This window comes from Falsihalocynthiibacter sp. CO-5D18, from assembly GCF_041205445.1.
GTDB classification, from domain to species: domain Bacteria; phylum Pseudomonadota; class Alphaproteobacteria; order Rhodobacterales; family Rhodobacteraceae; genus Falsihalocynthiibacter; species Falsihalocynthiibacter arcticus.
The window spans coordinates 53019-110689 of sequence record NZ_JBGFCF010000011.1 but is presented as its reverse complement, the minus strand read 5'-3'; the positions used below and the strand labels follow the sequence as shown (position 1 = coordinate 110689).

The following is a 57671-nucleotide window of genomic DNA, read 5'->3' as shown; positions in this document are numbered from 1 at the left end:
AAGTCAAACAACGGCCCCTTATCGCGGTTGATTGCAACCCCGATGACCAGCCGATCAACTAATGCACTCGCACGTCGAATAATATCAATATGCCCATAGGTAATCGGGTCAAAAGTTCCGGGGTAAAGACCAATCCGCATGTGCGGCCCTCCATTGCCAATGTTTTGGGCACGCAACATTATTGCGCCACGGAATGCAAGCCCTCAACCGACTTGCACCCCTTTTTCTTTGCAAGGCTAATGCCCCATAATCATCCCTTGAAGCGCGTCTTTTTCCATCGAAAGCTCCGCGAGCTTGGCCTTTACAACGTCACCGATCGAAATAAGCCCTACAAGTTCGCCATTCTCCAACACTGGCATGTGGCGAAAACGCCCGTCTGTCATACTTTGCAAAATATCGTCAACGCGATCCGTCAACGTACAGGTCACCAGCTTTTTGGTCATCACGTCTTCGAGCTTGTCCGTCATACATCCGGCACCGCGCCGCCCCAATTCGCGCACGATATCGCGCTCCGAAAGAATCCCATCGGCGGATTTACCATCGTTAGAAACCACAATCGTCCCGATTTTCTTGGACGACAAAAGCGCTGCGGCCTCACTCAATGTAGCGTCCACAGTGAGGGTAATCACGCCATCCGTCGCCTTGGATTTCAAAATCTGTTGTACGAGCATGGGCAGCACCTCCTAAAGTTAAATTATATAATCTTACGTTCGCTTCCAATTCACGCGCTGTCAAGATTGCGCTTCAAGATGCGCAATTTCTCGACGCACCCCTTGGGACAGTAAATCAGCAAACGTATTGAGCCGCGTGACGCGCCGATCATCAATATGGCGGACCAAATAAAAACTTCTCGTTAACGAAATATGATCGGTGAGAATTTTTCGCACATGCGGCGCCGAGGGGATGGCAAAATCATGCACAATCCCAAGGCCGCCCCCCGTGCGCACCCAATTAAACTGCACCGACACCGAATTTGATCCCAGCGTCACGCGCTCGGCGCCTGCTTCGGCCAGATAGTCGAGTTCCTTGTCAAAAATCATATCGGGAATATAGCCGATCATCCGATGCCCTTTGATATCCTTCAATTTTTCAACCTTGGGATGGGCCGCAAGATAGGTCTCACTGCCCGCCAAATGCAGGTGATAATCCGAAAGTTTCTGAACCGTTAGCCGCCCCGCCGTTGGGGGACTTACCGTAATCGCCATATCCGCTTCGCGTTTAGAAAGGTTAAACACCCGCGGCAAAGCAACGATTTGAACATCCAAACCCGGATGATCCGCACATATCTGCGCACAAATCTGGGGTAACAAATAATTCGCACAGCCATCAGGCGCGCCAATGCGGATCACCCCCGACAAGCCCTGCGCCGCGCCGCGCAAGTCCGCGACCGCCGCCCCCACGGATTGCTCTGCTTGCGCCGCGTGGTCCACCAAACGTTGCCCCGCATCCGTCAGCGCATACCCTTGCGGGGATTTCGCAAACAGCGGCGTTTCGAGGTCGCGCTCAAGTCGCGCAATCCTGCGTCCGACCGTCGCCGCATCAATCCGCAGGCTTTTCCCCGCCCCCGAAATGCTCTCGCTGCGCGCCACTGAGAGGAAAATCCGCAAGTCGTCCCACTTAATTTCCATGCCGCCCCGATACCTACAAAAATGCAAAACCTCTTTGGATAAATACCTATATATTTCGCATTAATGCAAGACTAAGTTACAGGTAACGTAAAACAAGGAGCCCCCATGAACGAACTCACCCATTTCATCGACGGCAAACACGTCAAAGGTACATCAGGACGTTTTGCCGATGTCTTCAACCCTGCGACTGGCGAAGTTCAAGCCAAAGTTCCTTTGGCCTCCAAAGCCGAACTTGATGCCGCTGTTGCTTCCGCCGCTGCCGCGCAGCCAAAATGGGCCGCGACCAACCCACAACGCCGCGCACGTGTGATGATGGCGGCCGTTGGCCTGATCAACCGCGACATGGATAAACTCGCCGAAGCCCTTTCGCGCGAGCACGGCAAAACCTTCGTTGACGCCAAAGGCGACGTGCAACGCGGCCTCGAAGTTATCGAGTTCTGCATCGGCGCACCGCACCTCCTCAAAGGTGATTTCACCGACGCCGCTGGCCCTGGTATCGACATGTACTCCATGCGCCAAGCTCTTGGTGTTGTTGCAGGCATCACCCCTTTCAACTTCCCCGCCATGATCCCGCTCTGGAAAATGGGCCCCGCCCTTGCGTGTGGGAATGCGTTCATCCTCAAGCCTTCCGAGCGCGCCCCATCCGTGCCTTTGATGCTTGCTGAAATATTCCAAGAAGCAGGCCTTCCTGACGGCATCCTTCAGGTCGTCAACGGCGACAAAGAATCCGTCGATGCTATCCTCGACAATGAAACCGTCCAAGCCATTGGCTTCGTTGGTTCCACCCCAATCGCCTCCTACATCTACTCGCGCGGCTGTGCCAACGGCAAACGCGTTCAGTGTTTTGGCGGCGCGAAAAACCACATGATCATCATGCCTGATGCTGACCTTGACCAAGCTGCCGACGCCCTGATCGGCGCTGGTTTTGGCGCGGCTGGCGAACGCTGCATGGCGATTTCCGTGGCTGTTCCCGTGGGCGAAGAAACCGCAGATAAACTCATCGAAAAACTGATCCCCCGCATCGAGGCCCTCAAAGTTGGACCCTACACATCAGGCGATGGCGTTGATTACGGCCCTGTTGTTACTGCCGCCGCCAAAGCCAATATCGAAGCCCTCGTGGAATCGGGTATTGCCCAAGGCGCGACCCTCGCGGTTGATGGCCGTGGCTTCTCGCTGCAAGGCTACGAAAACGGATTTTTCGTCGGCCCCCACCTCTTTGACCACGTCACACCCGACATGGACATCTACAAAAAAGAGATCTTCGGCCCCGTGCTTTGCACCGTTCGTGCGGCGTCCTATGAAGAGGCTCTCGGCCTTGCCATGGACCACGAATACGGCAACGGCACCGCGATCTTTACCCGCGATGGCGACACGGCGCGTGACTTTGCGCACCGCATCAACATCGGCATGGTCGGCATCAACGTGCCAATCCCTGTGCCGCTCGCCTACCACACCTTTGGCGGCTGGAAAAAATCCGGCTTTGGCGATTTGAACCAACACGGGACTGACTCGTTCAAGTTCTACACGCGCACCAAAACGGTGACTTCGCGCTGGCCCTCAGGCCTCAAAGAAGGCGGCGAATTCAACTTCAAAGCGTTCGATTAAATCACAGAGGCCGGCGCGCAATCGCCGGCCTTTTTCTTGCGACGATTGACCTTGCAATACTCTTGCAACATTGAAAAACTAAACAAGCGTTCAATTCAAGCGGTACGGAGGAAACCCCATGGATTTTGCTTTGACGGACGAGCAATCGACAATATTTGAGATGGCCTATGCCTTCGGCCAAGAGCGCATCGCGCCTTTTGCGCGCGAATGGGAGGCCGCAGGAGACATCCCGAAATCCCTTTGGCCTGAACTCGCTGAACTCGGCTTTGGCGGCTTGTATGTGCGCGAAGAAAACGACGGCACCGGCCTGTCCCGCCTTGACGCAACCTTGGTGTTTGAGGCCCTTTCGGCGGCCTGCCCCTCAGTTGCTGCGATGCTCTCGATTCACAATATGTGCGCCGCGATGATCGACAAATTCGGCTCCGACGCGTTGCGCGCAAAATACCTCCCCTCCGCAATTTCCATGGAACGCGTGTTCGCATATTGCCTCACCGAACCTGCCTCAGGGTCCGACGCCGCCGCGCTCAAAACCCGCGCGGTCGAAACCGCCGATGGATTTTCTCTCACCGGCACCAAGGCCTTCATTTCGGGCGGCGGATATGCCGACGCCTATATCGTGATGGCCCGCAGCGACGGTGACGGCCCCAAAGGTATCTCGGCGATGATTGTTGAGGATGGCACCGAGGGGTTAAGTTTCGGTGCGCTTGAGGAAAAAATGGGCTGGAGAAGCCAACCCACCCGCCAAGTGCAATTAGACAATTGCAACATTCCCGCCGAAAATCTGCTTGGCGCGCGCGGCAAAGGTTTCACATATGCGATGGTGGGGCTGGATGGTGGTCGCTTGAACATTTCCGCCTGCTCCCTTGGCGCGGCGCAAACGGCGCTCACCTCAACCCTGAAATACATGGGCGAACGTAAGGCCTTCGGTAAACCCATTGATCAATTCCAAGCCCTGCAATTTCGTCTCGCCGACATGGAAATCGAGATGCAAGCGGCCCGTATATTCCTGCGCCAAGCCGCGTGGAAACTCGACCAAGGCGCGCCAGATGCCACGAAATTCTGCGCCATGGCCAAGAGGTTTGTCACCGAGGTCGGCAGCAAAACCGCCAATCAATGTCTGCAACTCCACGGCGGCTATGGCTATCTTTCCGACTATGGCATCGAGAAAATTGTGCGCGACCTGCGCGTCCATGAAATCCTCGAAGGGACCAATGAAATTATGCGCATGATCGTCGCCCGCGCCCTCCTGACGGAGCGCAACTCATGAGCCTCATTCATGCACGCGTGGTGGGCAAAATCGGCCACATCACCCTGAACCGCCCCGAAGCTTTGAACGCCCTCTCCGCCGATATGCTCGCAGAATTCGCCCCCGTCATGCGGGCATGGGCGAAGGACGACAGCATCGCGCTCGTGGTTCTGGATGCTGCGGGCGACAAGGCTTTCTGTGCTGGCGGCGACGTCGCCGAAATCTACAATTGGGGCACCAGCGACCAAGTCGAAAAGGCCCAAACCTTCTGGCGCAATGAGTACCAAATAAACGCCGAACTTTTCGAATACCCTAAACCCCTGATCAGCCTCATGCACGGTTATGTCATGGGTGGTGGCGTCGGCCTTGGCTGCCACGCCTCCCACCGCGTCGTTTGCGAATCCACCCAAATTTCCATGCCCGAATCCGTCATCGGTTTGGTGCCTGACGTCGGCGGAAGCTGGCTCCTCGGCCAAGCCCCCGGTCGCCTTGGTGAATACCTCGGTGCAACGGGCGCACGCATGGGCCCCACTGACGCAATTTACGCGGGCTTTGCCGACGGATACATCCCACGCGAAAACTGGCCCGCCCTGATCGAACGCCTCGCAGAAACCGGCGACTACACACTGGTTGAGGCAGCCTTTGAAACCGGCCCCGAAGGCAAATTCAAAGCGATGGCACGCGATATCGATGCCCATTTTGGCGGCGAAACCATGGGCGATATCCTCCGCAGCCTTTTATCCGAAGACACTGAATTCACCCAGAAATCCCTCAAAATCATCGCAGGAAATTCGCCCCTCTCAATGTGCGCCACGACCGAACTGATCCACCGTCAGCGCCGTACCAATCACACAATTTGGAACGTGCTGGAACTGGAATATCGCTTCACCCACCGCGCGATCACAGACTCCGATTTCCTCGAAGGCGTGCGGGCCCGAATAATCGACAAAGACAACGCCCCGAAGTGGCAACACGCCGACGCCCAAGCCGTCCCCCCGATGCTCGTTTCACAGCTTTTGATGCCACTGGGCCGCGACAAATTCACCAAAGATAGCGAGGCTAACCTATGAAAATCGGATTTATCGGACTAGGCAACATGGGCGGTCCCATGGCTGCCAATTTATCCGCAGCGGGCCACGACGTTACCGGTTTTGATCTGGTCACCCCTTGCCCTGAAGGCGTCGCAAAAGCTGACAATGCGCTAGCCGCCGCTCAAGGTGCCGACGTCGTCATCACCATGCTGCCCAACGGCGCAATTCTGCGCTCTGTTGCCGCGGAAATCATCCCCGCCATGGCCCAAGGCAGCTGCTTTCTTGATTGCTCCACCGTGGATGTCGAAAGTGCGCGCGCCGTCGCCGATCAAGCCCAAGCGGCAGGCCTCTTGGCCGTCGATGCACCCGTCTCCGGCGGCATCGGAGGTGCCTCAGCGGGCACGCTCACCTTCATGGCTGGCGGCACAGACGAGGGCTTTGCAATGGTAGCCCCCCTCTTTAATATCATGGGCCAAAAAGCGGTGCATTGTGGCGAGTCAGGCGCGGGTCAATCCGCCAAAATCTGCAACAACATGATCCTCGGCGTGACCATGATTGCCACCTGCGAAGCCTTTGCAATGGCTGACAAATTGGGTCTCGATCGGCAAAAAATGTTCGATGTGGTCAGTACTTCTTCCGGCTCAAGTTGGTCCATGAACACCTATTGCCCCGCGCCTGGTATTGGCCCCCAAAGCCCCGCCGACAACGGTTATAAACCTGGCTTTGCAGCGGAACTGATGCTCAAGGATTTGGGCCTCTCCCAACAAGCCGCCGAAAATATCGACGCCGACACCCCGATGGGCGCCCTCGCCAAGGCGCTCTATGCGGAATTCGTCGAAAATGAAGGCGGTCGCGGCCAAGATTTCTCCGCTATGTTGCCGCGCTTTGAAAAACGTGGCCGCACGAGCTAACCTCGCCTAAGCGCCGCCGATGTCGAGGGCTCGATGCCCTCGTCATCGGCCCCTTGCCTATTCGGCTGCAACTTTGCGCTTTTCAAGCATCGGCTTTAGGTACTGCCCCGTATAACTCGCCTCAACTTGGGCAACCTTCTCCGGCGTCCCCTTGGCCACAATTTCACCCCCGCCATCGCCGCCTTCAGGCCCGATATCAATGATGTAATCCGCCGTTTTCACCACGTCGAGATTATGCTCAATCACCACAACCGAATTGCCCTGATCCACCAACTCATGCAGCACTTCAAGCAGTTTGCGCACGTCCTCAAAATGCAGTCCCGTCGTCGGCTCATCCAGAATATAAAGCGTGCGTCCCGTCGAGCGTTTAGCCAGTTCCTTAGATAGCTTCACCCGTTGCGCCTCGCCGCCCGAAAGAGTCGTCGCCTGCTGGCCGACCTTGATATAGCCCAGCCCCACACGCACCAGCGCATCCATCTTGTCGCGAATGGGCGGAACCGCTTGGAAAAACGTCTGCGCGTCCTCAACCGTCATATCAAGAACGTCCGCTATGCTCTTGCCTTTAAACTTAACTTCCAGCGTTTCGCGATTATACCGCGCGCCCTGACAGGTCTCGCAGGTGACGTAAACATCGGGCAAAAAGTGCATCTCGATCTTGATCAACCCGTCCCCCTGACAGGCCTCACAACGTCCACCCTTCACGTTAAAGCTAAACCGTCCCGGCTTATACCCACGTGTTTTCGACTCGGGCAGCCCCGCAAACCAATCGCGGATCGGCGTAAACGCCCCCGTATAAGTCGCCGGATTTGAGCGCGGCGTACGGCCAATTGCCCGTTGATCAATGTCGATCACCTTATCCAAATGCTCCAACCCTTGGATCGTTTCACAAGGTGCGGGCGTCTGGCGCGCGCCATTCAAACGCATGCTGGCCGTCTTGAACAAGGTCTCGATCGTCAGTGTCGATTTACCGCCGCCCGACACGCCGGTGACACAGACAAACATTCCCAACGGGAACTCGGCTGTCACACTTTTGAGGTTGTTCCCCGTGGCCTTAACGACCTTAATTTTCTTGCCACTTCCCTTGCGTCGGACTGCTGGAATTGGAATTTCGCGCGTTCCCGAAAGATACTGCCCTGTCAGAGAGGCTGCGTTGGCGATGATCTCCGCAGGCGTCCCTTCGGCCACAACACGTCCGCCGTGAATCCCCGCCCCAGGACCAATATCGAACACGTAATCGGCCTCGCGCACGGCTTCCTCGTCATGCTCCACGACAATCACGGTATTCCCTTGATCTCGCAGGTTTTTAAGCGTCGTTAGCAAGCGCCCGTTGTCGCGCTGATGCAGCCCAATTGAAGGCTCATCCAACACATAAAGCACCCCAGTCAACCCACTCCCGATCTGACTGGCAAGGCGAATACGCTGGCTTTCCCCGCCACTTAACGTGCCGGAATTGCGGCTCAAAGTGAGGTAATCCAGCCCAACATTGTTGAGAAACCCAAGCCGTTCGCGCACTTCCTTCAAGATCGCCCGTGCGATCTCGTTTTTCTGCTTCGAAAGAGACGCAGGAACGTCCTCGCACCATGCAAAGGCCTCGCGGATCGACATCTGAACGACTTGCCCAATGTGTGCGCCCCCAATTTTGACCGCCAGAGCCTCTTCCCGCAGGCGGAATCCCCCGCATGCCCCACAAGGCCGATTGTTTTGATAGCGTTCAAATTCTTCACGAATCCAGTTGGAATCGGTTTCGCGATAGCGGCGTTCCATATTTGGAATCACGCCCTCAAAAGTACGGGTAACCTCATAAACGCGACCACCTTCGTCATAGCGGAAGGGGATTTCCTCTTTGCCAGAGCCGAATAAAAACACCTGCTGCGCCTTCTCAGGCAGGTTCTTCCACGCGATGTTTTTGTCAAACTCGTAGTGTTTGGCGATGGCCTCGATCGTTTGAAGGAAATAGGGCGATTTCCCTTTGCGCCAAGGGGCAAGTGCGCCGTCGTAAACCTTCAACGTGCTATCAGGCACCACCAAACGTTCGTCAAAAAACAGCTCCATCCCCAACCCGTCACAGGTCGGACAGGCCCCAAACGGCGTGTTGAAGGAAAAAAGCCGTGGCTCTATCTCGGGAATGGTGAAGCCCGACACGGGACAGGCGAATTTCTCGCTAAAGGTGTGGCGCTCTGGCTCTAACCCCTCGGCAGGCACGGTTTCCAAAATGGCGATGCCGTCGGCCAAATCAAGGGCCGTGCGCAGGCTGTCTGCGAGTCGGGTTTCCATGCCTTCGCGCACGACCAAACGGTCGACAACCACATCGATATCATGGCGATATTTCTTGTCCAACTTCGGTGGCTCATCGAGTTCATAAAATTCGCCGTCAACCTTCACGCGTTGAAAGCCCTGCTTGCGTAAGTCGAGGAATTCTTTGCGATATTCGCCTTTACGGTCACGCACAATCGGTGCCAAAAGATAGCCACGCGTCCCCTCTTCCATGGTCATCACACGGTCGACCATATCTTGCACTTGCTGTGCTTCAATCGGCAGGCCAGTTGTTGGAGAATACGGTGTCCCAGCGCGCGCAAAGAGCAGGCGCATATAGTCGTAAATTTCCGTCACGGTCCCGACAGTGGAGCGCGGATTTTTACTTGTGGTCTTTTGCTCAATGGAAATAGCGGGGGACAGTCCGGAAATGTGATCCACATCCGGTTTTTCCATCATATCAAGGAACTGCCGCGCATAGGCCGAGAGCGATTCGACATAGCGGCGCTGCCCTTCAGCATAGACCGTATCAAAGGCGAGGCTCGACTTTCCAGACCCAGAAAGACCAGTAATTACAACCAGTTGATCCCGTGGGATGTCGACATCAATTGACTTCAAATTATGTTCGCGCGCACCGCGAACTTCGATGTATTTCTGCTCGGCCATGATCCACCTCTTAAGACTTGTTTAAGAGATAGGGCAAAGTTGCGCCGGTTCCAAGAGGCTTTGAGAACAGAAGGCGAACGAAACTCGCAAAAACATAGGATTTGCACCACAAAGCTCAAAAGGCCGGAGGTAATCCCCCGGCCCTTTGTCTTTAAAATTTAAACCACTCGCTAGATATGGATGGCACGCCCATAGGCGGCGAGCACACTTTCGTGCATCATTTCGCTTAGGGTCGGATGCGGGAAGACCGTGTTCATCAATTCTTCTTCCGTGGTCTCAAGCGTGCGTCCAATGACATAGCCTTGGATCAGTTCCGTCACCTCGGCCCCCACCATATGCGCGCCCAGAAGTTCGCCCGTTTTCGCATCAAATACGGTTTTTACCAGCCCTTGCGCCTCGCCCAATGCGACCGCTTTACCGTTGCCAACAAATGGGAATTTGCCAACTTTGACGTCATAGCCAAGCTCTTTTGCCTTATCTTCGGTATAACCCACGCTGGCGACCTGTGGATGGCAATAGGTACAGCCCGCGATGCTCTCGGGTTTGATCGAATGCACTTTTTTGCCCGCGATCAATTCGGCGACCATAACGCCTTCGTGGCTCGCTTTATGCGCCAACCAAGGGGCGCCTGCGACATCGCCAATCGCGAACACGCCCTCAACGCCGGTACGGCAATATTCGTCGGTCACGATGTGGGTGCGATCAACTTTGATGCCCGCGTCTTCAAGACCAAGGTTTTCGACGTTTCCGACGATACCCACCGCGGAAATCACCGTATCAAACGTGTGTTTCTCAATCTTGCCGCCGACTTCGATATGGGCGGTCACGGTGCCTTTGCCGCGATCAAGTTTTTTGACCATGGCTTTTTCCATGATGTTCATGCCCTGCTTTACGAATTGCTTTTTCGCAAAGGCCGAGATGTCTTTATCTTCAACGGGCAACACGCGATCCATCACTTCGACAACCGTAGTTTCCGCGCCCAACGTGTTGTAAAAGCTTGCAAACTCAATGCCGATCGCACCCGACCCAATGACCAAAAGCTTCTTGGGCATCCGCACCGGATCAAGGGCATGGCGGTAGGTCCAAACCAGATCGCCGTCAGCCTCTAAGCCTGGCAATTCACGCGCCCGCGCGCCTGTCGCAATGATGATATTTTTGGCGACCAATTCTTCGTTGCCCGCTTCGGTTTTCACGATGACTTTACCTTTGGAGAGCGTCGCTTCGCCCATCACAACGGTAATTTTGTTCTTTTTCATCAAGCCTTTAACGCCAGCAGCCATCTGGCCCGCCACGCCACGCGAGCGTTTAACGATTGCCTTAAGATCAAAGCCGATTTTCTCGGCGGACAGGCCATATTCCTTGGCCCGTTCCATTTGGTGGAAAATCTCGCTTGAGCGCAGCAAAGCTTTTGTCGGGATACAGCCCCAGTTCAGACAAATCCCACCGAGATTTTCACGTTCAACAAGTCCCACATTGAGGCCAAGTTGCGCGGCACGGATTGCGGCGACATACCCACCCGGACCAGAGCCAATAACAACGATATCAAAAGACTTAGAAGACATGTGGGGTCACTCCGTTTTAAAATGTAGTTCAACGCTAAACTATTTTCCAAAACACATCAATACTCCCAACTCCGCGCCGTACAAACGCAGAGGGTTAACTGTATCAAAGCCCCGTCAAATCAAGCGCTTACCGCTTCCACAGCCGAGGAATAACCACCCTGCTCAAGGAAGATTGCTTCCTGTTTGAATTCTGGACGGTCCAACGCGAGGTTGCGGAATGGGAATCGGCCAAAGCGACGAATGACTTCACGATGTGCTTTTGCATGCAACAATTGTGTGCCACCCGTTTCGGGCATCCGTTCCGCCATCAACCGCACACAGCGGTCTTGATCAGTCAGGCATTCCGAATGCATCAGGGGCATATACATAAACTGGCGCGCGGGTTCGTTAATTTTCAAATCCCACTTGCGGTCAATCGCACGTTTTGCTGCTGCATGCGCGTACCGATCCGAGGCAAAAGCCTTTGCCGTTCCGCGAAACATATTGCGCGAAAACTGATCGGTTAGAATGACATAAGCCAAGGCGCCCGTCGGATAGGTAAGCCAAAGCCCAAGTCCGCCGTTCATCGCAGACTCCCAAGCTTCAAGGGCGAAATCACGAATGCTCACATCCAACTCATCGCCACCCGCATACCAGCCCTCTGGGCCAATGTCGTCAAGCCAAAAGGCCAGTACTTCTTCAGAGCTCAGCATGGTAAAACCTCCATTGCTTTGAACCAGTCCCCCGAGCCCTAAGCGTTGCAAACCTGTCTACATTACGCAAGCCAAAACTACGATACTGAGCGTTCAGCCTCTTCTTCTTCGCGCAATGCTGTCTCAATGAACACTTCTTGGGCTAATTCCACCGCAACAGGGCTTGCCGAGTAGAAAACCGGCGTGTAGTGGCCCGTGCCCTCCAAATGGGAACTCGGACGGCGCGTCATCCGCCAAGCTGCGTATGCAGAAAGGCCTAACATCAGGACTGCGAGATAGGCAAAATACCCCGACGGGCCAATCGCGCCCATGATCCAACCCACGATAAGCGGACCAGAAATGGCCCCCACTCCGTTGACAAAAAGCAGCCCGCCAGAGGCCGCGGCCATGTCTTCGTGCTCCAAAAAGTCGTTGGTATAAGCGATCAGCAGCGCATAAAGCGGATTTGAAGTTCCCCCGATCAAAGCGCCCGCGATGGTCAATAGAACGAAGTTATCGCCTGAGAAATACCCGCAAACCGCCGCAGTTCCGCCCATAAAGGCAACAATCAAAATGAGGCGACGACGATCCATTTTGTCGGAAACCCACCCAATGGGGTACTGCAAAACCAACGCCCCCACATAGACCGAAGCGACGAAAAACGAGATCTCTTTAATACTTAGACCGGCCTGAAAGCCCCAAACCGCTGACATCCCGAATTGCGCCGCAAAGACGCCGCCCAACAAAAACATACCGACACAGCCAAGGGGAGAAATATTCCACAGAGCTAAGAGGGACAAGGGCTTGGTGCGCTCAAAAGCGGGTGTTGGGCTGATTGACAAAAGAATGGGCGCAAACGAAATCGAAACGAGCACCGATGGGATCACAAAAAGGATGTACCCTGAAGGCTCCCCAAACGCGAGCAAGCCCTGCGCGGCGACAATCCCGAACATTTGCACCATCATATAAAGGCTCAAGGCCTTGCCGCGGTTTTCATTGCTGGCAGAATTGTTGAGCCAGCTTTCCGCCGTCACATAAACCCCCGAGAAACAGAAACCGATGACCACACGTCCGATGGTCCACGCCGCAGGATGTGGCACCGTTGGATACAGGATCAAAACCGCAGAAATAAACGAGCCCAAGGCCGCAAAAACCCGCACATGCCCAACCCGACGGATCATCCACGGCGCCATTCTTGACCCGCCCAAGAAGCCGAGGAAGTAGGCGGACATGATGATCGACATCGAGAAGGTCGAGAAATTTTCCATCCCGCCACGCACGCCCAAAAGGGTGCCTTGAAGACCGTTGCCGACCATCAACAACATCATCCCCAAAAGCAGCGCCCAGCTACTACCCAAGACTTGAAACATGCGTTTCTCCTATTCTAATCTCGGCTACGTATATGTGCAGCCAATGAAGTTAGTGCGACAAAAACGACATTAGAGAGTCTAGAACGGTCGAACTATGAAGCATCCGTCTTCGTTGAGAAACGTCAGCGCCACAAGAGCGAACTGTCGCCATAGGAGAAAAAGCGATACCCCTCGGCGATTGCATGCTCATAGATGTCGCGAATGGCTTTTGGGGTTAAAAACGCCGACACCAGCATCATCAAAGTCGATTTCGGCAGGTGGAAATTCGTCATCAACCCATCCGCCACGCGAAACTCAAATCCGGGCGTGATGAAAATATCCGTTGGGCCAACCCAAGGCGAGAGTTCCCCCGCGCGCGCCGCCGTTTCGATCAACCGCAAAGCCGTGGTACCAACCGGAATAACCCGATGCCCCGCCGCCTTGGTGGCCGCAATTTCCGCCACGGCTTGCGCCGTCACTTCGCCCCACTCCGCATGCATTTTATGATCGGAAATATCGTCAACCTTGACGGGCAAAAACGTGCCTGCGCCAACGTGCAACGTCACATAGGTTACATCCACGCCCTTTTTCGCTAATGCCTCCAGCATCTCTGTCGTTAAATGCAGCGACGCGGTCGGTGCGGCAACAGCCCCCTTATGACGGGCAAAAACCGTTTGATAATCCAAGTGATCCTGCGCGTCGGCGGGGCGTTTCGCGGCAATATAGGGCGGCAATGGCATCGCACCAGCGGCCTCCAACGCCTCATCAAACACGCGTCCTTCAAGGTTAAACGCCAAAATCGCCGCACCTTCTTCCTTGGCAATCAGGCGTGCCGAAAGCCCGTCCGTAAACACAACGATCTCGTCTTCTTTGATCTTTCTCAACGGCTTAACCAATGCCAACCAATTGCCATCGCCGCGCGGCGCAAGCAGGGTCACGTCAATTTTGGCCTGCGTCAGCCCCTCTACCCCATCACGGGCGCGGGTGCCAAACAGGCGCGCAGGAATAACCTTGGTATCATTCAAAACCAGACGGTCGCCTGCGCGAAATTGATCGAGCAAATCCGCGACATGCAAATCGGCAATCCCCGTCCCTTGCGCCACCAAAAGCCGTGCGGCCTCGCGCGGCACCGCAGGGCGCACCGCAATGCGATCTTCGGGAAGGTCAAAATCAAAATCAGACAGTTTCATGGCGGTCCCCAGCTTTGGAATTGCGCAGTTTACTACCTTGATATCGGATTGCACAGCAGAATCACGCGCCGACCTACTCAGCCTTAGGCGGCGGTCCGTTGAAAATATCGCGAAACATCCCCGGTGTGAGGATCGAGAAGGGATTGACGCTTATTTTGGGTGCGGTGGCCGTCCCCGTCATTGAGAAATTGAAGCCAAAGAGGCCCTCGCCTTTCTGAGTGAAAATAGACCCAATCCCATTGAGCACATAAAGCGGACTTAACACGCCCTTCATTGCAATGCGTTGTGAGCCAAATTCATACGCCCCCGACAATGAAATACCCATGGAGGCGCCAACCGCGCTGCTTTTCATAAGGGTAAGCCGTTCTGGTGTCAGAACAAACTCCGCGACAACCTCGTTGAACAGCAGACCTGAATCCTCCAACTGGTCCAGCAACCCAACAACACTAATCGCCCCAAGCAACGACGCCATCCCCGGTGCATTCCGGATGCGCAAATCATTCGCAACAAGGCGACCCGAATAATGCCCCGCAGGCCCGCGCGGGGCCAAAACCAAATCCATCGCCCCCGAATGCCCATTTTTATAAAGACCCGCCGCGCGCAGTACCGCCCCCGCATCCGAGGAGCGCATTCGAATGGCCGTTCCGCTTCCAGACGGTGCAAGCGTCCCCGAAACCGCCGCCTGACCATTCACCAAACCCGTATATTTCCCTGTGATGCCCGATCCGGTCGAGAAATCGCCCTTAAAATCGGTCAACGAAAGGGTGTTCGACAAAACCAGACGATCAAGCCGCAGCGTCAGCGGCGTCGCCGCCCCACCACTCCCGCCGCCACTTCCCGAGGGAAGCTTGAAGCTACGCAGATCAACGGTCCCGTTTACAACGCTAATTTCGGGCTTTCGCCCTGCCCCGCGCCCAACAACGTTAACCCCGACATCCAACCCTTTTCCAAGGCGCACCTTATCAAACCGCGCGCTTTTCAATCCGCCATTTGGCGACATTTCGATCTTGCCCCTCGCCGTCAAACCACTGGCCGTAAGCTCAAGGGACTCAACCTGTGCGGGGCTGCCCAGCACGCCAGAAACCGCGAGCGTCCCCGTTGAATTCTTGGGATTACTCCAGCCAATTTCGGGCAAACTGATCCCCAAGCGATTTAAATCAGAGGTCATAGAAAAGCGCGGCGGCGTGTCTTTTTGCATGTCGATTTCAATCTGCGCAATCCCCGCCCCCGAGAGCATGTTCCTCGGCAAGCCAAGGCCAAACGCGCGCACAAATTCCTGCGAAATTTCGATGTCTCCGGTAACCTTGGAGTTCCCTTTATGCTCAGGGCCAAAAAGCTGCTCCCACACAACATTAAAGGCAACTTTATCGATTTCCGTCCCAATCCGTCCCGGCCCCGAAATGCGAAGCGACTCTGGCGTCACATGCAAATCCAACTGCTCTGACGTCAGTATTTTCGACGGTACAATGCTGGTCGACGTCACGTCCAGCAGCTTGCCCGTAACATCATAGGTCACGTCTTTGAGCTGCACTTTTTTGACGATATCAAAGCTGAACTTCGCCAAGATATCCGCCGTTCCTTGCGCGATTTCAACGTTCTGGCCGGATTTACTCACAAAGCGAAACGGCTCCAGATCCAACAGCGACAGCGCCGTCGAAATCTCCCCGCGGGCCAGCATTTCAATTTCCATCGGTGCGGGGCGCAGGGTCACGTCAGGCATCGAAATGACCGTGCCCGCCACATCAAGACTTCCCGCATTGGGCACCAAAACATGCCCCTCGTTGACGGCAATCGTCATCGTCTTGCCGGTCAGCGACACATAACCATTCCCGCCTTTTACGGGCGGAAAGGTTTTCAAATAGCGCACAGTGGCGTCGGAAAACTCATAGCCAAGCGATGCGCGAAGCTGCTCTCCCGGCGTTTTACGAATGGCCGCGACCACGTTGTAAATCAGTCCCCCCGTGACGTTTTCCATGAGCCATTTCCGTGTGCGCGGCGCGACCTTAACGGGCCAAAGCGCCAAAAGGCTGTCGTGATCGATCGTATTCAGACGCGTGTTTACCCGCACGTCCCAGTCACCTTCGGGAGCTGAAATCTCGCCATCAAATAAGAATTTTCGCGCGTCAGTGGTCAGGGAAAGCTGCCCAATGGTTGCGACGAACGGATCAAGTTTCAGGCGAAAATCAAGCGCCCCGCCGTCAAAAACCGCAGGTTCCGGCATTAAGTTCCCCGGATTGGCGACCACTTTTGAAAACTGCAATTGCGTAACCATCGCGCCTGGTCGCGCGCCGTCCCAATCCTGCAAATAGGAAAACCCCTCGGCCAAAACTTCCCCCGCATCACTCTTCGCTTGCAAGAGATCAAAACTGATTTTGGTCCGCTTTGGGTCATAGGAAAAGTATGCTTTTGCCTCGCTAAAGGGGATGGGATGCGCGGTCGGAGTTGGCTGTAATGCGCCCGCGCCAATTTCCAAAGTGCCGTTCAAATCACCAAGCGAACCATCATCCAAAAGTTCCGTCCGCAACGCTCCAGAAATCGGCGCTTCCAAAACGCCGAGCCACGACAGCGCAGGCGATTGCAACGCCACATCGCGCGCCCGCACGTTTTGAACATTGATCATCGCTTGGGCAGCCAAACCAGATTTGGGCGCAGAAAGAGAGAACGCCATCGTTGCAGGCGCGCTATTTTCGCGCGCAATCGCTAGGCTGGAAATGATGTCAATTTGCCCGCCTGCAAGGTTCATAACCAGCGCGGCTTCGCTTACATTCCACGTTCTGCCGCTAAAATCATCGATCAATTCAAAGTCGAAATCCTTGACCGAAACATCTTCCACTTCTGACAAAAAGGGAAATTCAAACAAGGACTTAAGCTCGCGAATGACGTCCTTAAAATCGCCCGATGCGGCAAAGGCATTCTCGCCCCCAAACTGAAGGTTGAACGCGCCATTGCGGTCCCGCCGCAACACAACCTTCGCCCCAGAAAGCGCGACGCGGCGCGGGAGCAACTCGGGCGAAAACATCGGCGACTCGGCAAAAACCGCGTGCACGCGATCAACTTGCGCCATCGGACGGCCGTCCTCTGTGAGGTAGACCACATCGGTAAAAACAATATCGGGCGCCAACCCGTCCAACAGTTCCACACGGACGCCGCCCACCGCCACAACCCCTTGAATAACATTCGCATTCAGACGGGTTTCAAGCTGTTCTATCATCCAAACGGGAGCGTTGATCCCGCGCTTCAACGCCCAAAATGTCAGCCCAAACGTCATAGCGACGGCAGCAAAGATCATCAGGAGCGTGGCCAACCCGATTTTGTGGTGTTTTTTAAGGGGACGTCGTTGTTTCGGTTCTTTGATCGCACTACCCTCATGTGGCGGCAATTAACCAAGGTTAACGCCCGCTCGTTTCACGAATTTTACCTTGCCGCAAAACAGGTTACAACGGGGACGATTCCCTTTGGAGACAAGAAATGCAAAATAGCCCCCTCGCAATGACCAACGCCCCTGACTTCACGAAACCCTTCGTTTCCGCAACCCAGCAAGGCGAAGTCACCCTATCAGAACTGCGCCCAAGCCCTGTTGTTCTATTCTTCTATCCCCGCGATAGTACCGCAGGATGCACCATAGAAGCCATTGATTTCACGTCGCTTCTCCCTCAATTTGAGGCCGCGGGTGTACAGGTATTCGGCGTTTCCGCAGACAGCCTTAAAAAGCATGAAAACTTTATCTCCAAACAATCGCTCTCTGTTCCTTTGATCTGTGATGAAGACACGCAGATGTGCCAAGATTATGGCGTTTGGCGCGAAAAATCCATGTATGGTAAGGTGTTCTGGGGCATTGAGCGCAGCACCTTCTTAATTTCAGGCACTGGAAAAATTCTACGCGAATGGCGCAAAGTTAAGGTGCCGGACCACGCGCAAGAGGTTTTGGACGCCGTGTTAACCGAGGTTAACGGATGAGCAAAACGCTCGCTGAAATGGCCACCGACGTCCTAAGCACCGCCGATGGGCGCGCAAAAACCGCGCTGTCCCGCCGCTATGCTGCCGAATGGGCTGCGGCGCGCCTTGCGGGAAATGCGCCTGAAACCGGCACCGCAAATCCCCCCATGCACCCTGCGCGCCCAAGCGAACCCGCCCTTCTTAATCCCCGTGATGTGCCACGGCGCAAGCCCGGAACCCCCGAGGGGCGGATCGCGATTCTACATGCGGTTGCCCATATCGAACTCAACGCGGTCGATCTCCATTGGGACCTTCTGGCCCGCTTTGGCCACGTTGAAATGCCCGATGGATACTACGATGATTGGGTCAAGGCCGCAGACGAAGAATCCAAACATTTCAACCTGATGGCCGACTGTCTTGAAGCGCATGGAAGCCATTATGGCGCCCTGCCTGCCCACGCTGGCATGTGGCAAGCCGCCGAGGACACGGCGGAGGATTTGATGGGCCGTTTGGCCGTTGTGCCCATGGTGTTGGAGGCGCGTGGCCTTGATGTCACGCCCGGCATGATCAAAATATTCAAACAGGCCAAAGACACGCAAACCATTGAGGCGCTGGAGGTGATCTATGGCGAAGAAGTCGGCCATGTGGCCTACGGCAGCAAATGGTTTCACTTCCTGTGCGGGCGCCACAATCTTGACCCGAAACCAGTCTTCCATACCCTCGTGCGCAAATACTTCCATTCAACCCTACGTCCCCCATTTAACGAAGAAAAACGGGCCGAAGCGGGTATTCCGCCGGATTTCTATTGGCCGTTAACAGAGATTAAAGACGCTTGAATCGAGACTTGAGTGCCCACAAAATAGGCGAAATTTCGCCGTTTTTTCAGTCTACTAAACCAGATATAGCAAAAAATCTTGATCCAGAGGGTGCGAACAGTTAACCCACTCAGGTGACGCCGATTTGGGGAAAATGACACGTCACGCATTTGGGGCAGTTACAGGATTTCGTTTTGCGAGCACGTCTATCATCCAAGATTAATTCAGCATTTGAAAAAAGGCTTCCCGAACGGCGGCTTTTCCTAAAATCTGACACTGAAACACGGTTTGTCCGGCTCTCGCCAACGACCCAAGCTGTGGCCCTTCTTGGGTCGGCGAGTGTGATCGCCTGGACGATCATCGCGTCCTCAGTTCTCTTTATGAATAGTATCGGCTCTGGGTCGGTCCGCGACCAAGCTGATCGTGAACAATACCTCTACGAGGCCCGCCTCAACGCCCTTTCCCAAGAACGCGACAATCGCACCCAAGACGCCCTTGATGCGCAAAACCGTTTCAGTGCGGCGCTCGATCAGATCTCCACAATGCAGTCGGAACTCCTTGCTCTTGAGGACCGCCGTCTTGAGCTTGAAACCGGTGTTGATGTCATTCAAACGACCCTGCGCACCGCGATCCATGAACGCGATAACGCGCGTCGTGAGACCGAAGACTTAAACCTTAAGCTGGCCGAAGGAGAGGCGTTTACCCCCTCCGAAGGCGCGCTTGAAGACATCACAGGCACCGTCGATTTCTTAACCGCCGCCCTTGATGATGCCGCAGATGAGCGCGACGAGATCGTGGTGTCCGCATCCACGGCGCAGGCAACCATCGAGGATTTGGAATTCGAAGCTCTCCTGACCCAACAGCGTAATGACAAAATTTTCAGCCAGCTTGAAGATGCCGTTTCTGTGTCGCTTGCGCCAATGGACAAAATGTTTCGCGACGCGGGCCTGTCTCCTGATCGCATGATTGATCAAATTCGCTCCGGCTATACTGGGCAAGGCGGGCCACTAACGCCCCTCACTTTCTCGACCAAAGGCGAACGTCCCGACGCGGACAGCCTGCGCGCCAATACGATTTTGCGCTCCATGGACGACATCAATATCTACCGGATCGCCGCCACAAAAGCCCCCTTCGCCCTGCCCCTCAAATCGGCGTTCCGCTTCACCTCCGGTTTTGGCCCACGCTGGGGTCGCATGCATAACGGCACCGATTTCGCCGCCTCCTATGGCACACCAATCTACACCACAGGCGACGGCGTGGTGATTTCCGCAGGCTGGCTCTCGGGCTTTGGCAAATTGGTCAAGGTCCAACACGAGTTTGGCATCGTCACCTACTACGCCCATATGTCCAAAATCAACGTTTCCAAGGGCCAAAGGGTCTCGCGCGGCGACCAATTAGGTGCTATGGGGAGTACAGGACGGTCGACCGGAACGCATCTTCATTACGAAGTACACGTTGGCGGTAAACCTGTTAACCCGATGAAATTTATCAAGGCAGCAAGTGATGTTTTCTAAAAGCAGAATCAATGATCCGGCCCCAAAAAAAGCTGGTGAACCCGAAACTTTAAATCTGGATGCTTCCACTCAGAAGCCAACAGGCGAATTCAAGCCATCTGCCCCAAAACCAAAGCCGCCTGCGTCTGTTCTGTCGTCTGACCTCACAATCACAGGCAATCTGCGCACCACAGGCGATATCCAAATCGAAGGCGTCATTGATGGCGACATTCGTGCTCATTTGCTGACCGTTGGCGAAGGCGCCACCGTGCGCGGCGAAGTTGTTGCGGATGACGTTGTGGTTAATGGCCGCGTTGTTGGCCGTGTGCGTGGCTTGAAAGTCCGCCTTACCTCCACCGCCCGCGTCGAAGGCGACATCATTCACAAAACAATCGCGATCGAAAGCGGCGCGCATTTTGAAGGCTCCGTTCAACGTCAGGACGATCCTTTGTCAACAGGCTCAGCGCAAAAAGCGATTGCGGCTCCAACAACCCCCGCTATTCCAGCCGCTAAACCTGCTTAAGCCACAAAACTTCCAAACAAAAAAGGCCGCCTGATTGGGCGGCCTTTTGCATATCTAATGGCCGAAAAGCCTAGTCGCCCTGTGCCTCTGAACGCGATTTCCCCGCCACATTCAACGCCAAGGTTGCGGCCATAAACCCGTCCAAATCGCCGTCCAAAACACCCTTGGTGTCGCTGGTCTCATAATTCGTGCGCAGGTCTTTGACCATCTGATACGGCTGCAATACATAGCTGCGAATTTGATTGCCCCAGCCCGCGTCGCCCGCACTTTCATGGGCTTCATTGACAAGTGCGCTGCGCTTGTCCAATTCCATTTGATACAGCCGCGATTTCAACGCCTTCATAGCAATTTCACGGTTCTGGTGCTGGGATTTCTCCGAGCTCGTCACCACGATCCCCGTGGGCGCGTGGGTGATTCGAACGGCGGAGTCCGTCGTATTCACGTGCTGCCCACCTGCGCCCGACGAGCGATAGGTATCAATGCGAATATCGGCGGGGTTCACCTCAATCTCGATATTGTCATCCACCACGGGATAAACCTTGATCGAGGTAAACGACGTGTGTCGTTTGGCAGCACTATCAAACGGCGAAATCCGCACCAAACGGTGCACGCCGCTTTCGGATTTCAACCAGCCATAGGCATTCACGCCCGTAATTTTATAGGCCGCGGATTTAATGCCCGCTTCCTCGCCTGCCGTCTCACTTTGCAGCTCAACCTTGTAGCCCTTCTTCTCGGCCCAACGCACATACATCCGCGCCAACATATTGGCCCAATCACAGCTCTCGGTGCCGCCTGCGCCAGAGTTGATCTCAAGGAAGGTATCGTTGCCATCGGCCTCGCCATCCAAAAGCGCTTCAAGCTCCTTCTGGGCGGCCACTTTCTCAAGCGCGAACAAGCCGTCTTCGGCCTCCTTCACGACCTCCAAGTCCTCTTCCGCCTCGCCCATTTCGATCAACTCGATGCCGTCCGACAACTCCTGTTGTATGCCGTCAAACGTCGCCAAAGCGTCGATCAACATCTGCCTATCCCGCATTAGTTTTTGTGCCGCAGCGGGGTCATTCCAGAGTTCGGGGTCCTCGGTGCGCGCGTTGAATTCTTCCAACCGATGCGCAGATGTTTCCCACCCCAACCGTTGCTTCAACAGGTCAAGGGATTTTTCGATCGCAGCAACAGAGTTTTGGACTTCGGCCCGCATGGTGCATCCTTTGGATGAGAGGTTTTGTGGGTGGTGGTATCAAACGGCGCGCGGTGAAACAAGGGCGCTTGCCCCGCCTACCACGCGCGCGCGTTAATACTCGCCGCCGCTTGAAATGGTTCCAAAGGTAGCTTTTTTCCCGAAAGTAACCGTATCACCCGTCGAGGTGCGGGTGGTGGTGGTTTGCTCGCTTTGCCCAACGTCGTCGAACATCGGCAAGTCGCTGCCCATGGCAAAACCACCGTCAAACGCCACACCAAACAACGGCTCTTCGCCGTCGCGAAAATATTCGGCAACCACATTCGCGCCAGAAGCAGCGTTGTCCAAACGCGCACCAGAGTAGCGGTCGATTTTGATAAAGTGGCCGCCCGGTGGGACTTTAAACTTCCCGCCGCCATATTTTTCGGTGGCCTTTTTCATGAACTGGGTGAACACAGGGCCACATAATGTGCCGCCATATCCGTTCGGCGCCAAGCTGCGCGGACGGTCATACCCAATATAACATCCCGCCACAATATTGCTGGTGAAACCAATAAACCACGCGTCCTTGCTGTCGTTGGTTGTGCCGGTTTTACCCGCCACTGGCACGTCCAAATTCACCCGCCCCGCCGCCGTTCCGCGCTGCACCACGCCCTGCATCATCGAGGTCAACTGATAGGCAGTGATCGGGTCCATGACGCGCTCGCGCCCCGAGCTAATCACTGGCGCCAATCCTGGCTCTAAACTGGCAATCCGACAATCACTACAGGTCCGCTGATCGTGGCGATAAACCGTGTTGCCCCAGCGATCTTGCACGCGGTCAACCAGCGTCGGCTCCACCCGTTCGCCGCCATTGGCAAACATCGCATAGGCCGCGACCATCTTGAAAAGCGTCGTTTCCTCAGCCCCCAAAGAGTTCGCCAAAAACGCGTTCATGTGGTCATAAACCCCGAACCGTTCCGCATAGGCGGCGACGGTTTCCATGCCGATTTCCTGTGCTAAACGCACGGTCATCAGGTTCCGCGATTGCTCAATCCCCGTACGCAACGGAGCGGGCCCATAGAATTTATTGCTCGAGTTTTTCGGGGCCCAAATACCCGCACCCGTATTCACTACAATCGGCGCGTCGATCACAATCGTTGCGGGCGAATAGCCACTATCAAGCGCCGCCGCATAGACAAATGGTTTGAACGAAGACCCCGGTTGGCGATCGGCTTGGGTGGCGCGATTGAACACCGAATCCTGATAGGAAAACCCTCCCTGCATTGCAATTACGCGCCCTGTGTTCACGTCCATCGCCATAAAACCGCCCTGCACTTGCGGGATTTGGCGCAGGGTCCAGCGGATGAAGCTCCCGTCGCTGTCTTTGGTCATCGCGCGCACATAGACCACATCGCCCACATCCAACAAATCGGACGCTTTGCTCGCATTTCTGGCGCGCGCACTGCCCTCAAGCAGGGGCCGCGCCCATTTCACATCCTCGGCAGGAATCCAGTGCCCGTCGGCATCGTCTTCAACGCCTTCGATCCCGATCCGCGCCGATGTGTCTCCAAGTTCCAAAACAACCGCGACATGCCAGCCTTCGATATCGCGGGCCGTCTTTAAGTCGGCAAGCGCCGTGCGCCAAGTCGCGTCGTCAACCAAGGCCTCCGTGGGAAGCGTTTTCCCCGTCCCGCGCCAAATTCCGCGCGAGCGGTCAAAGGCCTCAAGCCCGTTTTGCAACGCCAAGGCCGCCTCATCTTGCAATTCCTGATCCACGGTCGCCCGAACGGTCAAACCGCCCGAGAAAAACTCGTCTTCGCCAAAATCACGGCTCAATTGGCGGCGAATTTCATCCGAGAAATAGTCCCGCTCTGGCAAGGTAGATTTGAAGCTTTCAAAATCGCCGCTTTGCACCGTGCGCAAAGGTTGGGACACGGCAATTTCATACTCGGCGTCATCTAAATACTCGTTTTCATGCATTTCTTTCAAAACATAGTCGCGCCGGATCATTGCCCGATCAAGCTGGCGAACGGGGTGATAATCCGAAGGTGCCTTTGGCAGAACCGCCAAATAGGCCGCCTCTTCGGGGTCAAGTTCGGACAAGTTTTTGTTGAAATAGGTCTGTGCCGCCGCCGCAACGCCATAGCTGTTTTGACCCAAGAAAATTTCGTTCAGATAGATTTCTAGAATATGATCACGATCCAGTGATTTGACCATGCGATTGGCTAAAATGATCTCCTGGATTTTACGTTCGGCCCGACGGCCCCCATCCAAAAAGCTGATTTTGGCAACTTGCTGGGGAATCGTTGACGCCCCGCGCACGTTCGCGCCCTTAGATTCAATGGCCTCGACAATCACGGCGGCAATCCCGCGCACGTCATAGCCACGGTGGGTGTAAAAATTCTTATCCTCAGCCGACACAAACGCCGCTTTCACCACATCGGGAATCTCTTCGATTGGCGCATAAATCCGGCGTTCTTTGGCGAATTCGTCCATAATGCGCCCCGAACCCGCATAGACGCGGCTGATCGTTGCGGGGCGGTAAACGCTCAACGTTTCATGGTCAGGCAAGTCCTGAGAGAACAACAGAAACAACCCGCCGATCAAAAACGCGCCCATAAATAGAGCATTCAAGACGAATGCAAAAAGCCCGCCAAAAAGGGAAAAAACTGCCCGGATCATTCTGTGCCACCTCTTAGTTCACTCAACTCTATATAGGGCGCGCAGAGGAGGGTCAAAAGGGTTCGGCAACTTGCCGCCATCTTTTAACACAATGAATTTCGCCCATTGCAAATTGTCGCTGACCCCGCCAAAGATTGCGGATGCATCCAGATGATATCCTCCCGACGTATGAGGCCCACGGGGCCGGTTTTGCCGCAAATCGCGGTCGTAGCCTCTTTGAGCGCCCATGGCTGGATCGTTTTTTACGATACACGACGGGCCGCGAGTTGCTGGACTTGGGCTGTGGCTCAGGCCAACCCATCGCCACCTATCTAAGCGAGCGTAATCGCGACATCACGGGTGTCGATGGTGCTGCAACGATGGTGAAGCTTTTCGCTAAAAACTTGCCGGAACAAACGGTTATCCATGCCGACATGCGCGGCTTGGACCTTGGCAAAAAGTTTGACGGCATTTTGGCGTGGAACAGTTTTTTCCACCTCAGCCCCGATGACCAACGCAATATGTTCCCCGTTTTCGCCGCCCACGCCAGCCCCGGTGCGCCAGTTATCCTCACAACAGGCCATGCGGAAGGCGAAGCGATTGGCGAAATCGACGGCGGCGCGTCCGTTTACCACGCAAGCCTCGCGCCTGCGGCCTATCGCACCCTTTTTGACGAGGCTGGTTTTGACGTGATCGACTTCATCCCCGAAGACCCAGATTGCGCAGGCCATTCCGTTTGGTTGGCCCGCAGACGTCGCAGCTAATCCTATTGGCGCAACAATCGCGCCTCTGCGGCATCGGTTACCGTCCAGTTTTGCAACGCTTGTAAAATCCCCAATTGCGCCTTTTTGCGCCATTCGGGGTCTTGCAGGCGGTCCAAATCCTTGGGGTTGGAAATAAAGCCAAGTTCCACCAAAACCGACGGAATATCCGGCGCCTTAAGGACCGAAAATCCTGCCTCAAGACGTGGTTTTTTATACATCGTCCCAAGGTGCTCGCGCAGCCCAATTACCAAATCATCCGCCAAACGATCCGCACGCGGCGAAGTCTCTGTGCGGGCTAACTCCATCAAAATATTGGCAATAACATCGTCCTGCTGCGATAAATCCACCCCCGCCAATAGGTCCGCTCGGTCGTGGCGCTCCGCAAGTTTTTGCGAGGCTTCGTCACTCGCCGTATCACTCAAAGTATAAACGGTGGCCCCCGTCGCGCGCCCTTCCGAAAGCGCATCCGCATGCAGCGACAGGAACACATCCGCCCGCGCCGCCCGCGCCATTGTCACCCGCGTTTCCAAAGGGACAAACGTATCGTCTTCGCGGGTCAACTGAACTTGAAATCCGCCTTCGCGCAGCAAGACTTCCTTCAACTCAAGCGCAAACGTCAGCATCAAATCGGCCTCGCGCACGTCGCCGCGCTCCGCCCCCGGATCAATGCCGCCATGCCCCGGATCCAACACGATCATCACATCGCCCTCGCCGGTTTGACGCCGGATCGGGGTGGCCAAGTCAACAGCCTTCGGCACAGAAAATGCGGCCCCCGCAGGTGCGCCCGACGCGGCGGCAAAGGCCTCCGGTGTCGCGTTTTTCAACAACGCCGTGAACAGGGCATCTCGGGTTTCACCTATTTTAAGCCCAGCTAAATCAATCACTTGAGGCGACTTAAGGTCAACAACCATCCGTGACCATCCCGCTGAAAACGGCCCCATATGCACTGCCTGCACTTGGGTGTCCAAAAGCAGATCCTCCGCTTCCACGCCACTCCAATCCACCTCATTAAAGTCAATAACAAGGCGCGCAGGGTCGGTCAGGGTAAAGACGCGATAGGGAACGGGTTGGCTGAGCAAAAGATCAACCTTCAGCCCGTCCTCCGTGTCAATTATCCCAGATTTTTCAACATCCACCCGCGCCAAAGCATTGAACTCCTGCGCGTGGATCGCACCCGCAAAACTCAACGCGCACAGGGTCGCGAATATCCCTCTCACAAATGGCCTCGCTCGGACATAAACTTGCGCAAACGGGCCAAACCCTCTTTGATATCCGCCGTGCTGCGGGCATAGGAAAACCGCATCCATTGTGCGCCCCGTCCCGCGTCAAAATCCAACCCGGGTGTCACAGAAACCCCCGCTTTTTCCAGTATTTCCTGTGAAAACGCGAGGCTGTTTTCGGTAAACTCGCTCACCTCTGCATAGATATAAAACGCGCCATCTGGCGGCGCAAACCGCGTGAAACCCGCCTTCGGTAGTTCCTCCAACATCAGCGCGCGATTGGCCGAATAGACCTCAAGGTTTGCGTCAAGTTCCGCGTCACATCCCAACGCGCCAAGCGCTGCAATCTGCGCCGCATGCGGGGCGCAAATGAACATATTCTGCGCCAAACGTTCCACCGTGCGCACATGATCTTGCGGCACAACCATCCAGCCGATGCGCCACCCCGTCATCGAGAAATACTTGGAAAACGAGTTGATAACGTAAACATCATCGCTCAACTCAAGCGCCGAAACCGCTCGCTCTCCATGGTGAATCCCGTGGTAAATTTCGTCCGATATAAAGGCGGTCTCAGTGGCGGAACAGCTTTCGATCAACGCCGCCAATGCTGCGCGCGATAGGATGGTACCACTCGGATTAGACGGGCTGGCCACGATCAACCCCTTGAGGTCCCGCCCCACAAGATCATCAGGAACTGGTTGAAAACGGTTGGCCTCGGAGGTTTCAAAGCCAACGTCCGTCAGGCTCAAAGCCCGCAAAATCTGGCGATACGATGGATAGCCCGGCAAGCCCAACCCCACCCGATCTCCGGCATCAAAAAGCGCGGTAAACGCCAGCAAAAACCCCGCCGACGAGCCCGATGTCACGACGATCCGCGCAGGCGAAATCGTCACCCCGTACCACTTCTGATACAACGCCGCGATTCCTTCGCGCAACGCCAGAAGCCCAAGCGCCGATGTATATCCAAGCGGGCTCTCTTCCATCGCAGCCGCTAAAGCCGCGCGCGCCCCCGCAGGGGCTGGCGTCCCCGGTTGGCCGACCTCCATATGGATAATATGACGCCCATTCGCCTCCGCTTGCGTCGCGGCCTCCATCACATCCATAACAATAAAGGGATCAACCTGTGAACGCCTTGAAACCTGCATCATTTTATCCTTATGCTCGCTTACGTCTTTGTCCCAATGAAAGCCTCAAAGGTCAATGCAAGCATTTTTCCAAATCCCGTTTTTTCGCCTTCTCTTCGTGCTGCTTCTCTGTTTACAGCCGTTTTCCGCCCGCGCCGCGTCGCTGATCCGCGATCCTGACATTGAACAGGCCCTCCATCGCTTGGCCACCCCCGTTTTAGTGGCCGCCGGACTTAATCCCGGGCGCATTCAAATCTTGTTGATCAACGATAAATCAATGAACGCCTTTGTGATTGATCAGAACCATATTTTCATCCACACGGGCCTGATGTTGCGCATGAAATCCGCCGCCCAAATCCAAGGGGTGATCGCCCATGAGGCTGCGCATATTGCCAATGGTCACATCACCCAACGCATTGTTTTGGCTGATGGAATTTCCGCCGTTGCCGGGATCGGGATAATTTTGGGCGTCGCTATTGCCGCCTCCACGGGGCGGCCGGATGCAGGGGCCGCAGTGGCCGCAGGCGTGGCCTCCTCCGCGCAACGGTCCTTCCTCACCCACACCCGCGCCGAGGAAGCGAGCGCCGACCAATCCGGATTTCGCTACACCGCAAGTGCGGGTGTTGATCCCGCCGCGATGATCGAAGTTCTCAATCTTTTCAAGGGACAAGAGGTCCTCGGAACCTCCCGCCAAGACGCCTATGTGCGCAGCCACCCCCTCACCAGCCAACGCCTGCGCGCCGCCCGCGGATTCGCCGCCGCCTACGGTGGAAATGTCAAAGACAGCAGCGAAGCCGACTATTGGTTTGCCCGCGCCAAAAGCAAACTCGCGGCCTTCCTACAAAACCCGCAAGCCGAACGGCGCAAACTCAAAGCCTCCGACACGGGTGAGATCGCTCAGATGGTTCGCGCGATCACCTACCATCGCCAAGCTAATGCAAACAAGGCGCTTTCCGCGATGAACAGCGTCCTCGCGGCCCGTCCGAATGACCCCTACTATCGCGAATTACAGGCGCAAATACTGATGGAATCCCGCCAGTTTGATGCGGCCCTCGGCGCCTATGCCATGGCCCTCAACGGCGCGCCAAAAAATGCAATCATCATGGCGGGATACGGGCGGGCGCTGTTGGCTGCAGGTGGATCAGCAAACGAAGCTAAAGCGTTGAATGTCTTGATAAAAGCCCGAGCTCTGGATGGCCAAGACCCGCGTCTATTGCGTGATCTTGCCGTGGCCTATGCCAAGGCGAAACAGCCCGGAATGGCGTCCCTCGTGACGGCGGAGCGCTTTGCGCTGGACGGTAAATTCAAAGACGCCGCCATTCACGCCAAACGCGCCGCAGACCAGCTCCCGCATGGATCGACCGGTGCACGCCAAGCACAAGACATTCTGTACACCGCCGAACGCCTTGATAAAAAAGGAAAAAAGCGAAACTAAGCCTCAACCTCGTCCAAAGCAGCCTGTGCATCCAACGCCGCAGCCTTCGCCTCGACTTGCTCCACGATCTCTTCGATCATCGCCTCATTGCTGAGTTTGTGGCTTTGTTTTCCGGCCAAATAGACCATGCCACTGCCCGCGCCGCCGCCGGTAAATCCGATGTCCGTCATCAGGGCTTCCCCCGGACCATTCACCACACAGCCGATAATCGACAGGCTCAAACTGGTGGAAATATGCGCCAAGCGCTCCTCCAGAGTTTGGACGGTTTTGATCACATCAAATCCCTGCCGCGCACAGCTTGGACAGGAAATAATCGTCACCCCGCGATGCCGCAACCCAAGCGATTTGAGTATTTCAAAGCCCACTTTCACCTCTTCAACAGGGTCCGCCGACAGGCTCACACGGATGGTGTCGCCAATCCCGCTCCACAACAGGCTGCCCATGCCGACCGCGCTTTTGACGGTGCCTGACATCAAGCCGCCCGCCTCGGTGATCCCTAAGTGAATGGGCGCGTCGGTCTCTTCGGCAAGCGCCTGATAGGCGGCGGCGGCTAGGAAAACATCGCTGGCCTTGACCGATATTTTGAACTCATGGAAATCATTGTCCTGCAGAATTTTGATGTGGTCCATGCCGCTTTCGACCATCGCCTCTGGGCAAGGTTCGGCATATTTTTCAAGCAGATGGCGTTCAAGGCTTCCCGCATTCACCCCAATCCTTATGGAGCAACCATAATCGCGCGCGGCCTTAATGACTTCGCGCACCCGCTCTTGGCTGCCGATATTTCCGGGGTTGATCCGCAGGCACGCAGCCCCCGCTTCGGCGGCTTCAATCGCGCGTTTATAATGAAAATGGATGTCGGCCACGATAGGCACAGGGCTTTGCTTACAAATTTCACGCAGTGCTGCCGTGCTCTCCTGATCGGGGGCCGAAACCCGCACAATATCGGCTCCAGCGTCGGCGGCGGCGTTGATCTGGGCCAAGGTCGCTTTCACGTCGGTCGTGAGAGTGTTGGTCATGGTTTGCACCGTGATCGGCGCATCGCCGCCCACAGGCACATTTCCCACCATAATCTGCCGAGACTTGCGCCGATAAATATTCCGCCAAGGGCGCACAGGATTGAGCGACATCTATATTCTCCGCATTGGGGGCCGTTTTTGGCGCATTCCGATGATGTTTAGATAAGGCTTCGCGCAAGCACTGACAACTGCAAGCACGCAAATCGGACCTTCAATTTTGTGTGGGGAGGTGCCGAAATTATTCTGCAGCGGCCAAAGCGACGTATTTTGCCAAATCTTGATCGGCGTCCATATCCGCAACCTTATAGGCTTCGCTCAGCGAGTCCTGTGCCAAAACCACTTTTGACGCGACCGAACCCGCACGCCCTGCCGGACCATAGGTTTCGCCATTGACGCCGAAGTAAACCGACCCAGAATTCCCCGCGCGTAGCATTGGCGGCACTTCCGTTGCCGGAATGATGAATTCTTCGCCTGTGTCGAGAATTTTCTCAAAGATAACAGTGCCATCCGCCGCAGAAACTCGCACCCACGCTGGGCGCACCGCGAAAATTTTCAACTCTGGCGCAGCTTCTGCAATGACCTGAACTTCGCTCTCTTCAATCGCCGCCAAGGCAGCTTCCACATTGCTCGCAAGGACGGTTGCAGCGCTTCTAAATGCATCGGGAGACAGGGCCGAAATCGGCCCATCACGCGCGATCAAAACCGGCACCGCGAGCGCCTCTGGACGGTACAGGCGCGTCAGGGCGTCTGTTGGTAAATCTGATGCGTTATCAGCTACTTGCGTCGGCAACACGTCTTCGGAAAATCCGGAGGACCCACCGCGTAAAGGATCTAGGGAGGACCCCACACCCGAAGCTTCTGTCAAAGGTGCGAACTGCACGCGCTGCACTTCCTGCAGCACGGAATATCCGCCGTAACCAAGTCCCGCGATCAACAAAATCAAAACTGCGACAGAGCCAATGGCTGCGGGTTCGATTTTGGACAGCATGGCCTCGCCACGCGGCACAAAAGAGGCGTTGGGGTTGGCAAAGGGGTCTTTGCCCTCAAATTTACGCGCCCGACGTTCGGCCTTGAGCGCCGCCGCACTGGAAGCCTCGGCGGACATGCCATGCACGGTTTCGAAATTCGCCTCTACACAGAAGGTCGTGTAGGCCCAATCGGGGTCCATCCCAAGATAGCGCGCATAGGAGCGCACGTATCCGGCAATAAATCCGGGAGTTTCAAAAGCAAGGGGATCGGCATTTTCAATTGCGGCGATATAGGTCGCTTTGACCTTAAGTTCGCGTTGAACATCAAGAAGGGATTTGCCCAGAGTCGCCCGCTCTCCGCGCATAAGATCGCCGAGTCGCAACTCATATGAGTCAAAGCCGGATGTCCCTTCCTCTTTGACCGATTTCGGCGAAAGAATGCGCCTAATCATCTGCCCTGCCCTAACGTTCAAATTGCCCCAATGGTCATTTCCTAGCCGAGTCTGATTCGCCTGAAAGCCCGTGTCTAGATGACCTCTTGACGAAAATTATAGCACAGCACAATCGATTCTGCACGTTTCTGTGAACTACCCAGTGAGATCGGCGCGATTCAGCGCACAATGGCTCCAAAGGTCGTCCAAACCGTTCACAAGTGCATCCATTTCACGCGGTCCGTGTACGGGCGATGGGGTGAATCGCAACCGCTCGGTCCCACGGGGAACTGTGGGGAAATTGATCGGCTGTACATAGATTCCGTGCTCTTCCAGCAGGCGATCCGAGATCATTTTACATTTCACCGGATTGCCAACATGGACAGGCACAATGTGCGTGCCATGATCAATGATCGGCAGGCCCAAACCCTTCAGGCGCAGCTTCAAAATCGCCGCCTGAGTCTGGTGTCTTGCACGCAAGGATTGGTCGGTTTTCAAGTGCCGCACAGAGGCCGCAGCCCCCGCCGCAATTCCAGGGGCAAGGGAGGTGGTAAAGATGAAGCCAGGCGCATAAGACCTTATGGCGTCACACATTTTTTCGGATGCCGCGATATAGCCGCCCATCACACCGTAAGCCTTGGCAAGAGTGCCATTGATGATATCCAAACGGTGCATCAACCCGTCACGTTCGGCAACACCGCCGCCGCGTGGACCATACATGCCAACCGCGTGCACTTCGTCAATATAGGTCAGTGCGTTGAACTCATCCGCGAGGTCAAGGATCGCCTCAATCGGGCCAAAATCGCCGTCCATCGAGTAGATAGATTCAAATGCGATCAGTTTCGGCGTCGCAGGATCATCGGCGGCCAAAAGCTCGCGCAAATGCGCCACGTCATTATGACGGAACACGCGCTTCGCGCCGCCATTGCGACGGACGCCTTCGATCATGCTCGCGTGGTTCAAAGCGTCGGAATAAATGATCAATCCGGGTAAAATTTTAGGCAAAGTTGAGAGAGTCGCGTCATTTGCGATATAGGCCGAGGTGAACAGCAGCGCCGCTTCCTTCTGGTGCAAATCCGCCAATTCCGCTTCTAGGCGCTTATGGTAAACCGTGGTCCCCGAAATATTGCGCGTACCGCCAGAGCCTGCGCCCGCCGCATCAATCGCTTCGTGCATCGCTTCCAAAACGACGGGGTGTTGCCCCATGCCGAGATAGTCATTGCCACACCACACCGTGATATTTTGCTCTTCGCCATCGGGGCGCGTCCAAACCGCATGCGGGAACTCACCATTTTTGCGTTCGATATCGATAAAGGTGCGATAACGCCCCTCCTCGTGCAAACGTTCTAAGGCTGCGTCGATGTGGTCACTATAGGTCAAAGCGCTCTCCAGGTTTGCCTACTGAGCCTTGGCTCTTAGGTTTCGCATATGCTCTATGGAACGAGCCGCAATAAATCTAGGTTACAAAATGCCGCGCTTGGATTCAATCATCCATTGACAACTTTTTCACCCTCATTTGGTCTCGATAAGCAGGTTTTTCGTGCCCCGCTTTGATCTATCTCAATGCGCTGTCGATTTAGCCTCTCCGCGCGCCCTGCCCTTGTCACGCCAGATAGGGCTGATAGGGTCGCGAAAAACCCCACCCAAAAGGACAGACAATGACCCTCGCCCCCGTTCTCGCTCGCATTGATTCCGAACTCCCCCAATCCGTGGAGCGCCTCTTTGAGCTTTTGCGCATTCAGTCGATCTCGACCGATCCGGCGTTCAAGGGAGATTGCGAGACCGCCGCAGATTGGCTGGTCGCAGATTTACAATCGCTGGATGTCACGGCCTCCAAACGCGCCACCACGGGCCACCCGATGGTTGTCGGCCATATCGACGGCCCCAAAGACGCACCGCACGTGCTGTTTTACGGCCACTATGATGTGCAACCCGTTGATCCGCTTAACCTTTGGGACAACCCACCATTTGAGCCCCGCGTCGAAGATACAGCCAAAGGCAAAGTGATCCGCGCCCGCGGTTCCTCCGATGACAAAGGCCAGTTGATGACCTTCATCGAGGCCTGTCGCGCATGGAAAGCCGTCCACGGTGCGCTTCCCGTCAAGATCACCTTTTTCTTTGAGGGCGAAGAAGAAAGCGGCTCGCCCTCGCTGATCCCCTTCATGCAAGAAAATGCCGAGGAGCTAAAAGCCGACATCGCGCTGATCTGTGACACGGGCCTATTTGGCGAAGAAACCCCCGCGATTGTCACCCGCCTGCGCGGACTTCTGGGCGAAGAAATCCACATCCATGGCCCAAGCAAAGACCTGCACTCGGGAATGTTTGGCGGCATCGCGGCAAACCCCGCACGCGTTTTGGCCAAAATCATCGCAGGTCTGCACGACGATACAGGCCGCGTCACCGTTCCGAATTTCTACGACGGCGTCGCCGATTTGCCCGCCGATATTGCCGCCCAATGGGATGCGCTTGGCTTTAGCCCCGAAGGTTTCCTCGGCGAAGTCGGACTCGCAAAACCCGCAGGCGAACAAGATCGCACCGCGCTTGAGATGATCTGGTCGCGCCCCACCTGTGAAGTGAACGGCCTGCAAAGCGGTTATACGGGCGATGGTTTCAAAACCGTGCTGCCCTCCGTCGCGATGGCAAAAATCAGCTTTCGGTTGGTCAGCAAACAAGATCCGTTGGAAATTCGCAAAAACTTCCGCGCCTATGTGCAAAGCATGTTGCCCAGCGATTGCACCGTCACCTTTAAGGACCACAGCGCCTCACCCGCTGGCGAAATGTCAACGGACAACCCCGCGTTTCAAGCGGCCCAACGCGCGCTCTCGGAGGAATGGCCCCGCGCGGCGGCCTTTGTGGGCTGTGGCGGCTCCATCCCGATTGCGGGCCACTTTAAAACCTACCTAGGCATGGATGCCCTGCTCACAGGCTTCAGCAAAGACGACGACCAGTTGCATTCGCCTAACGAGAAATACGACATGGAAAGCTTCCACAAAGGCATCCGCAGCTGGGCGCGTATCCTCAACGAATTGAGCAAAACCTAACCAGCGGCTCCCGCCCGCTTTACGGGCCTGCGGACCCACAGCCGTTGGGCCAAGCCGGTTTTCTTGCGAAAACCGGCTGCACTCCGCACAGTCCACGCCAATTTCACCCGCGGCAATGGGTTCTATGCCCCAAGAAAACCCTGTGGTAGGTTCAATCCTAGCATTTGATTTGACGGGCAAAACTCCTTGGATATTTTACAACTCACCTCCCTTTTGATTGTCCTCGCGGGCGTTTTCGGCAGCATCAACTACCTTTTCCTCAAACTGCCAAGCTCCATCGGCATCCTCATCGTGGCGTTGTTTTCCTCGCTGGGCGTCATGGCGTTTGACTACTTTGTGCCCGTCTATCACTCCGAAGATCGCGTCCGCGCGTTGGTTTCGGAAATCGCCTTCTCCGACGCGCTGCTTGACGGCATGTTGGGCCTGCTTCTGTTTGCGGGCGCGTTGCACGTTAAAATCGCCGATCTGCGCGAGCAATGGCGGGTGGTCTTCTTTATGGCGACCTTGGGCGTGGCCCTATCCACCGTGGTTATTGGCTTCGGCTTTAGCTGGCTGACGGGCATGCCCCTGATCGTGGCGCTGGTGTTTGGCGCGCTGATTTCGCCCACCGACCCTGTTGCGGTTCTTGGGGTGTTGCGCGGCGCGAACCTGCCTAAATCACTCGAAACCAAGATCGCGGGCGAAAGCCTGTTTAACGACGGGGTGGGCTATGTGGTTTTCCTTGTTCTGGTCAGCCTCGCGTTTCCCTCCGTCGACGCCCATGCCACGGGCGGCAAAGAAGCCGCGATCCTATTTTTCCAAGAAGCGGGCGGCGGGGCCCTGCTTGGCGGCGTCCTTGGCTGGCTCACCTTCCGCCTGATGCGCCGCATCGACGACTACGCCCTCGAAGTCCTGATCACCTTGGGCCTCGCCTTTGGCGGCTACCAACTCTCAGAATTCCTGCATGTATCGGCCCCCATTATGGCCGTTGTCGCAGGGCTGTTTATAGGCGACGTCGGCATGAAACACGGCATGTCCGAGGAAACCCGCCAATACGTCAAAGCTTTCTGGTCAATGATCGACGAAATCCTCAACGCTGTGCTGTTCCTGATGATCGGTTTTGAAGTCTTCGCGGTGGTGTTTTCCCAATCCGCCTTCATCTCGGGCCTCGGCGCAATCCTACTGTCACTCTTGGGCCGTTTCATCGCCGTCGCGGTGCCGATCACAATGATGCGCCCCTTCCGCAGTTTCTCCTCGGGGGCGGTCCCAATCATGACATGGGGCGGCCTCAAAGGCGGCATCTCGGTGGCACTCGCCCTCTCGCTCCCTGACAGCGAATACAAAAGCCTGATCCTCACCTGCACCTATATGGTCGTGGTGTTTTCTATTATCGCTCAAGGCCTTAGCGTCGCGCGCCTCGCCAAACGCTTTGCCACTGAGCCGGAGCTTATGTGATGGCGCGCTGGGTTGCCTTCCTGCGCGGGGTGAATGTGGGGGGCCACGGAAAACTCGCGATGAAACCGCTCTGCGCGTCCATGCAGGCCCAAGGGTTTACCAATGCGACAAGCTATATCCAAAGCGGAAATCTGGTGTTCGACCACACCTCCGAAAGCGCAGATGACGTCGCCACAGCCCTCAAATCCCTGATCCAAACTCAAGCCGATTTCGCCCCCGAAACCCTTGTCCTTCCCGCACAGATCCTCGCAAAGATTCTCGCTGATTGCCCTTTCCTCACTCTCGAAACCGACCCAAAAACCCTGCATTTCCTGCTCCTAGCCAGCCCCGCCAAACCCCCAGACCTCACCAAAATAGAAACCCTGCGCGCGCCCGACGAGGCCTTCGAGATCACAGACCACGCCGCCTACCTCCTCGCCCCCTCTGGCATTGGCCGCTCCAAACTCATGGCCGCCAGCGAGCGCCTGCTCGGCGTCCCCACCACAGCGCGGAACCTGCGAACAATCGAGGCAGTTTTGTCGCTTTCTCGGGCATAGGCTCTGGAAAACGCGCGCAGAGTCCCTTATGAAAACGCCATAATGAATACGAGGACCGCAGGATAATGACAGACACAATTCTACTCCGCTGCGAAGCACACGGCCTGCGCCTAACCGATCAACGCCGCGTAATCGCTGGCGTTCTAGAGGATGCGACCGACCATCCCGACGTTGAAGAACTCTATGCCCGCGCGGTGAAACTCGACCCGAGAATCTCCATCGCAACGGTCTATCGCACCGTCAAACTGTTTGAAGAAAGCGGCATCCTTGAGAAGCACGAATTCGGCGATGGCCGCGCCCGTTACGAGGCAGCCGACCGCGACCACCACGACCACCTGATCGACATGAACTCAGGCCGTGTGATCGAATTCGTCGATCCCGACATCGAAGCCCTGCAAGAGAAAATCGCCCAGAAACTCGGCTATGAATTGCGCGGCCACCGCCTCGAGCTCTACGGCGTCCCGCTCAAGAAAAACTAGCGTCATAAAACCGTCACCGCTCCCCCGCTATAGAGCATCTATTTGACGTGAGCCCCCCCCTTGCGTAAAAGGCCCTTGGCCCTCCCGTGATTTGTTTCAAAAGGACATCCCTACATGACCACGATCATCGATATCTTTGCCCGCGAAATTCTCGACAGCCGGGGCAACCCCACCGTTGAAGTCGACGTCACGCTTGAAGACGGCACAATGGGCCGCGCCGCTGTCCCTTCTGGCGCTTCCACCGGCGCTTATGAAGCTGTTGAAATGCGCGACGGTGACAAATCCCGCTACATGGGCAAAGGCGTTTTGAACGCAGTTGCCGCGGTAAACGGCGAAATCGCCGAAGCCCTTGTGGGCTGGGACGCCACCGAACAAGAAGCCATCGACGCGACAATGATCGAACTCGACGGCACCCCAAACAAAGCCCGCCTTGGCGCCAACGCCATCCTCGGCGTTTCCCTCGCAGTGGCAAAAGCCGCCGCCGAAGCTTCCGGCCAACCCCTCTACCGCTATATCGGCGGCACCTCCGCGCGCGTTTTGCCCGTTCCAATGATGAACATCATCAATGGCGGCGAGCATGCCGACAACCCAATCGACATCCAAGAATTCATGATCATGCCGGTCTCCGCGACCAACATCCGCGAAGCCATCCGCATGGGCGCTGAAATCTTCCACACGTTGAAAAAAGAACTCTCCGACGCGGGCTACAGCACAGCAATCGGCGACGAAGGCGGCTTCGCACCGGCCCTCTCTTCTACCCGCGACGCGCTTGATTTCATCCTCAAAGCGATTGAAAAAGCAGGCTACAAACCCGGCGAAGACATCTACCTCGCCCTCGATTGCGCCGCGTCTGAATACTACAAAGACGGCAAATACGAGATGAAAGGCGAAGGCATTTCCCTCACAAGCGCAGAAAACGTCGCCTACCTCGCCAAACTCGCCGCCGACTACCCGATCATCTCGATTGAGGATGGTTGTGATGAGGATGACTGGGACGGCTGGAAGCTTCTCAACGACACCATCGGTGACAAAATCCAACTCGTGGGCGACGATCTTTTCGTGACCAACCCCGAGCGCCTCGCAATGGGCATTGAACGTGGCTCCGCCAACGCGATGCTGGTGAAAGTCAACCAAATCGGCACGCTTTCCGAAACATTGAAAGCCGTCGATATGGCCCACCGCGCCCGCATGACCAACGTCATGTCACACCGTTCTGGCGAAACCGAAGACGCCACAATCGCCGACCTCGCGGTCGCAACAAACTGTGGCCAAATCAAAACCGGCTCCCTCTCGCGCTCCGACCGTCTGGCCAAATACAACCAGTTGATCCGCATCGAAGAAGCCCTCGGCGAAACCGCCGTCTACGCGGGCCGCTCGATCCTAAAATAAGCGTCTAAATTAACGAAAAGCCCTCGCCAATCGCGGGGGCTTTTTGCGTTCTGGGGGCCGTTTATTCCGCCGCCCGAACCCTTTGAAGCGCCGCCACCTCTGCGCGCAACGCCCGCACTTCCTGCAAGATCATCGAGGTTTCCGCCGACATCGCTTCGCGCTCATCATGCGCCTCCGCACTCTGCTGCGACTGCATTGCATCCACAATCACACCAATAAACAAGTTCAACACCGCGAAGGCCGTCATCACAATAAACGGCACAAACAACACCCACGACCACGGATAAATCTCCATAACGGGGCGCACAATGCCCATCGACCAGCTCTCAAGCGTCATAATCTGGAACAGCGTATAGGCCGAAGCGCCCAACGTCCCAAACCAGTCTGGAAAAGCCACGGCATAAAGTTTGGTCGAAATCACCGCGAAAACAAAGAAGATAAGCCCCAGTAACAGGACAATCGCCCCCATCCCCGGCAAGGCCTGCATAAGCCCGTTCACCACGCGGCGCATCGACGGCACCGTCGAAACCAAGCGCAAAACCCGCAAAATACGGAACGCCCGCAAAACAGCCAGCGGTCCAACCGCAGGCAGCAAGGCAACCGCAACAATCGTGAAGTCAAAGATACGCCAAGGGTCGCGCCAGAATCCCCGAAAATCAACGGAAAGCCGCAGCAAAATCTCAACCACAAACAGCCCAAGAATGGTGACATCCATCACTTTTAGAAACGGTCCAGCAAATTTCATCGCTTGGGGCACGGTCTCCAACGCCAAAACAATCGCATTCACCACCACCAACACAATGATCGTCGGCTCAAACAGCCTATGATTTACAATTTGCTCAAGTCGTTTGCGAAGCATGCGAATTTTATCCATTTTTGGGCCAAGGGGAACGGCTGCTGCTTACGCTATTTTCAGGATCACATGCAAGCAAGCCCTCCGTCGCTTCTGCTATGATCCGCCGATCCGACGCGCCGAAAAATTGTGCTGCAAACGAAAAGCGGATTTTGCATGAATTGACAAAGGATTAGGCAACCGTTTCTATACCTCATACTTTATGAACGTCTCGCCCCAAAGCCAACGCCCCTGAGGTTCCTCAATGACCCAAGCCGACAAAATTATCGCCCACCTCAATCTCGCACCCCACCCCGAGGGCGGCTATTACCGCCAAACATGGCAGGCCGACAACCAAGGCCGCGCCGTAGGTACATGCATTTATTTTCTGCTGAAGGAAGGCGAGGCGAGCCATTGGCACTGGGTCGATGCCGCCGAGATTTGGCACTATTACGCGGGGGCGACGTTAACACTTTCCATCGCCGAAACCGCCCAAGGCCCCGCCATTGACCACTGCCTTGGCCCCGACGTGCTCGCCGATCAAACCCCGCAAATTCTCGTGCCGCCAAACCACTGGCAAGCCGCCAAAACCGACGGCGCGTTTACCCTTGTTGGCTGCACCGTTTCGCCCGGATTTGAATTTGCGAAATTTACCCTCGCCCCGCCCGATTTCGACATCCCGCGCGGTTAATTTCCGGATCAAAAATGTTTAAAAACTTTAATAAAGCCCCTCTCAGGAGTTTAAAGTTTTTAAACTTCCTTGCGTAACGCCCCCGTCGGCTCGCTCAAAATGCCGCCGCCAATCGGCACCCGCACCCCCGTCGTTCCGGGTGCCGAGGTCGTCAAACCGCGCGCAACCCGCACCGCCAAAAAGCCGAATGCCTGCGCCTCAAGCATGTCCCCATCAAGGCCCGCATTCTCAACCGGCGCCACAGGACAGTCCATAAACATCGACAACATCGACATCAACGTGACGTTTTTACGCCCACCTCCACAGACCAAAACCCCCTGCGGAAGGCTCGGACAATGCTCAAGCCCCTTCGCCGCCGAGGCCGCAACCATCGCCGTCACTGTGGCCACCGCATCGGCGTCATCCATGTGACCAACCCAATCCGCGATATCTGGAAAACTATCTCTATCCAATGACTTAGGAGGCATACGATAGAAATACGCATCCTCAAGAAACTGCTCAACCAGCGCCTCATCAACTTCGCCATCCGCCGCCAAAGCGCCATCTTTGTCAAAGGATTCTCCGCGACGCGCGAGCATCAAATCATTGATCGGCGCATTCGCAGGCCCCGTGTCAAACGCGAGCAACGCACCATCCTCTTCGGGGTAACTGGCGCTGGGATCAACCCACGTCATATTGCCAACCCCGCCCAAATTCAAAAATACAATCGGCCCTTCAGTGCCAATAAATTTCGCACAGGCAAAGTGGAAAAACGGCGCAAGCGGCGCACCTTCCCCCCCCATTTCCACATCACTTGACCGGAAATCCCACACCACCGGACAGTCCAAAACCTCCGCCAAAACGCGGCCATTTCCCGCCTGATGTGTGCCACGACCATGAGGTTCATGAGAAAGAGTTTGTCCATGAAAACCAATGAGTTGCGGGCGCTGAAACTGGCTCAAAACATTGGCATGGACAGTCTCGACCGCCTCAGCAGCCTCCTCCACACCAGCATCCCCTGGCCACAGTCCAAAGGCCGCCGCAATCGGCGCGCTCTCTTCGGAGGAATACGGATGATACGCACTTTCACCAAACTCGAAGATTTCCTCGCCATCCGTCAAAATTGCAGCGGCATCGACCCCGTCAAGCGACGTTCCAGACATCGTTCCGATCGACCAAATTGCCCCAGCTTCCAACATGTACTTCCCCTTTGTGCGCAGCCCCCTTATACCCAGAGGCGTTAACGAATAGAATGGACCAAATGACGATGACCTACCACCCAAAATCAGAGTTTATGCGTGTGATGATCGACCGCGGCTATTTGGCCGACTGCACCGATTATCAATCGCTTGACGAAGCGCTGATCGCAGGCGTCGTTCCGGCCTATATCGGGTTTGACGCCACGGCGAATTCCTTGCACGTGGGCAGCTTGATACAAATCATGATGCTGCGCTGGCTGCAAAAATCTGGCCACAAACCGATCGTTTTGATGGGCGGCGGCACGACCAAGGTTGGCGACCCTTCCTTTCGGGCGGATGAGCGGCCTTTGTTAACGGATGACCAAATCAACGCCAATATCGACGGTATCAAACAGGTGTTCTCGGCCTATGTAACCTTTGGTGACGGCGTGACAGATGCGGTGATGGTGAACAACGCCGAATGGCTTGACGGGTTGAACTATCTTGAGTTTTTGCGCGACATTGGGCGGCATTTCTCGGTCAACCGTATGTTGGCGTTTGAGAGCGTAAAGTCGCGCCTTGATCGCGAACAGAGTCTGAGCTTCCTTGAATTCAACTACATGATTCTCCAAGCCTATGATTTTCTTGAGCTAAACCGTCGCTACGGCTGTCTCCTTCAGCTTGGTGGGTCGGATCAATGGGGCAATATTGTCAACGGGATCGACCTTACGCGCCGCGTTCTGGACCACCAAATTTATGGCATGACGTCGCCCCTTTTGACGACGTCGGATGGCAAGAAAATGGGCAAGTCGCAAGATGGCGCTGTTTGGCTCAATCCAGCGATGCGCAGCCCGTATGAATTCTGGCAATTCTGGCGCAATACGACGGATGCCGACGTAGGCCGTTTTCTCAAGCTTTATACCGAACTGCCGATTGAGGAATGTGACCGTTTGGGCGCCCTTGAAGGGTCCGAAATCAACGCTGCGAAAATCCTCCTCGCCAATGAGGTCACGACCCTCGCGCATGGTGCAGAGGCCGCAAAGACCGCCGAAGAGACGGCACGCGAAGTGTTTGAAAAGGGCGGGATTGGTGATGACCTGCCAACTGTGACCCTGAGTGCCGAAGACATTGGCGACGGCATTTCAATCGTCCAACTTTTGGTCAAATCGGGCTTGGTGAAATCAGGCAAAGAAGCCAAACGCCTGATCTCGGAGAACGGCGCAAAGGTTAACGACGAGGCCCTAACAGACGCGGGGTTGATGATCAATGTGGCGGCGCTTGCAGCCCCGATGAAGCTGAGCGCGGGCAAGAAACGCCACGCCTTGATTGTTGCACAAGGCTAATCGCCGAAGTTACAGGAGAACGCGCCCATTGCGGCGCGTTCTCTATTTGAGCATCCATTTTCCGTCTGGCCAAAAGGCGTGAAACGCAAAGGCAAACAGCACGTCATGCGGCACATCCGCGCCAGTGCTTGCGTCTTTGACACGGATGCTGCCAACCTCGCGACTGGTGGCGATATCGGCTTTATCCAGAGCACTGGTTTGGCCCTCACGCCACGTGATTTTGACCCCATTTTCAGTAACTTCTCCGACTTCAGACAGGCGATCCAACGGCCATGCGGCATCCCCGACACGTACAACGCGCATCAGAGGCGAAATGCCATGCGGCGGATTTTCACCCCGATATAAAAACGGCTGACTTGAACTGTCATAGCCACGATAGGGATTCTGGCCATAACTACGCGGCCAGTCTGGCTCCTTCATCACAAGGCCATTTGGATTGCGCGCCTTGAACTGGTCAAAACCCTCCATCCATGCGGGCAATTGCGTCAGTTCGTCGCCCGTATGCACGCCGACAATGCCCGTTCCAATCGCTTGTTGCCACCAGCTTTCGGTCTCGCGATCAAACATCACCATATCCGAGTTGCGCAGCTTGCCTGACACGCCAAATGTGAGCAAGTCGCCTCCCAAACGGCGATCAAAAACCATACCTGAGTTGCACAGGGGACAGAAGGTCACGGCCACAGGGATATCGCCCACGTCGTCATTGACGATTTCATGCCATGTGAGGTAGCGAATTGGGTAGGCGCGCGGCGTTTCCCCTTTTATTTCCAAGGTGATAACCGGCTCGCGGCCACCGATTTTTGCCTCGTCAGAAGCGGCTATAAATGACGGATCTGACAGAGCTGGAATGCCATCTTTGGGCGGGCCACCGGAGAGGATTTCGGACCAATCGTCAATGGTTGTGGTGGTGAAATCGGTGCTGGGCCATTCGGATTTCCACGCATCGGGATTTGCCGCTGCAAGGCTTGCGCTGCAGATAAAAACAAGGGTCAATAGATGGGACTTGGGTGTCATAGCTTCCTCCTGTTGATCAGAGGAGTGTGACAAGGACGGGCCGCGAAATATAGCCCCTCTCACGCGGTCTTGAACCCGCGTCATTCCGTAAAAAAGCGCCCACCGTTAGATGGCGGGCGCTAACTCTTATTCTACGACGGTAACTGTCGACATATAGTCAGGGTCGGAAACCGATCCGCCCTGCCCTGTGCCGAGTTTGATCGCGTCAACCACGTCCATACCTGCGATCACATGGCCGACAACGGTGTATTGACCGTCCAAATGGGGCGCAGGGGCGAACATGATGAAGAACTGACTGTTCGCAGAATCGGGACTTTGCGAACGGGCCATGCCCACAGCGCCGCGGTTGAACGTCTCAGCCGAGAATTCGGCTTTGAGATCGTCATAAACCGAGCCGCCAGTGCCCGCGAGATCCAAATCTCCGTCCATCTTCGCGTTTTCAACGTCGCCTGTTTGCGCCATGAAACCGTCGATAACACGGTGAAATGCCACATTGTCATAGGCGCCTTCGTTGGCGAGGGTCACGATACGTTCGACGTGTTTGGGGGCAACGTCGGACAATAGATCGATGACGATCTGCCCTTCTGTGCCACCAGCGACGTCAATCACGAGGTTCGGGCCGGGGCCGTCTTCGGCGAGCGCGGTCTGTGCATTTGCGGTTTGATCCATCATGAACCAAGCGCCAAAAACAGCGACGCCCAGAATGCCAAGACCCGCTGCAATCATGTCATTGTTACGCATCGGCGGCAACTTTCATGCTGATCATACGATCGGGGTTTTCAGGAGGCTCGCCCACAACGATTGCGTCGACGTGTTCCATGCCTGATTTAACTTGACCATAGACAGTGTATTGACCGTTCAAGAAGTCATTGTCGGAAAAGTTGATGAAAAACTGGGAGTTAGCCGAGTTTGGGTTGGCCGAACGCGCCGCACCAATCGAGCCGCGTGCGTGGGGAATTTTAGAGAATTCTGCTGGAACATCAGGCATCTCGGAGGCACCAGTGCCAGCGCGACGCAGGTTAAAATCGTTTTCCATGTTGCCATGCGCCACGTCGCCAGTTTGCGCCATAAAGCCAGGAATGACGCGGTGGAACGCGACGTTGTCATAGGCGCCAGAGCGCGCCAGTTCTTTCATCCGCGCAACGTGGGCAGGTGCCACATCAGGAAGCAATTCGATGACGACGGTGCCGCCTTTTAGTTCGAGCAAGATTGTGTTTTCGGGATCTTTGTAATCAGTCATTTCAATGTCCTTATAGCGTGGTTTGCCTGAACTTATGCGCGATAGAGCCAAAGGAAAAGAGGCAAATGCTTGACGCGAGCCGCAAGATACTGTGTGAAAGGGCAAATCACCTTCAAAACAGGAGCCTACACATGGCTTGGAAAACCCTTGACGACATGGATCTCGCCCAAAAACGCGTGTTGGTCCGTGTGGATATCAACGTGCCGGTTGCCGATGGAGTCGTTACCGACGACACGCGCATTCAACGTATTATCCCCACAGTACGCGATATTTTGGCCCGTGGCGGCAAACCCATTTTGATGGCGCATTATGGTCGTCCCAAGGGACAAGTGGTTCCAGAGATGAGCTTACGGATCGTTTTGCCCGCGCTTTCTGCGGCCCTTGGCCAAGAGGTTCTGTTTGCGGACGGGCAATACGGCGCAGCGGTTGAGGCGATGAAAGACGGTGAAGTTTTGTTGCTGGAAAACCTCCGGTTTGCGCCAGGTGAAGAGAAAAACGACCCGGCCTTTGCCGCGCGTTTGGCCGGATTGGGCGACATTTACTGCAACGACGCGTTTTCCGCCGCCCACCGCGCACATGCTTCCACCGAAGCGATCGCGCGCCTTTTGCCGTCCTGTGCAGGCCGTTTAATGCAGGCGGAATTGTCCGCGCTTGAGGGCGCGCTTAGCACCCCGAAACGCCCCGTAATGGCGGTTGTTGGTGGCGCGAAAGTCTCTACAAAACTTGAACTTTTGGGCAATTTGGTGGCCAAAGTTGATCACCTTGTCATCGGCGGCGGCATGGCGAATACCTTCCTTGCGGCGCAGGGCATCAATGTTGGCAAATCACTGGCCGAACATGAGATGACAGGCACGGCGTTGGAGATTTTGGCCAAGGCTAAAACCGCCAATTGTAATGTGATCCTGCCCGTAGATGTTGTGGTTGCGTGGGAATTTGCCGCGAATACAAAGAACGAAACGGTTGCCGCCGACGCCTGCCCCGCCGACGCGATGATTTTGGATGCTGGCCCCGCCACGGTCGCGATTATTTCGCAAGCTATGGCCGCCAGTGAAACCCTGATTTGGAATGGCCCCCTTGGTGCGTTTGAAATTGCACCGTTTGATACCGCGACCAATGCCGCCGCCGAGCAAGCCGCCGCGATGACCAAAGCTGGCAACTTGATCTCGGTTGCTGGCGGAGGCGACACGGTTGCCGCGCTTAACAAAACCGGAGCCGCCGAGGACTTCACCTATATCTCAACCGCGGGTGGCGCTTTTCTTGAGTGGATGGAAGGCAAAACCCTTCCGGGCGTTGCCGCTCTCGAAGGGTAATTTTTCTCAATAATCCAAAAGGCGCGCCCCGAAATGGCGCGCCTTTTTTTTGCGCAACTTTGTTCCATTATGTGAAATTCAACGCATCATTTCAGCCCGTTAGCGCAATCATCCGTCATGTTAACGCTATCAAACTTGAAACCACCTCCCTGCTCTGTATGACGACCCTATGGCCCAAAAATCATCTGCCAAAGAGGACATCATCCCATGAGAGCTACCCCCATCGTTCAGCAAATTCTTTCCAAATATGAAGGCGAGACACCCGGCGTAAAAGCCAATCTCTGCCGCATCCTGATGAACGGGGAACTCGGAGGCACGGGGAAAGTGATCATCCTTCCCGTGGATCAAGGGTTTGAACATGGTGGCGCACGCAGCTTCGCGGCCAACCCTGCCGCCTATGACCCCCACTATCACTATCAACTTGCCATCGACGCGGGCCTCAATGCTTTTGCCGCGCCGCTTGGTTTGCTTGAAGCTGGGGCAGACACTTTTGCAGGGCAAATCCCGACGATCCTCAAGGTGAACTCGGCGAATTCCTTGATCCCCAATGCGGCTCTGAAAGACCAAGCGATTACCGCAAGTGTTGACGATGCGCTGCGCATTGGCGCCTCGGCGATTGGCTTCACAATCTACCCCGGCTCCTCAGCTGGGCTTGATATGTTCGAAGAAATCAGCGCTATGCGCGAAGAAGCCGCGGCCAAAGGTGTGGCGACGGTAATCTGGTCCTACCCTCGCGGCGAAGCGCTTGATAAAAATGGTGAAACTGCGATCGATATCGCGGCCTACGCGGCGCAAATCGCGGCCCTTCTTGGGGCACATATCATCAAAATCAAGCTCTCGACCGACCATCTCTCCCTCCCTGAAGCCAAAGCGGTTTATGAGGAACAGAAGATTGATATCTCGACCCAAGCTGCGCGCGTGAAGCATTGCATGGACGCGAGTTTTGCCGGTCGTCGAATTGTTGTTTTCTCGGGCGGCGCCAAAAAGGGTGCGGACAGTGTGTATGACGATGCCCGCGCCATTCGCGACGGTGGCGGCAATGGGTCGATCATTGGCCGCAACAGTTTCCAACGGGATCGCGCCGATGCGCTGGCCATGTTGAGCAAGCTGGTCAACATCTACAAAGGCAACGAATAAGCCTCCTTCGCGCCAGTTCAAAAAACAATCAAAACCCCGGACACGCGTCTGGGTTTTTTTCGTTTTAGAACAGTGTCGTAAAAAAGTGATCATTCTGTGAATCAAGGGATTCACATGGGGAATCACTTGTGACATAAAGGGGGAGTGATCCTCCATAGAAGGGGACGCAAAGAGGCAGATATGAGTTATGTGAAGAAACGCCCCGCATATGGGGTTCTATTGTTCGGTGCTGGCGCGGTTGCGCTGTCCGTCTATTTTACCTTTGCCGCCGTTCAGGGCGATTACGGGGTGTTTCATCGCATTCAAATTCAAGCAGAAGTTGAAGTGCTCAAGGGTGAGTTGGAGGCCATTTCAGGTGAAGTGCGCGTGATGAAGAATAAGACCCATCGCCTGTCGGATGAGTACCTTGATCTTGATCTTCTGGATGAGCAAGCCCGCACCGTTCTTGGCCTTGTGCGCAGCAACGAAATCGTCGTTCGTTAATCTGTTAACGCGCTGAATTAACTCCCCCTTTAGGGAGTCGTAAATTTCTCCCTCGCTTTTTGCTCCCGTATGGAATATATATAGTTTAACGTTAAACTATATTCAAATCCACCTTTGCTTAGCGATAGAGGAGAATCCTATGGCCGCTCGGAAAACGTCAAAGAAACCAAATGTTTCTAAAGACGAATTGCTTACGTATTACCGCGAAATGTTATTGATCCGTCGATTCGAAGAAAAAGCGGGACAGCTTTATGGCATGGGTTTGATCGGTGGTTTCTGTCACCTGTACATTGGCCAAGAGGCCGTTGTGGTTGGCATTGAGGCCGCGACCGAAGAAGGCGACAAACGCGTCACCTCTTACCGCGATCACGGACATATGTTGGCCTGTGGCATGGACCCTAAAGGCGTTATGGCAGAACTTACCGGACGCGAAGGTGGCTACTCCAAAGGTAAGGGCGGCTCAATGCACATGTTTAGCAAAGAGAAGAACTTCTACGGCGGCCACGGGATCGTTGGCGCACAGGTGCCAATTGGTGCGGGCCTTGCTTTTGCCGACAAATATCTCGGCAACGACCGCGTATCCTTTGCCTATTTCGGCGATGGCGCAGCGAACCAAGGACAAGTTTACGAGACATTCAACATGGCCTCGCTTTGGAAATTGCCCGTTGTCTTCGTGATTGAGAACAACCAATACGCTATGGGCACCAGCCTTCAGCGCGCGTCCTCTTCCCCCGAACTTTATACACGCGGCGCAGGGTTTTCGATCCCCGGCGAAGCGGTCGATGGCATGGATGTGCTCGCGGTCAAAGAAGCAGCAGCCAAAGCCATTGCCCATTGTCGCGCTGGCGAAGGCCCTTATATTCTCGAAATGAAAACATATCGTTATCGTGGTCACTCAATGTCGGATCCGGCGAAATATCGCACGCGTGAAGAAGTTCAGAAGATGCGCGAAGAACGCGATTGTATCGATCAAGTGCGCACGATGTTGCTGACCGGTGATCATGCGACCGAAGATGAGCTAAAAGCCATAGATAAAGAGATCAAAGCGACCGTGAACGAGGCGGCAGAATTTGCCAAAGAAAGCCCCGAGCCCGCGCTCGCCGAGCTTTACACAGATATTTACGCCTAAGCGGACAGAGGAGACTTATACAATGGCTACAGAAATTCTAATGCCCGCGCTTTCCCCGACTATGGAGGAAGGCACATTGGCAAAATGGCTGGTTAAAGAAGGCGACGTTATCGAGAGCGGCATGATTATGGCCGAGATCGAGACCGACAAAGCGACGATGGAATTCGAAGCGGTCGATGAAGGTGTGATGGGCAAAATCCTGATCGCGGAGGGCACCGAAGGCGTCCCCGTCAACACACCGATTGCGATCTTGCTCGAAGAAGGCGACGACGCCAACGCCACGCCCGCGGCAGCGGCCACACCCGATGCCGCCACAGCTACTACATCTGCGGCGGTTGAGGCTGCGGCCCCTACCCCTGCGGTTGCAGCAGCGCCTGTACAGGTCAAAGTGCCAGACGAAACCGAAATCCCAGCGGGCACCGAAATGCGCCCAACAACAGTTCGCGAAGCCATCCGCGACGCGATGTCCGAAGAAATGCGACGCGACGACACTGTGTTCCTTATGGGCGAAGAAGTTGCCGAATACGAAGGCGCTTATAAGATTTCTCAAGGCATGTTGAATGAGTTTGGCGCCAAGCGCGTGATCGACACCCCAATCACCGAGCATGGGTTTGCGGGCATTGCCACCGGCGCGTCGTTCGGCGGTTTGCGTCCGATTGTGGAGTTCATGACCTTCAACTTCGCGATGCAAGCGATTGACCAAATCCTCAATTCAGCCGCCAAAACGCTATATATGTCGGGCGGTCAAATGGGCGCACCTATGGTGTTCCGCGGACCAAACGGTGCTGCGGCTCGTGTTGGCGCACAGCACAGCCAGTGTTATGCGGCATGGTATGCGGCAATCCCCGGCCTTAAAGTTGTCATGCCCTATTCGGCGGCAGACGCTAAAGGATTGATGAAAACCGCGATCCGCGACAACAACCCAGTGATCTTCCTTGAGAACGAAATTCTCTATGGCAAGACTTTTGATGTGCCCGTCATGGATGATTTCACCGTGCCGTTTGGTAAGGCCAAAATCTGGCGTGAAGGCACGGATGTGACCATCGTGTCCTTTGGGATTGGCATGACTTATTCCCTCGAAGCTGCGGATAAATTGGCCGAAGAAGGCATCTCGGCTGAGGTCATAGATCTGCGCACCTTGCGCCCAATCGACTATGACACGGTTCTGAAATCTGTGATGAAAACAAACCGTTGTGTGACTGTCGAAGAAGGCTATCCGGTGGGTGCCATCGGCAACCACATCTCGGCCACGATTATGGAACGCGCCTTTGACTATTTGGATGCACCCGTAATCAATTGCACAGGCAAGGACGTTCCGATGCCCTATGCTGCCAACCTTGAAAAACTTGCCTTGATCACAACGGCTGAAGTAATCGACGCCGTGAAACAAGTAACTTATCGTTAAGGAGAAACCGGATGCCAATCGAAATACTCATGCCCGCGCTTTCTCCAACGATGGAAGAAGGCACCCTCGCAAAATGGCTCGTTAAGGAAGGCGATACCGTCTCTTCTGGCGACCTGATTGCGGAAATCGAAACCGACAAAGCCACCATGGAATTTGAAGCCGTGGACGAAGGCGTTATTGGTAAAATCCTCGTTGCCGAAGGCACCGAGGGAGTTGCCGTCAACACTCTGATTGCTGTTCTCTTAGAGGATGGCGAAAGCGCAAGTGACATTGGTGCACCTGCTGCGGCCAAGAAAACAGAAGCCGCACCAGAAAAAGCAGAAAGTGTTGAAACAAGCCCGGCTGCCGCGTCTACCCCAGCAGCCCCCGCTGCGGCCTCGGGTGAACGCCTCTTCGCCTCCCCACTTGCGCGGCGGATTGCTGCGGATAAAGGTCTCGACTTGAGCGCTATTTCAGGATCGGGTCCAAAAGGACGGATCGTAAAAGCTGATGTAGAGAATGCAACGGCAGCGCCTAAATCCGCGCCAGCCACTTCTGCGGCTCCAGCCAAAGCGGCCCTAGCAACCGGAGCAGATGCAAGCCAAGTTGCCAAGATGTACGCAGATCGCGACTACGAAGAAATCACCCTTGACGGTATGCGCAAAACAATTGCTGCCCGCCTGACCGAAGCCAAGCAAACGGTGCCGCACTTCTATCTACGCCGTGATATCAAACTTGATGCTTTGCTCAAATTCCGTGGCACCCTCAACAAGCAGCTTGAAGCCCGTGGAGTAAAACTCTCGGTCAATGACTTCATCATAAAAGCGGTGGCGCTCGCCCTGCAACAAGTGCCTGAAGCCAACGCCGTATGGGCTGGGGATCGTGTACTTCAGATGAAATCCTCGGATGTTGCTGTTGCAGTCGCCATTGAAGGCGGTCTGTTTACCCCAGTGCTCCAAGATTCGCAGATGAAATCGCTCTCAGCCCTCTCCGCCGAAATGAAAGATTTGGCTGCGCGTGCGCGGACTCGCAAACTTGCGCCACACGAATATCAGGGCGGTTCGTTCGCGATTTCAAACCTCGGTATGTTTGGCATCGATAACTTTGATGCCATCGTGAATCCTCCACATGCTGGCATTTTGGCTGTGGGCGCCGGCAAGAAACGCCCTGTGGTTGGCGACGACGGCGAACTGACCGTCGCGACAGTTATGTCAGTCACCATGTCGGTCGACCACCGTGTTATTGACGGGGCGATTGGGGCGAACCTACTCAATGCAATCGTTGAAAACCTCGAAAACCCGATTGCGATGCTGGCTTAATTAGAAGTTACTGTTCAAACAAAAACGCCGGCGCTGTGAAGCGCCGGCGTTTTTGTTTTCAGTGTTCGTAAATCCCTATTTACCGATCACTTGGTTCATTGAAATCGAAGGCTGAGGGCATCCCGCTTCGCCCACAACCTTGGCAGGCACGCCAGCAACAGTTGTGCATGGCGGTACTTCGTGAAGTACAACCGAACCTGCCGCAATCCGACTGCAACGTCCGACTTTAATGTTGCCAAGAATTTTCGCGCCAGCTCCAATCAAGACGCCATCACCGATTTTCGGGTGGCGGTCGCCGCTCTCTTTGCCCGTGCCACCTAAGGTCACCGACTGCAAGATTGAAACGTTGTCGCCAACCACTGCGGTGCCACCGATAACAATCGAATGGGCGTGATCCATCATAATGCCTTTGCCGACTCTGGCCGCCGGATGTATATCGATGCCAAAGGCTTCGGAAATACGCATTTGTAAAAAGAACGCCATATCGAAACGCTCTTTTTTCCACAACCAGTGCCCAATCCGATAGGCTTGCATGGCCTGAAATCCTTTGAAGTAAAGGATGGGCTGAATATAACGATTACAGGCTGGATCCCGTTCGTTCACGGCAACAAGGTCTGCACGCGCGGCTTCAATCAAACTCGGATCGTCGGCATAAGCTTGATCTGCAATTTCCCGCAGTATCTGTTCCGACATTTCCGGCGACGCCAGCTTTAACGACAAACGGTACGCCAAGGCACCTTCTAGAGACGCATGATGCAGGAGAGAGCCGTGTAACATGCCGCCCATCAAAGGCTCGTCACGCACCGCCTCCTCTGCTTCATGGCAAATTCGCGACCAGACAGGATCAATCTCACTAATGTTTTTCTGCGCTTTCGCCATGATGTACCCTTTCAATTTCACCCCAGTCTACAACAGATAGGGAGAAATCAACAATCGCAAAGGTGTGATACAACATATTCGAAGAAGTTATGGAACTATGCTCGGTTTCGTTGCTTCATGCGCCACGCCAATAAACATTCAAATGTTAGCGCTAAAATCCCACAGTATTCCAAATCATCCAAGTACGGCTCCTTTGCTTGAGGACGCATATTCGCCGCCGCCATAAGGCTACCGTTTCCCCATAGCGGATGACACCGGCCGGTGGATTTTCGGTATTTATCCGCAGCCTCTGCCTCCGTCAGCATGAGTTGAAAAGCACTAACACGCCTCCTCTCTGGAAAACAAAGAAGAGCGCGCGCCGCTGCGGTCATATCCCCGTGCAAGACAGGCCGCATTTAAATGCTCGGAATCGTGAGTGAGTAATAGTGGATGGCTAGACGAACAGTCCCACTTGCAAAATCACCTCCGTCGGCCGTTAAAAGTAGGGAGGTAGGACTGTACTCGGTATACGGGGACGACAACGTACCACGTACATAGGAATTTGATGCGAGGCCCAGGCCGCTTCCAAACTGACTCAGGGACCCAGACTTCCCCAAACTCCAACTTGTCAGCGTCCCAGTCACGTCGCTCACGACCACTCCCGATACGCCAAAAAGCATCGCATGGGAGGGAATCATAACAGCGGTTGAGTTGGAACTTCCCGCGGAGATAACATGATCAAACTCCAAGACAGAAAACCCTGATTTCGCCCCGTTGGGTGATTGTGCAACGGCGCCCTGAGCCCAAGTCGATCCATCAAACAGAGCTAAATAAGCCTGATCTGCAATCCAGGCTCTCCAGCCCGTTTGAGGATTGGAAAAGACCCATCCTCCATTGGAAAAAATTGCGACCTCGCCATCATGGCCAGCCCATGCATTCACCCCTCCGATTGGCACACCATAGGATGCCCCGTCCGACGCGGACAACGGCGGCGTCCCCGTTGAAATTGAGATCAAAATCAATTGGGTTAACCCATCCAGTTTCGCGAGGCTTTCGTTGACCGTAATATGCTTTTGCGCTTGGCTCGGCTGTACCAATGGCAAGCCCAAATTTCCAGTATTAGTCATTGATTTCAATCCTTCTAAAGGGGCCAGCACCAAAACGCTGGGAGACTTGGGCAACTTCCAACCCAAAGGGAGCACTCACACCATCTTGGGCGATCTGAGCTGTGGTATAGGTGTAGTTTGAGGAGGTCGTCGTGACCTCTCGGACGATATTATTTCCGTCCAAAACACGCAAAATATAGCTTTCGGATTCTTCATTTAAAGGGACATCAATTCCCGACCATGTATCGCCGCCAAATCGTGTGCGCCGGATCCACGAAACTTCCAAGTTTGCTCCGTCATGCTTTCCTTGAACATGCACGGGCGCATATGGGCGCAAGCCTATGCCTTGAAATGCTTCGCTGATGTAAACATAACTCGGATCGTCGAAAGACCGTGTCGATGGACCTATTCGATAATGACGTTCCAGCCCTTGTGAGGCGGCCGAAATGTCGATTTGTTGGGGCGTACCATCCAGCAAAACAAAGTGACTTCCCACAGGCCAGCTGTCTGGGACGATTGCGTCACTGCCCAATTGACCGCGAAGCCGCAAACTTAATTCATAGGTATCTTTGTCAACGAGAGTGGCTTCGGCAAATTGGAACACCTCCCAATTCTCGCTAGTTCCATCCCCGATGGCGGCTAAATTCCTTCCGTTCAACAGTCCTTCCCAAGTCATGGAGGACAAGGCTCCTCCGTAAACTTTTACCCGAAGTGGTGCGCCCCGATCTGGCAATCCAGTGTGGGCTTTTACCAATGCAGTTCGTGTTTCACCAATCGTTGAGGATGTACCAACGAGTGTATTTAGCGTGTATCCCGCATCTTCCGAAGATCCATAAACAGCAACTGACCCAGGCCAGGGCGTGGCGGTAATAGCAAGGTGAGGAGCGTTGGGGTTTTCGTCCCCTGACAGTAGTGGTAAATCCAAAAAGACCGGATACACGGGAACCGGAGCGGTAAACCCCCGAACGCCAATTGGCTCCGATGTGGCGTCACTTGGCGTGTAAATCTCGTGCTCAACGCGAACCGCGTCCAGAATTTGAGCACCCCCCTGTTCTACATTATCAACCCTATAGAGCGCCTCCCCACCGGCTTCTTCAAAGCGTAGAATATCTCCGGCACCAATCTCCATTTCTGACATCGGCATAGCAAAGCGCACAGTGTCACGAGCAACCCGGCTTTCTGCCAACCAGCGTTCCACAATTGCGCGCGCTTCGGTTTGCGTCAAAGCAAGAGGCAACTCAGACTGGGAGACCATATAGGTCACCTCGTCTGGATGAATGGCCTCTGTAGCGCGAACTTCAAAATCGCCATCGTTTTCAACAAAGGTCAGGCGAATTCGGCCAGCCACTTCCGCGACGGGTGCTCTTGAAGTCTGAACGAGAGCATCCTGATCTGGGAGGATCGCAAGCTTTTCAGTTTCAATATCCAAATCTGGCAAGCCGCTTCGCGTTTTGAAAACCAAAGTGCCATCGCGCTCAATGGCTTCGAATCCATAAGCAAGCATCAGCGGTTGCAAGGCTGACCGCGCGCCAGAAATATCCGAAACTTGGTACCCTCGCACGAACCCGTATAACTTCGATGTATCGTAATCCTTGACGCCCGATCTCTCACATATCTCAGCGACAACTGAGGAAAGGGATCTTGCACCAGTACGACCGTTCAGCCAGTGACCGCGCTCATAGTTCTTACCGTCGCTCCAAACACTGAGGGCGTTTGGAAAATATGGGTAGGGTCGCGCATCCCATGCCCAAACATGCGCTTTTTTCATGTCGAGCATTTGAATTCCAGTATCATCGGATACAGGGTTATTGGCGGGGGTATTCCAATAGGAATACAGAGCGCGTAAGTATTGCATTTGAACAAAATCGTCCCGCGTGCCATCTGAGTGGTTCGGAAGGCTGCTTTCACTCGATTTTGCATCAATAAATTTGTTGGGTTGATTTGTACCTTTATTCACAGCCGCACAACCGATTTCCGTAAACCAGATTGGTTTACTACTAGGCGTCCAATTTGTTGATGTGGCCTGACGGATCCCACTTATGCGTTCATGATGAGGGTTCTGCCACCAGTTCTTTATGTCTTTATAGCGCCAAACCCATGCTTCGTCATACGCCCCATCTTCTATTGGCGTGCGGATTTGGGCAGCTCTCGCTTCTGAGGAATGGTAGTACCAGTCGTAGCCTTCCCCGCCCTCAATGTTGGATTTCAAGTAGTCCAAATTGTAAATCGAGCCCCAAGACGCATCGAGGTGATCTTGCCCCTCACGCCAGTCAGACATCGGCATATAGTTGTCAATTCCGATAAAATCGATATCTGCACACGCCCAGAGGGGGTCGAGGTGAAACAGCGCATCACCAGAACCATCCTGTGGATGATACCCAAAATATTCGCTCCAATCGGCCGCATATCCAATTTTTGTTTCACTCCCAAGAATGCTGCGAACATCTGCAGCAAGCGAAACCAATTGTGCAACGGCTGGAAAGCTTCCATTTGCGCCGCGAATTTGCGTCACTCCGCGCATTTCAGAACCGATACAAAATGCCGAAACTCCACCAGAAACTTCACACAAATGCGCGTAATGAAGTATGAACCTGCGATAACTCCACTCATCTGGCCCCGTGTAATTCACACCAGTTGCTGTTTGGTTGAAATCATTCGCAGACGCTGTGCCAAAGAAACTCTCGATCTCGTCCTCGGCGACCACAGTTTTATCAGGTGAACCAGACTGCCCAGGGGCCACAGAAAGTGTTATTCGACCGCGCCACGGAAGGGCCGGCTGATCGGCAGCCCCTGTATAAGGGTCGGACAATCCATTTCCGTCAATTTGATCCATCAAAATAAACGGATAAAAAACAACGTCTTGCCCCGAAGAATTGATATCAGTAATGGCTTCAATCACCGATTGGTCCGTGGGGGTGCCACCATAAATCGTTCGATCATCAATTTTGACGATTTCTTCCGCACCCAAACGATCCAAACTGGAAACCTGCCACGGCATTCCGAATCCATCAGAAATGGTTTGTTCAACTTTCGGCTTCAGTGAACAACTACCGGCCCTCAAATCATCGCCAAACCAACTCACAACCATCGATATAGATTTACACGCGGGCAACTCTTCTCGGAGCGCATCCATAGACGTCAAAAAATCTGTTTTCCCCGACGGAGAGTTGACGTTGACAGAAGTGTTCACACCTAAGCCACTCTGGAAATGGACTGGCGTCGTGGCCAAAGTATATTCCCCCGTCCCTGGTATTAAAGCCACGCCTTCAATCATATTGACGGGATCATCGACAGCATTTGTAATCTCGGGCTGTGCAGGCCGCACAACTTCAAAACTAAACTGAGGAAAACGATTTCCAAACTGCCCCAAAGGCAAGTCTTCAAACACGATATATGCAATTCCACGATAGGCGGGTACATTTCCCGCTCCTTGAATTGCCTCCATTTTCGGATCGGGCATCTGGGTACTGTCCCCCCGATAAAAGCGCATATTCAAGTTTTCGGACGATATTTCAACGCCATCGGCCCACACACGACCAACCCGTGTAATCTCGCCCTCACATAGTGCAACCGCAGCACTTACCGAGTACGCATAACTCGTGACCGATGGGCCTTTGGGCGCGCCTTTGCCACCACTGCGCGTGGTGCTTTTTTCTTCTTTGAAGCGCGTGGACCATATTACCTGCCCGGGTACGCGCATGCGCCCATAGAGTTGTGGGATTGCGGTACCTTCGCTCGCCCCCATAATCCGGAACCGATCCACGCGGCCGGTTTCGACGGCCTGCGATCCAGACCCCATAAGGCGTTGATCGATAACTCGGCCAAGGGTCGCACCAACAGCGCGCCCAATGATCGCAGACGAAATGCCAAGTGCAGCTCCCCCAAAAGAGGCGCCTAAACTATAACCAATCGCAGAAAGAACTATCGTCGCCATTAGGACCCCTCCTCGGGAAACTCAAATCGCGCCACAATTCGGCGCTGCCACGGCGCACTCAGGGGGCTTTCCAGCACCCCGTGCCCTGAATATGCATGAATAAAACTTGGCTCAGATCCGACATTCCCTTGAATGCCAAGATGCTTAGCAACAGCGCCAACGCGCATCCGAAACAACAGAACGTCCCCCATTGCCGCATGA

At 55.0% G+C, this 57671-nt stretch carries 48 protein-coding genes (2 of these 48 cut by a window edge); 23 read left to right on the top strand and 25 right to left on the bottom strand.

What is annotated here, in order from left to right; genetic code table 11:
• The 3 genes from coaD to AB9F27_RS15035 form a co-directional block, all read right to left on the bottom strand.
• On the bottom strand, positions 1-140 hold the beginning of the coding sequence (gene coaD / locus AB9F27_RS15045) for a pantetheine-phosphate adenylyltransferase (protein ID WP_039002106.1). 349 nt of this gene lie to the left of the window's left edge; only the first 140 of its 489 coding nucleotides appear in the window; the start codon lies at positions 138-140; its stop codon lies beyond the left edge, outside the window.
• A 96-nt stretch (positions 141-236) separates the two neighbouring features.
• Positions 237-671 (bottom strand): CBS domain-containing protein, encoded by a 435-nt coding sequence (locus AB9F27_RS15040; protein ID WP_335584215.1) that lies wholly within the window; start codon positions 669-671, stop codon positions 237-239.
• 60 nt (positions 672-731) lie between these two features.
• A complete protein-coding gene (locus tag AB9F27_RS15035; protein ID WP_335584310.1) occupies positions 732-1622 on the bottom strand; it encodes a LysR family transcriptional regulator in 891 nt (296 codons plus the stop codon).
• A 111-nt stretch (positions 1623-1733) separates the two neighbouring features.
• Between AB9F27_RS15035 and AB9F27_RS15030 the strand changes: the two genes are divergently transcribed.
• From AB9F27_RS15030 to mmsB, 4 genes are all read left to right on the top strand, one after another.
• Positions 1734-3233 (top strand): CoA-acylating methylmalonate-semialdehyde dehydrogenase, encoded by a 1500-nt coding sequence (locus AB9F27_RS15030; RefSeq protein WP_335584216.1) that lies wholly within the window; start codon positions 1734-1736, stop codon positions 3231-3233.
• 118 nt (positions 3234-3351) lie between these two features.
• Complete coding sequence (locus AB9F27_RS15025) at positions 3352-4500, top strand: acyl-CoA dehydrogenase family protein (protein ID WP_335584217.1); 1149 nt, start codon at positions 3352-3354, stop codon at positions 4498-4500.
• Complete coding sequence (locus AB9F27_RS15020) at positions 4497-5549, top strand: enoyl-CoA hydratase/isomerase family protein (RefSeq protein ID WP_335584218.1); 1053 nt, start codon at positions 4497-4499, stop codon at positions 5547-5549. The genes AB9F27_RS15025 and AB9F27_RS15020 overlap by 4 nt, the downstream gene beginning before the upstream one ends.
• Positions 5546-6421: a 3-hydroxyisobutyrate dehydrogenase gene (gene mmsB / locus AB9F27_RS15015; RefSeq protein WP_335584219.1), complete on the top strand. Its 876-nt coding sequence runs from the start codon at positions 5546-5548 to the stop codon at positions 6419-6421. Before AB9F27_RS15020 ends, mmsB begins: the two co-directional genes overlap by 4 nt.
• Positions 6422-6478: 57 nt before the next feature.
• Here the strand turns inward: mmsB and uvrA are convergent, their stop codons facing one another.
• The 6 genes from uvrA to AB9F27_RS14985 form a co-directional block, all read right to left on the bottom strand.
• The gene (gene uvrA / locus AB9F27_RS15010; RefSeq protein ID WP_335584220.1) at positions 6479-9340 is read right to left on the bottom strand and encodes an excinuclease ABC subunit UvrA; all 2862 of its coding nucleotides are present in this window, start codon (positions 9338-9340) and stop codon (positions 6479-6481) included.
• Between the two features lie 170 nt (positions 9341-9510).
• On the bottom strand, positions 9511-10902 hold the full coding sequence (lpdA, locus tag AB9F27_RS15005) for a dihydrolipoyl dehydrogenase (RefSeq protein ID WP_335584221.1): 1392 nt from the start codon (positions 10900-10902) through the stop codon (positions 9511-9513).
• 119 nt (positions 10903-11021) lie between these two features.
• Positions 11022-11594, bottom strand: coding sequence for a DUF924 family protein (locus tag AB9F27_RS15000; protein ID WP_335584222.1), 573 nt, complete (start codon positions 11592-11594; stop codon positions 11022-11024).
• 77 nt (positions 11595-11671) lie between these two features.
• Positions 11672-12943, bottom strand: coding sequence for an MFS transporter (locus AB9F27_RS14995; protein WP_039002097.1), 1272 nt, complete (start codon positions 12941-12943; stop codon positions 11672-11674).
• 122 nt (positions 12944-13065) lie between these two features.
• The gene (gene queA, locus AB9F27_RS14990; protein ID WP_369757909.1) at positions 13066-14112 is read right to left on the bottom strand and encodes a tRNA preQ1(34) S-adenosylmethionine ribosyltransferase-isomerase QueA; all 1047 of its coding nucleotides are present in this window, start codon (positions 14110-14112) and stop codon (positions 13066-13068) included.
• Positions 14113-14185: 73 nt separating this feature from the next.
• Positions 14186-17401, bottom strand: coding sequence for a hypothetical protein (locus tag AB9F27_RS14985; protein WP_369757908.1), 3216 nt, complete (start codon positions 17399-17401; stop codon positions 14186-14188).
• 179 nt (positions 17402-17580) lie between these two features.
• Between AB9F27_RS14985 and AB9F27_RS14980 the strand changes: the two genes are divergently transcribed.
• The 4 genes from AB9F27_RS14980 to AB9F27_RS14965 all read left to right on the top strand — a co-directional run bounded on the left by AB9F27_RS14980 (position 17581) and on the right by AB9F27_RS14965 (position 20879).
• Entirely contained in the window at positions 17581-18069 is a 489-nt protein-coding gene (locus AB9F27_RS14980; protein WP_369756035.1) for a peroxiredoxin, read from the top strand.
• Positions 18066-18884, top strand: a complete 819-nt coding sequence (locus tag AB9F27_RS14975; protein WP_335584225.1) for a ferritin-like domain-containing protein — start codon at positions 18066-18068, stop codon at positions 18882-18884. The genes AB9F27_RS14980 and AB9F27_RS14975 overlap by 4 nt, the downstream gene beginning before the upstream one ends.
• A gap of 173 nt (positions 18885-19057) precedes the next feature.
• A complete protein-coding gene (locus tag AB9F27_RS14970) occupies positions 19058-20377 on the top strand; it encodes a M23 family metallopeptidase (protein ID WP_335584226.1) in 1320 nt (439 codons plus the stop codon).
• A complete protein-coding gene (locus AB9F27_RS14965) occupies positions 20367-20879 on the top strand; it encodes a polymer-forming cytoskeletal protein (protein ID WP_039002093.1) in 513 nt (170 codons plus the stop codon). The genes AB9F27_RS14970 and AB9F27_RS14965 overlap by 11 nt, the downstream gene beginning before the upstream one ends.
• Before the next feature lie 70 nt (positions 20880-20949).
• Here the strand turns inward: AB9F27_RS14965 and prfB are convergent, their stop codons facing one another.
• The gene (prfB, locus tag AB9F27_RS14960; RefSeq protein ID WP_039002092.1) at positions 20950-22074 is read right to left on the bottom strand and encodes a peptide chain release factor 2; all 1125 of its coding nucleotides are present in this window, start codon (positions 22072-22074) and stop codon (positions 20950-20952) included.
• A 93-nt stretch (positions 22075-22167) separates the two neighbouring features.
• Positions 22168-24717 carry a PBP1A family penicillin-binding protein gene (locus AB9F27_RS14955; RefSeq protein WP_335584227.1) on the bottom strand — a complete coding sequence of 850 codons (2550 nt, stop codon included), beginning with the start codon at positions 24715-24717 and terminating at the stop codon, positions 22168-22170.
• 140 nt (positions 24718-24857) lie between these two features.
• Here AB9F27_RS14955 and AB9F27_RS14950 point away from each other — a divergent pair, with 140 nt between their 5' ends.
• Positions 24858-25460 carry a class I SAM-dependent methyltransferase gene (locus AB9F27_RS14950; protein WP_335584228.1) on the top strand — a complete coding sequence of 201 codons (603 nt, stop codon included), beginning with the start codon at positions 24858-24860 and terminating at the stop codon, positions 25458-25460.
• A 2-nt stretch (positions 25461-25462) separates the two neighbouring features.
• Here the strand turns inward: AB9F27_RS14950 and AB9F27_RS14945 are convergent, their stop codons facing one another.
• Together AB9F27_RS14945 and AB9F27_RS14940 are read right to left on the bottom strand one after the other, a co-directional pair.
• Positions 25463-26677, bottom strand: coding sequence for an N-acetylmuramoyl-L-alanine amidase (locus AB9F27_RS14945; RefSeq protein WP_369757907.1), 1215 nt, complete (start codon positions 26675-26677; stop codon positions 25463-25465).
• Entirely contained in the window at positions 26674-27825 is a 1152-nt protein-coding gene (locus AB9F27_RS14940; protein WP_335584230.1) for an aminotransferase class I/II-fold pyridoxal phosphate-dependent enzyme, read from the bottom strand. The genes AB9F27_RS14945 and AB9F27_RS14940 overlap by 4 nt, the downstream gene beginning before the upstream one ends.
• Before the next feature lie 55 nt (positions 27826-27880).
• Between AB9F27_RS14940 and AB9F27_RS14935 the strand changes: the two genes are divergently transcribed.
• Positions 27881-29239, top strand: a complete 1359-nt coding sequence (locus AB9F27_RS14935) for a M48 family metalloprotease (RefSeq protein WP_335584231.1) — start codon at positions 27881-27883, stop codon at positions 29237-29239.
• Here AB9F27_RS14935 and ispG read toward each other — a convergent pair.
• The 3 genes from ispG to hemA form a co-directional block, all read right to left on the bottom strand.
• Positions 29236-30366, bottom strand: a complete 1131-nt coding sequence (ispG, locus tag AB9F27_RS14930) for a flavodoxin-dependent (E)-4-hydroxy-3-methylbut-2-enyl-diphosphate synthase (RefSeq protein WP_369757906.1) — start codon at positions 30364-30366, stop codon at positions 29236-29238. The genes AB9F27_RS14935 and ispG overlap by 4 nt on opposite strands.
• Before the next feature lie 127 nt (positions 30367-30493).
• Positions 30494-31675 (bottom strand): RodZ domain-containing protein, encoded by a 1182-nt coding sequence (locus tag AB9F27_RS14925; RefSeq protein WP_335584233.1) that lies wholly within the window; start codon positions 31673-31675, stop codon positions 30494-30496.
• Positions 31676-31810: 135 nt separating this feature from the next.
• On the bottom strand, positions 31811-33034 hold the full coding sequence (hemA, locus tag AB9F27_RS14920) for a 5-aminolevulinate synthase (RefSeq protein WP_369757905.1): 1224 nt from the start codon (positions 33032-33034) through the stop codon (positions 31811-31813).
• A gap of 278 nt (positions 33035-33312) precedes the next feature.
• Between hemA and AB9F27_RS14915 the strand changes: the two genes are divergently transcribed.
• The 5 genes from AB9F27_RS14915 (at position 33313) to eno (ending at position 38533) form a co-directional block, all read left to right on the top strand.
• Entirely contained in the window at positions 33313-34695 is a 1383-nt protein-coding gene (locus AB9F27_RS14915) for a M20/M25/M40 family metallo-hydrolase (protein ID WP_369757904.1), read from the top strand.
• 186 nt (positions 34696-34881) lie between these two features.
• Positions 34882-36129, top strand: a complete 1248-nt coding sequence (locus AB9F27_RS14910; RefSeq protein ID WP_039002084.1) for a sodium:proton antiporter — start codon at positions 34882-34884, stop codon at positions 36127-36129.
• Positions 36129-36665 carry a DUF1697 domain-containing protein gene (locus tag AB9F27_RS14905; protein ID WP_335584236.1) on the top strand — a complete coding sequence of 179 codons (537 nt, stop codon included), beginning with the start codon at positions 36129-36131 and terminating at the stop codon, positions 36663-36665. The genes AB9F27_RS14910 and AB9F27_RS14905 overlap by 1 nt, the downstream gene beginning before the upstream one ends.
• 65 nt (positions 36666-36730) lie before the next feature.
• The gene (locus tag AB9F27_RS14900; protein ID WP_039002082.1) at positions 36731-37144 is read left to right on the top strand and encodes a Fur family transcriptional regulator; all 414 of its coding nucleotides are present in this window, start codon (positions 36731-36733) and stop codon (positions 37142-37144) included.
• Between the two features lie 114 nt (positions 37145-37258).
• Positions 37259-38533, top strand: coding sequence for a phosphopyruvate hydratase (gene eno, locus AB9F27_RS14895; RefSeq protein ID WP_335584237.1), 1275 nt, complete (start codon positions 37259-37261; stop codon positions 38531-38533).
• A 61-nt stretch (positions 38534-38594) separates the two neighbouring features.
• Here eno and AB9F27_RS14890 read toward each other — a convergent pair whose 3' ends face one another.
• Entirely contained in the window at positions 38595-39392 is a 798-nt protein-coding gene (locus AB9F27_RS14890) for an ion transporter (protein WP_369757903.1), read from the bottom strand.
• 238 nt (positions 39393-39630) lie between these two features.
• Here AB9F27_RS14890 and AB9F27_RS14885 point away from each other — a divergent pair, with 238 nt between their 5' ends.
• Entirely contained in the window at positions 39631-40056 is a 426-nt protein-coding gene (locus AB9F27_RS14885) for a cupin domain-containing protein (protein WP_335584239.1), read from the top strand.
• A 59-nt stretch (positions 40057-40115) separates the two neighbouring features.
• Here AB9F27_RS14885 and AB9F27_RS14880 read toward each other — a convergent pair whose 3' ends face one another.
• Positions 40116-41234, bottom strand: a complete 1119-nt coding sequence (locus AB9F27_RS14880) for an anhydro-N-acetylmuramic acid kinase (protein ID WP_335584240.1) — start codon at positions 41232-41234, stop codon at positions 40116-40118.
• Positions 41235-41302: 68 nt separating this feature from the next.
• On the opposite strand from AB9F27_RS14880, the gene tyrS reads away from it, so the two are divergent.
• Positions 41303-42556, top strand: coding sequence for a tyrosine--tRNA ligase (tyrS, locus tag AB9F27_RS14875; RefSeq protein WP_335584311.1), 1254 nt, complete (start codon positions 41303-41305; stop codon positions 42554-42556).
• Positions 42557-42598: 42 nt separating this feature from the next.
• Here the strand turns inward: tyrS and AB9F27_RS14870 are convergent, their stop codons facing one another.
• From AB9F27_RS14870 to AB9F27_RS14860, 3 genes are all read right to left on the bottom strand, one after another.
• Positions 42599-43570: a DUF3179 domain-containing protein gene (locus AB9F27_RS14870; RefSeq protein WP_335584241.1), complete on the bottom strand. Its 972-nt coding sequence runs from the start codon at positions 43568-43570 to the stop codon at positions 42599-42601.
• A gap of 126 nt (positions 43571-43696) precedes the next feature.
• Positions 43697-44311 (bottom strand): peptidylprolyl isomerase, encoded by a 615-nt coding sequence (locus AB9F27_RS14865; protein ID WP_335584242.1) that lies wholly within the window; start codon positions 44309-44311, stop codon positions 43697-43699.
• Positions 44304-44810, bottom strand: coding sequence for a peptidylprolyl isomerase (locus AB9F27_RS14860; RefSeq protein ID WP_039002075.1), 507 nt, complete (start codon positions 44808-44810; stop codon positions 44304-44306). The genes AB9F27_RS14865 and AB9F27_RS14860 overlap by 8 nt, the downstream gene beginning before the upstream one ends.
• Before the next feature lie 131 nt (positions 44811-44941).
• Here AB9F27_RS14860 and AB9F27_RS14855 point away from each other — a divergent pair, with 131 nt between their 5' ends.
• From AB9F27_RS14855 to AB9F27_RS14830, 6 genes are all read left to right on the top strand, one after another.
• On the top strand, positions 44942-46120 hold the full coding sequence (locus AB9F27_RS14855) for a phosphoglycerate kinase (RefSeq protein ID WP_335584243.1): 1179 nt from the start codon (positions 44942-44944) through the stop codon (positions 46118-46120).
• Between the two features lie 207 nt (positions 46121-46327).
• A complete protein-coding gene (locus AB9F27_RS14850; RefSeq protein ID WP_335584244.1) occupies positions 46328-47257 on the top strand; it encodes a class I fructose-bisphosphate aldolase in 930 nt (309 codons plus the stop codon).
• Positions 47258-47437: 180 nt separating this feature from the next.
• The gene (locus tag AB9F27_RS14845; RefSeq protein ID WP_335584245.1) at positions 47438-47740 is read left to right on the top strand and encodes a septum formation initiator family protein; all 303 of its coding nucleotides are present in this window, start codon (positions 47438-47440) and stop codon (positions 47738-47740) included.
• A gap of 139 nt (positions 47741-47879) precedes the next feature.
• Positions 47880-48869: a pyruvate dehydrogenase (acetyl-transferring) E1 component subunit alpha gene (gene pdhA / locus AB9F27_RS14840; protein ID WP_335584246.1), complete on the top strand. Its 990-nt coding sequence runs from the start codon at positions 47880-47882 to the stop codon at positions 48867-48869.
• Positions 48870-48891: 22 nt separating this feature from the next.
• Complete coding sequence (locus AB9F27_RS14835) at positions 48892-50274, top strand: pyruvate dehydrogenase complex E1 component subunit beta (protein WP_335584247.1); 1383 nt, start codon at positions 48892-48894, stop codon at positions 50272-50274.
• Between the two features lie 11 nt (positions 50275-50285).
• The gene (locus tag AB9F27_RS14830; protein ID WP_335584248.1) at positions 50286-51572 is read left to right on the top strand and encodes a pyruvate dehydrogenase complex dihydrolipoamide acetyltransferase; all 1287 of its coding nucleotides are present in this window, start codon (positions 50286-50288) and stop codon (positions 51570-51572) included.
• Between the two features lie 75 nt (positions 51573-51647).
• Here the strand turns inward: AB9F27_RS14830 and cysE are convergent, their stop codons facing one another.
• The 4 genes from cysE to AB9F27_RS14810 all read right to left on the bottom strand — a co-directional run.
• Positions 51648-52451: a serine O-acetyltransferase gene (gene cysE, locus AB9F27_RS14825; protein ID WP_039002068.1), complete on the bottom strand. Its 804-nt coding sequence runs from the start codon at positions 52449-52451 to the stop codon at positions 51648-51650.
• 395 nt (positions 52452-52846) lie between these two features.
• Positions 52847-53557, bottom strand: a complete 711-nt coding sequence (locus tag AB9F27_RS14820) for a DUF2793 domain-containing protein (protein ID WP_335584249.1) — start codon at positions 53555-53557, stop codon at positions 52847-52849.
• A complete protein-coding gene (locus tag AB9F27_RS14815) occupies positions 53550-57470 on the bottom strand; it encodes a glycoside hydrolase/phage tail family protein (RefSeq protein ID WP_335584250.1) in 3921 nt (1306 codons plus the stop codon). Before AB9F27_RS14815 ends, AB9F27_RS14820 begins: the two co-directional genes overlap by 8 nt.
• On the bottom strand, positions 57470-57671 hold the 3' end of the coding sequence (locus AB9F27_RS14810) for an NlpC/P60 family protein (protein ID WP_335584251.1). 239 nt of this gene lie beyond the right edge of the window; 202 of the gene's 441 nt are visible here — the last part of the coding sequence; its start codon lies off the right edge, out of view — the gene reads right to left on this strand; it ends in the stop codon at positions 57470-57472. Before AB9F27_RS14810 ends, AB9F27_RS14815 begins: the two co-directional genes overlap by 1 nt.

Bases quoted from the DNA above. Each gene is read 5' to 3' on its own strand.
- AB9F27_RS14925 (WP_335584233.1), bottom strand. From the start codon at position 31,675: ATGATTAGGCGCATTCTTTCGCCGAAATCGGTCAAAGAGGAAGGGACA.
- AB9F27_RS14870 (WP_335584241.1), bottom strand. From the start codon at position 43,570: ATGACACCCAAGTCCCATCTATTGACCCTTGTTTTTATCTGCAGCGCA.
- AB9F27_RS14965 (WP_039002093.1), top strand. From the start codon at position 20,367: ATGTTTTCTAAAAGCAGAATCAATGATCCGGCCCCAAAAAAAGCTGGT.
- cysE (WP_039002068.1), bottom strand. From the start codon at position 52,451: ATGGCGAAAGCGCAGAAAAACATTAGTGAGATTGATCCTGTCTGGTCG.
- AB9F27_RS14905 (WP_335584236.1), top strand. From the start codon at position 36,129: ATGGCGCGCTGGGTTGCCTTCCTGCGCGGGGTGAATGTGGGGGGCCAC.
- AB9F27_RS14850 (WP_335584244.1), top strand. From the start codon at position 46,328: ATGAGAGCTACCCCCATCGTTCAGCAAATTCTTTCCAAATATGAAGGC.
- pdhA (WP_335584246.1), top strand. From the start codon at position 47,880: ATGGCCGCTCGGAAAACGTCAAAGAAACCAAATGTTTCTAAAGACGAA.
- AB9F27_RS14975 (WP_335584225.1), top strand. From the start codon at position 18,066: ATGAGCAAAACGCTCGCTGAAATGGCCACCGACGTCCTAAGCACCGCC.
- uvrA (WP_335584220.1), bottom strand. From the start codon at position 9,340: ATGGCCGAGCAGAAATACATCGAAGTTCGCGGTGCGCGCGAACATAAT.
- AB9F27_RS14985 (WP_369757908.1), bottom strand. From the start codon at position 17,401: ATGATCTTTGCTGCCGTCGCTATGACGTTTGGGCTGACATTTTGGGCG.
- AB9F27_RS14830 (WP_335584248.1), top strand. From the start codon at position 50,286: ATGCCAATCGAAATACTCATGCCCGCGCTTTCTCCAACGATGGAAGAA.
- AB9F27_RS14940 (WP_335584230.1), bottom strand. From the start codon at position 27,825: ATGCAGGTTTCAAGGCGTTCACAGGTTGATCCCTTTATTGTTATGGAT.
- eno (WP_335584237.1), top strand. From the start codon at position 37,259: ATGACCACGATCATCGATATCTTTGCCCGCGAAATTCTCGACAGCCGG.
- AB9F27_RS14865 (WP_335584242.1), bottom strand. From the start codon at position 44,311: ATGCGTAACAATGACATGATTGCAGCGGGTCTTGGCATTCTGGGCGTC.
- AB9F27_RS15020 (WP_335584218.1), top strand. From the start codon at position 4,497: ATGAGCCTCATTCATGCACGCGTGGTGGGCAAAATCGGCCACATCACC.
- AB9F27_RS14900 (WP_039002082.1), top strand. From the start codon at position 36,731: ATGACAGACACAATTCTACTCCGCTGCGAAGCACACGGCCTGCGCCTA.
- AB9F27_RS15040 (WP_335584215.1), bottom strand. From the start codon at position 671: ATGCTCGTACAACAGATTTTGAAATCCAAGGCGACGGATGGCGTGATT.
- AB9F27_RS15030 (WP_335584216.1), top strand. From the start codon at position 1,734: ATGAACGAACTCACCCATTTCATCGACGGCAAACACGTCAAAGGTACA.
- queA (WP_369757909.1), bottom strand. From the start codon at position 14,112: ATGAAACTGTCTGATTTTGATTTTGACCTTCCCGAAGATCGCATTGCG.
- AB9F27_RS14995 (WP_039002097.1), bottom strand. From the start codon at position 12,943: ATGTTTCAAGTCTTGGGTAGTAGCTGGGCGCTGCTTTTGGGGATGATG.
- prfB (WP_039002092.1), bottom strand. From the start codon at position 22,074: ATGCGGGCCGAAGTCCAAAACTCTGTTGCTGCGATCGAAAAATCCCTT.
- AB9F27_RS14915 (WP_369757904.1), top strand. From the start codon at position 33,313: ATGACCCTCGCCCCCGTTCTCGCTCGCATTGATTCCGAACTCCCCCAA.
- AB9F27_RS14955 (WP_335584227.1), bottom strand. From the start codon at position 24,717: ATGATCCGGGCAGTTTTTTCCCTTTTTGGCGGGCTTTTTGCATTCGTC.
- AB9F27_RS14835 (WP_335584247.1), top strand. From the start codon at position 48,892: ATGGCTACAGAAATTCTAATGCCCGCGCTTTCCCCGACTATGGAGGAA.
- AB9F27_RS15025 (WP_335584217.1), top strand. From the start codon at position 3,352: ATGGATTTTGCTTTGACGGACGAGCAATCGACAATATTTGAGATGGCC.
- mmsB (WP_335584219.1), top strand. From the start codon at position 5,546: ATGAAAATCGGATTTATCGGACTAGGCAACATGGGCGGTCCCATGGCT.
- AB9F27_RS14890 (WP_369757903.1), bottom strand. From the start codon at position 39,392: ATGCTTCGCAAACGACTTGAGCAAATTGTAAATCATAGGCTGTTTGAG.
- AB9F27_RS14845 (WP_335584245.1), top strand. From the start codon at position 47,438: ATGAGTTATGTGAAGAAACGCCCCGCATATGGGGTTCTATTGTTCGGT.
- AB9F27_RS14860 (WP_039002075.1), bottom strand. From the start codon at position 44,810: ATGACTGATTACAAAGATCCCGAAAACACAATCTTGCTCGAACTAAAA.
- AB9F27_RS14880 (WP_335584240.1), bottom strand. From the start codon at position 41,234: ATGTTGGAAGCTGGGGCAATTTGGTCGATCGGAACGATGTCTGGAACG.
- AB9F27_RS15000 (WP_335584222.1), bottom strand. From the start codon at position 11,594: ATGCTGAGCTCTGAAGAAGTACTGGCCTTTTGGCTTGACGACATTGGC.
- AB9F27_RS14935 (WP_335584231.1), top strand. From the start codon at position 27,881: ATGCAAGCATTTTTCCAAATCCCGTTTTTTCGCCTTCTCTTCGTGCTG.
- AB9F27_RS14820 (WP_335584249.1), bottom strand. From the start codon at position 53,557: ATGACTAATACTGGAAATTTGGGCTTGCCATTGGTACAGCCGAGCCAA.
- lpdA (WP_335584221.1), bottom strand. From the start codon at position 10,902: ATGTCTTCTAAGTCTTTTGATATCGTTGTTATTGGCTCTGGTCCGGGT.
- AB9F27_RS14950 (WP_335584228.1), top strand. From the start codon at position 24,858: ATGCATCCAGATGATATCCTCCCGACGTATGAGGCCCACGGGGCCGGT.
- AB9F27_RS14885 (WP_335584239.1), top strand. From the start codon at position 39,631: ATGACCCAAGCCGACAAAATTATCGCCCACCTCAATCTCGCACCCCAC.
- AB9F27_RS14815 (WP_335584250.1), bottom strand. From the start codon at position 57,470: ATGGCGACGATAGTTCTTTCTGCGATTGGTTATAGTTTAGGCGCCTCT.
- AB9F27_RS14980 (WP_369756035.1), top strand. From the start codon at position 17,581: ATGCAAAATAGCCCCCTCGCAATGACCAACGCCCCTGACTTCACGAAA.
- tyrS (WP_335584311.1), top strand. From the start codon at position 41,303: ATGACCTACCACCCAAAATCAGAGTTTATGCGTGTGATGATCGACCGC.
- ispG (WP_369757906.1), bottom strand. From the start codon at position 30,366: ATGTCGCTCAATCCTGTGCGCCCTTGGCGGAATATTTATCGGCGCAAG.
- AB9F27_RS14855 (WP_335584243.1), top strand. From the start codon at position 44,942: ATGGCTTGGAAAACCCTTGACGACATGGATCTCGCCCAAAAACGCGTG.